Raw genomic sequence first — 55050 nt, 5'->3', positions numbered from 1 at the left:
TCGAGCCCTATCTGCGCGGCGACCAGTCGCCCGAGGCGAAGCAGGCCGACCTCGCCTATGCCGGCGTGCTGTGGGACAAGTGGCTCGCCGACGTGAAGGCGGCAAGGCCGAAGGCAAAGCTCGACGCTTTCATCGCCGACACGCCGGGCGCGGTCCGGGCGGCAAGCGGCGACCTGGGCCAGGCATCGCTGTCCGCCGGGCTGGTCGACAAGCTAGGCGGCCGCATGGCGTTCGGCGCGCGCGTGGCCGAAATCAGCGGCGCCGCGGACGACAGCCGGCCGTGGGATTATAACGCCATCCCGCTCGACAATTGGGTCGCTGCCAATCCGCCCGCGCAGAAGGGCCGCGCGATCGCGGTGATCCCCGTCGCGGGCGAGATCGTCGACGGCGAAGCCTCGAACGGAACCGCCGGCGGGGAAACGATCGCCGGTCACATCCTCGACGCCGCGAGCGACGGCGGGGTGAAGGCGATCGTGCTGCGCGTCGATTCGCCGGGCGGATCGGTGCTGGCGTCCGAACAGATTCGCCAGGCGCTGCTCGCCGCCAAGGCGAAGAAGCTGCCGATCGTCGTATCGATGGCCAATGTCGCGGCGTCGGGCGGCTACTGGATATCAACCCCCGCCGACCGCATCTTCGCGGAGCCCGACACGATCACCGGCTCGATCGGTGTCTTCGGCATCCTGCCGAGCTTCGATCAGGCGCTGGCGAAGATCGGCGTGACCACCGACGGCATCGCGACGACGCCGCTGTCGGGCCAGCCCGACATATTGGGCGGCGTCAACGAACCGTTCAACCAGCTCGCACAGGCGAGCGTCGAGCAAATCTATGCCCGCTTCACCGGCCTCGTCGCCAAGAGCCGCAAGCAGCCGCTCGACAAGGTGCTGCCGATCGCCGAAGGCCGGGTATGGGCGGGCGGAACCGCGCGCCAGATCGGGCTGATCGACCAGTTCGGCGGCTTGCCCGACGCGCTGGCGGCGGCGGCGAAGCTGGCAAAGCTCGACGGCGCCTTCCACGCCAAATATTTCGAGGACGAGCCGAGCGAGTGGTCGAAGCTGCTCGCCAGCCTGACGCGTGACGACAGCGCCGATGCCGCCGCGCCGCGCGGCTGGTTCGGCATCGCGGCGATGAACCGGCAGCTGGCCGAACGCCGGCTGGTGCAGGACCTGTCGATGCTGTCGGCGTCGGGGTCGGTGCAGGCTGCGTGCCTCGACTGCCGCGCCTATCTGCCGGTGGTTCCGCGGCCGGGCGCGAACGGCCCGAAAGGCGTGTTCGCCGCGCTGGCGTTGCTGTTGAGGTGACGGCCGATCAGGCCGCCACGGCCGCGCCTTTGGCATGCTCCGCGATCGCATCGGCGAGCGTGTCGACCAGCGCCAGCGGCAGGTCGTGTCCCATGCCGGGGATCGTCATCAGCCGCGCCCCCGCGATATGCGCCGCCGTATCCCGCCCGCCCGCGATCGGGACCAGCGGGTCGGCCTCGCCATGGATGACGAGGGTCGGCGCCCGCACCGCCTTCAGCATCGGTCGCCGGTCGCCGTCGGCGACGATCGCCGCCATCTGGCGCGCGACGCCCTGCGGATACCAGCCGCGCTCGAAATCGCCGCGCACCCGGCGCTGCAAACGCTCCTCCTCCGCCGGATAGCCGGGGCTGCCGATGACCCGCGCGGCGCGCACCGAATAGGCGATCATGTCTTCCGGATCGCCGCTCATCGGCCGGTTCGCCAGCACCTGCATCGCTTCCTTCTTCGCGCGCGGCAGGCGGCGGTTGCCGGTCGTCGACATGATCGAGGTCAGCGACAGGGTGCGGCCCGGATGGCTGGCGGCGATATGCTGCGCGATCATCCCGCCCATCGACGCGCCGACGACATGCGCCCGGTCGATCTCCAGACGGTCGAGCAGCGCGACGCCGTCGTCGGCCATGTCGGCGAGCCGGTAGGCACTGCGCACCGGCAAGCCCAGCGCAGCCTTGACGAACATCCATTTGAGGTTGGGCACCCCCGCCGCATCGAAGCGGGTGGACAGACCGACATCGCGATTGTCGTAGCGGATAGTGCGGAACCCGCGCGCGACCAGCGCATCGACGAACTCGTCGGGCCACAGCGTCAGCTGCCCGCCCAATCCCATGACGAGCAGGATCGCGGGCGCATCGCGCGGCCCCTTGTCCTCGAAGGCGATGCTGATGCCGTTGGCGGTCGTCCGGTCGGTCGTCATGCATGTCCCCTGCCAAAGGATGCCAACCTTGCCGCGCCGCGCGCCCCGGTCAAGCGTCAGCTTGCCCCGTCGCCGCCGGCACGGCCATAGGTTGGCAGGCCCAGCGACCAGCGGATCGCCACGCCGCGCAGGATGAAACCCGCGGTCGCGCCCGTCACCGCCGCCACCGCCGTCCCCGCGCCGAGCCAGAGCAGCGCCAGGAACAGGCCCGATGCCAGCGCCCCCGCGGTCACATAGATTTCGGGGCGCATGATGATCGACGGCACGCCCGCCAGCACGTCGCGGATCGTGCCGCCGACGCAGCCGGTGATGACGCCCATCATCAGTGCCGGCACCGGCGGCACGCCCCACGCCATCGCCTTGGCGGTGCCGAAGACGCTGTAGGCGGCGAGCCCGACCGCATCGGCCCATTCGAGCAACTGCCCGCGCCGCCACCATCGTTCGGGGGTAAGCCAGACGGTCAGCGCGATCGCAATGCACACCGCGGCGATCGCGCCGTCCTGGACCCAGAACACCGGCGCGCCGATCAGCAGGTCGCGCACGCTGCCGCCGCCGACGCCCGTGACCAGCGCGAAGAAGCAGGCCGTGACCAACGTCTGCCGCAACCGCACCGCCATCAGCGCGCCCGACAGCGCGAACACGCCGATCCCGACGAGGTCGAGCAGGCGGACGAGCAGCGCGTTGTCGATGGCGTCCATCGGCGCGGGCCGGTCAGCGCTCCGCCGGCCGGACGCCGCCGACGATCGACAGCACGATCGCCGTCACCGCGTTGCGGATCGCGGGCTCGGCCTGCGGGGCGAAGAAAGGCGAGTGGTTGGTCGGCGCCGGTTCACCCTTCGCCTTGAGCGCGGCGAGAACGGCGGGATCGTAGCCGCCGATCGCGAAGAAGATCGACGGAACGCCGGCATCGACGAATTCGGAGAAATCCTCGCTGCCCGACATCGGCTGCGCGCTCGCCGGTGCGAAGGCGAGGCGATCGCCGAACACGGGTTTCAGCATCGCGGCCGCCGCGGCCGCCATGCCCTCGTCGTTCATCAGCACGCCGGTGCCCCCCAGATAGCTGATGGTTGGCGCGGGTGCGTTGCCCATCTGCGCCGCCGCCTTTGCCGCGCGCGCGGTGCCGCTGCGCAGCAGTTCGCGCACATCGGGTGCTTGCGAGCGGAGGTTGACCTTCACCTCGGCGCTGTCGGGGATGATGTTGGGCGCGCTACCGGCCTGGATCGCGCCGATCGTCAGCACGCCGAACGCCGCCGGGTCCTTTTCGCGGCTGATTACCGTCTGCACGTCGGTGACGAAGCGCGCTGCGATCGGAATCGGGTCGATCGTCGCCGCAGGCATCGAACCATGACCACCACGCCCGTGGAAAACGACCGAATAGCTGTCGGATGCCGAAGAAGACGGCCCCGCCTTGATCGCCACCACGCCCGAAGGCAGGTTGCTGACATGCGCGGCAAAGCCGAAATCGGGCTTGGGAAAGCGCCTGAACAACCCGTCGTCGAGCATCGCCCGGGCACCCTGCAGCGGCTCTTCGGCCGGCTGACCGATCAGCACCACCGTCCCCGACCAGCTGTCGCGCATCGCGGCGAGCGCCTGCGCGACGCCGACCAGGTAAGCCACATGCGTATCGTGACCGCAGGCGTGCATCACCGGCACGTCCTTGCCCTCATAGGTCGCGCGCGCCTTGCTCGCCCACGGCAGGCCGGTCTTTTCCTCGAGCGGCAGCGCGTCCATGTCGGCGCGGACGAGGATCGTCGGCCCCACACCATTGCGGAGCACGGCGACGACGCCGGTGCCGCCAACCTTCTCGGTCACGGTGAAACCCGCCGCGCGCAGACGCGCCGCGAGGATGCCGGCGGTGCGTACCTCCTGCATCCCCAGTTCGGGGTGCGCGTGCAGATCCTTGTAAAGCGCTTCGAGCGCCGGATAATCGCGGTCGAGCAACGCGTCGAGGCGCTGGCTGACGACCGAAAGATCAGGCGCGGCAGCCACCGGAACGGCGTCATCGGCCGCCTGTACGGCGAGCGGCCACGCCGCCGCCATCGATGCCGCCATCCATAATCCCAGTCGTGCCGCCATCGTCACTCTCCCCCGTTCGTGCCCCGACCGCCGACGGCGGCGTCAGATATGGATCGGCTTGCCCGTCACCGCCATCGCGGCTTCCTTCACCGCCTCGCTGTGCGTCGGATGCGCGTGGCAGGTGTAGGCGATGTCCTCGCTCGTCGCACCGAATTCCATCGCCTGCGCGGCCTGCGCGATCATCGTGCCCGCGACGCTGGCGATACACCAGACGCCCAGCACGCGGTCGCTCTTCGCGTCGGCGATCACCTTGACGAAGCCGTCGGGCTCGTGGTTCGTCTTGGCGCGGCTGTTCGCGAGCATCGGGAATTTGCCGACCTTGACCTCTCCCCGCTCCTTCGCGGCTTCCTCGGTCAGGCCGACCCCGGCGATCTCGGGCATGGTATAGACGACCGACGGGATGACGTCGTGGTTCACGATGCCGGTCAGTCCCGCGATATTCTCCGCGCAGGCGATGCCTTCATCTTCGGCCTTGTGCGCGAGCATCGGCCCCGGCACCACGTCGCCGATCGCCCAGATACCGTCGACCGCGGTGCGAAAATCATGATCGACCTCGATCTGGCCACGCTTGTTGACCGAGAGTCCAGCCTTGTCGAGCGCGAGCCCGTCGGTGTTCGGGCGGCGCCCGATCGACACCAGCACGACGTCGGCTTCCAGCGTCTCCGCATCGCCGCCCGCAGCGGGTTCGAGCGTCAGCACCGCCTTCTTGCCCTTCACCTCGGCCTTCGTGACCTTGGTCTTGAGCTTGAACTCGATGCCCTGCTTCTTGAAAATCTTGTTCGCTTCCTTGCGGACATCGCCGTCCATGCCAGGCAGGATCTGATCGAGGAACTCGACGCATGTCACCTTGGCGCCAACGCGGCGCCACACGCTGCCGAGTTCGAGCCCGATCACGCCGCCGCCGATCACCACCATGTGGCCGGGCACCTTCGCGAGTTCGAGCGCGCCGGTCGAATCGACGATCACGCCCTTGGCGTTATCGACCTCGACACCGGGAAGCGGTGTCACCGACGAACCGGTCGCCACGATGATGTTCTTTGCGCGCACCGCCTTGCCCGCGACCTCGACCGTGTCGGCCGCGGTGAATTTCGCATAACCCTTCAGCCAGTCGACCTTGTTCTTCTTGAACAGGAACTCGATGCCGCCGGTCAGGCCCTTGACCGCGTCCTTGCGCTGGCCGTGCATGGTATCGAGGTCGAGTTCGGGCTTCACCTTGATGCCCATCTTCGCCATCGCGCCGCCGGCGGCGGCTTCGAAATATTCGGACGCGTGGAGCATCGCCTTCGACGGGATGCAGCCGACGTTGAGGCAGGTGCCGCCGAGTGTTTCGCGTCCTTCGGCGCACGCGGTCTTCAGGCCCAGCTGCGCCGCGCGGATCGCGGCGACATAGCCGCCGGGCCCGGCACCGATGACAAGGACGTCGTAGTCAAAGTCCGACATTTCAATCTCCGTTCGCCCTGAGCTTGTCGAAGGGCCGTACTTTTCTCAATCCGTCGCTCTCAAGAGAAGAACGGGGCTTCGACAAGCTCAGCCCGAACGGATGTGGGATATTTAAAGATCGATCAGCAGCCGCGTCGGGTCCTCGATCGCTTCCTTGATCGTCTTGAGGAAGGTCACCGCCTCGCGGCCGTCGACCAGCCGGTGATCGTAGCTGAGCGCGAGATACATCATCGGGCGGATGACGATCTCGCCGTTCCGCACGACCGGGCGGTCCTCGATACGGTGAAGCCCGAGCACCGCCGACTGCGGCGGGTTGATGATCGGGGTCGACATCAGGCCGCCGAACACGCCGCCGTTCGAGATGGTGAAGGTACCGCCGGTCATGTCGGCCATCGTCAGCGTACCGTCCTTGGCGCGCTTGCCGAGGTCGGCGATCGCCTTTTCGATCTCGGCGAAGCTCAGGCTCTCGGCATTGCGCACGACCGGCACGACCAGCCCGTTGGGCGCGCTGACCGCAACCGAGACGTCCAGATAGTCGTGATAGACGATCTCGTCGCCCTCGATCCGGCCGTTGACCGCCGGAATATCGTGCGCCGCGAGCGCGACCGCCTTGGTGAAGAAGCTCATGAAGCCAAGGCGCACGCCATGCTTCTTCTCGAAACTGTCGCGATAGCGCTCGCGGGTCGCCATCACCGCCGACATGTCGCAGTCGTTGAAGGTCGTCAGCATCGCCGCGGTTTCCTGCGCCGACTTCAGGCGCTTCGCGATCGTCTGGCGCATCCGCGTCATCTTGACGCGCTCCTCGCGGCGCCCCGGGGCTCCGCCGGCAGCCGGCGCGGATGCAGCAGGCGCGGCGGGAGCGGGAGCAGCCTCGGGCGCAGCATTGGCGGCGGCGAGCACATCCTCCTTGGTCAGGCGGCCGTCCTTGCCGGTCCCCTTGATCTTCGTGGGATCGACGCCGTGTTCGAGCACGAGGCGGCGCACCGCGGGCGACATCGTCGTCACCGTGTCGACCGCATTGTCGCTGGCCGTCGCGGCGGGCGCGGGGGTTGCGGCTTCGGCCTTGGCGGCCGGAGCGGGCGCCGCGGCCGGCGCCTTGCCCGAACCCGCCTCGATCGTCGCGATCACCGCGCCGACCGCGACGGTGTCGCCGACGGCGACGACCTGCTGCCCCATCACGCCCGCGACCGGCGACGGCACCTCGACCGCGACCTTGTCGGTTTCGAGACTCGCGATCGGCTCATCGACCGCGACGGCGTCGCCCGGCTGCTTCAGCCATTCGCCGACCGTGGCTTCGGTCACGCTTTCACCCAGGGTGGGGACTTTGACTTCGGTGCTCATCGCTTCTTCCTTGGGGACCATGGACAGGGACCGCCCCTGTTCATCGGGATTGTCGTTGCATCGGGTTGGGCGCGCCAGCCTCTATTTCTTCTTCGTCCGGCGAATCTCGGCGCGAACCGACAGGCCGAGCGCATCGGCGACGAGCGCCCCCTGCTCGGTCTGGTGGCGGCTCATCAGGCCCGTCGCCGGCGAGGCTGCGGCGGCGCGGCCGGCATAGCGGGCGCGCTTGCCCTTGTGCCCGGCTTCGTCCAGCGCTTCCTCGATCAGCGGCTCGACGAAGAACCACGCGCCGTTGTTGCGCGGCTCTTCCTGCGCCCAGACGACCTCTTCGAGATTCGTCATCCGCTTCAGCCGCGCCGCGAGCGCTTCGCCCGGGAAGGGATAGAGCTGCTCGATACGGATGATCGTCGTGTCGGTCAGGCCCGCGGCATCGCGCGCCTCCATCAGATCATAGCCGACCTTGCCAGAGCAGAAGACGGCGCGCCGGATCGCGCCGTCCTCGGGCGGGTTGCGATCGGACATGATGCGCCGGAAATGCGCATCGCCGATGAAGTCGCTACGCTGCGAAACCGCCAGCTTGTGGCGGAGCAGCGACTTGGGCGTCATGATGATCAGCGGCTTGCGGAACGACCGCAGCATCTGGCGGCGCAGGACGTGGAAATAGTTCGACGGGGTCGAAATATTGCACACCTGGATATTGTCGCCCGCGCACAGTTGCAGGAAGCGTTCGAGGCGCGCCGAGCTATGCTCGGGCCCCTGCCCCTCGTAACCGTGCGGCAGCAGCATCACGAGGCCGTTGGCACGCAGCCACTTGGCCTCGCCCGCCGCGATGAACTGGTCGATCATGATCTGCGCGCCGTTGGCGAAGTCGCCGAACTGCGCTTCCCACAGCACGAGGCTCTTCGGATCGGCCATCGCATAGCCATATTCGAAACCGAGCACGCCATATTCCGACAGCGGGCTGTCGAGCACCTCGAAGCGGCCGTGCGGCACGGTCTTCAGCGGAATATATTTATGCTCGTCGGTCTGGTCGACCCAGACGGCATGGCGCTGGCTGAAGGTTCCGCGCCCCGAATCCTGGCCCGACAGGCGCACCTGATAGCCTTCGCTGAGCAGGGTGCCGAAGGCGAGCGATTCGGCGGTCGCCCAATCGAACACGTCGCCATTCTTCTTGTCGGCGAACATCGCGGCGCGCCCGTCGATGACGCGGCGCAGCGTCTTGTGCACCTGCAGGTCGTCGGGAATGGTCGTCATGATGCGGCCGATGCTGTCGAACAGCTTTTCCGAAACGCCGGTCGCGATATTGCGCCGCGCATGTTCGGAATCGCCGGGCATGTGCAGCCCCGACCAGCGACCGGCAAACCAGTCGGCCTTGTTCGGCTTGTAGCTTTTCGCCGCTTCGAACTCTTCCTCGAGCCGCGCGGTGAATTCGCGGCGGTGCGCGTCGGCGTCGCCGGCCGCGATCACCCCTTCTTCCTCCAGCCGCTGCGCATAAAGGTCCGACACCGCCGGATGCTTGCGAATGCGGGCATACATCAGCGGCTGGGTGAACGACGGCTCGTCGCCCTCGTTATGGCCGAAGCGGCGATAGCACCACATGTCGATGACGATGTCGCGCTTGAACTGCTGGCGGAAGTCGATCGCTAGCTTGCAGGCGAAGGTCACCGCCTCCGGATCGTCGCCGTTGACGTGCAGGATCGGCGCCTGGACGCCCTTCGCGACGTCCGACGGATAGGGCGACGAGCGCGCGAACTGCGGGCTGGTCGTGAAACCGATCTGGTTGTTGACGATGAAGTGGATGCAGCCGCCCGTGTTGTAGCCGCGAATGCCCGAGAAGCCGAGGCATTCCCAGACGATCCCCTGCCCCGCGAAGGCCGCGTCGCCGTGGATCAGCACCGGCAGGACCTGTTCATGCTCGATCAGGTCGTCGCGCACCACCTGCTGCGCGCGCACCTTGCCGAGCACCACCGGATCGACCGCTTCGAGGTGCGACGGGTTGGGCACCAGCGACATGTGCACCGAGATGCCGTCGAACTCGCGGTCGGTCGAGGTGCCGAGGTGATATTTGACGTCGCCCGAACCGCCGACGGCCTCGGGATTCGCGCTGCCGCCCTGGAATTCGTGGAAGATGACGCGATAAGGCTTCGCCATCACGTTCGCGAGCATGTTGAGCCGGCCGCGATGCGCCATGCCATAGACGATCTCGCGCACGCCGTACTGGCCGCCATATTTGATGATCGCTTCCATCGCGGGGATCATCGCCTCGCCGCCGTCGAGGCCGAAGCGCTTGGTGCCGACATATTTGCGGGCGAGGAATTTCTCCCACTCCTCGGCGTCGATCACCTTGTTGAGGATCGCCTGCTTGCCCTCGGGGGTGAACTCGACATGCTTGTCGGCGCCTTCCATCCGGTCCTGCAGGAAGCGCCGTTCCTCGACGTCGGCGATGTGCATATATTCGAGGCCGACATTCCCGCAATAATTGGCCTGCAGGATCGCCACGATCTCGCGCACCGTCGCCTTTTCGAGCCCCAGCGTTCCGCCGAGGAATACCGGCCGGTCCTGATCGGTGCCGACGAAGCCATGATATTCGGGGGTGAGGTCGGCGGGCAGTTCATGCTTCGACAGGCCGAGCGGGTCGAGCGACGCCGCCAGATGGCCGCGCACGCGATAGGTGCGGATCAGCATCATCGCGCGGATCGCCTCGTCGGCCGCACGCTCGACCTCGGCGTTCGAGAGCGGCGCGCCGGCCTTCGCCGCGGCGGCCTTCACCGCGACCTGCATCTGCTGCGGATCGAGCGCGGCGGTCAGGTCGTCGCTGTCGACCAGGGGCCAGTTTCTGGGCGCCCAGCTCGGTCCGGGCTGCGGTTCGTCGATGTCGAAGCTTTGTCGTTCGAGGTTCATTTTCCCAACCTATTCGTGCCCCTGCGAAGGCAGGGATCGATCTCCAGAGGCCTAATTCAACGTTTCGGATAAATCATTCCACTCGGGATTATGCTCCTCGATGCGATTGATCTTCCACGCCCGGTTCCATTTCTTCATCCGCACTTCAAGCTGCCGGGCGTCGTGGATGCTTTCAAAGCAATCGAACCACACCAGCAGTTTGCAACCATAACGCTTCGTAAAACCTTCGATCATGCCTTCGCGATGTTGCCAAACCCTTTTCGGCAAATCGCTGGTCACACCGATATAGATCGTCCCGTTTTTCCGGCTCGCCATGATATAGACATAGCCGGGCGGGACCATCCTAAATCGTCCCGACGTGTTCCCCCGCGAAGGCGGGGGTCCAGGAGACGCAGCAATGGGTCCCCGCCTTCGCGGGGACACACGAAAAAGGGGAGCAATTGGGGGTCACACCCGCTCTTTCAGCACCTCCGCCAGCGTCGTGCCCAGCTCCGACGGCGAGGCCGACACGGTGATGCCCGCGGCTTCCATCGCAGCAATCTTGCTTTCGGCATCGCCCTTGCCGCCCGACACGATCGCGCCGGCATGGCCCATGCGGCGCCCCGGAGGCGCGGTGCGGCCCGCGATGAAGCCGACCATCGGCTTCTTGCGGCCGCGCTTCGCCTCATCGATCAGGAACTGCGCCGCCTGCTCCTCGGCATCGCCGCCGATCTCGCCGATCATGATGATCGACTTGGTGGCGTCGTCGGCAAGGAAGAGTTCGAGCACGTCGATGAAGTTGGTGCCGTTGACCGGGTCGCCGCCGATGCCGACCGCGGTCGTCTGGCCCAGCCCGACGTTCGTGGTCTGGAATACCGCCTCATAGGTCAGCGTGCCCGAGCGCGACACGACGCCGACGCTGCCCTTCTTGAAGATCGACCCCGGCATGATGCCGATCTTGCATTCGTCGGGGGTCAGCACGCCGGGGCAGTTGGGGCCGATCAGCCGCGACCTGGAGCCCGACAGCGCGCGCTTCACCTTGACCATGTCGAGCACCGGAATACCCTCGGTGATCGCGACGATCAGCTCAACCTCGGCATCGATCGCCTCGAGGATCGAATCGGCGGCGAACGGCGGCGGCACATAGATGACCGACGCGGTCGCGCCGGTGGCCTGCTTCGCCTCGGCGACGGTGTCGAACATCGGCAGGCCGATATGCGTCGTGCCGCCCTTGCCCGGCGTCACGCCGCCGACCATCTGCGTGCCGTAGGCGAGCGCCTGTTCGGTGTGGAAAGTGCCGGTCGCGCCGGTCATTCCCTGGGTGATGACCTTGGTATTCTTGTCGATCAGGATGCTCATAGATTTTCGTTCCGTTTTCCGTGCGCCCCGGGTGGGACCACCTCCAGATACCAGTTCACCCGCACCCTCGTTCCGAGGGGGCGGGCGACGGGCCCCGCCTGCGCGGGGCGTCGGGACTCAGGCCAGGCTCGGCTCCAGGCCCTTGCACGCGACCAGCAGCTCCTGGACCGCGTGGACCGATTTGTCGAAGTTCGCCTTCGCGCCTTCGTTCAGCGCGATCTCGACGACGCGCTCGACGCCATTCGCCCCGATCACCACCGGCACGCCGACATAGAGGTCGTCGACGCCGTACTGGCCGGTCAGATGCGCGGCGCAGGGCAGCAGGCGCTTCTTGTCCTTGAGATAGCTTTCGGCCATCGCGATCGCGCTCGTCGCGGGGGCGTAATAGGCCGAGCCGTTGCCGAGGAGCTGGACGATCTCGCCGCCGCCCGAACGGGTGCGCGCGACGATCGCGTCGATCCGCTCCTGCGTCGACCAGCCCATCTTGATCAGGTCGGGAACCGGGATGCCGGCGACGGTCGAATATTCGATCACCGGAACCATCGTGTCGCCGTGGCCGCCGAGCACGAATGCCGTGACGTCCTCCACCGAGACGTTGAATTCCTCGGCGAGGAAGTGGCGGAAGCGGGCCGAATCGAGCACGCCGGCCATGCCGACGACCTTGTTGTGCGGCAGCCCCGAAAATTCGCGCAGCGCCCACACCATCGCGTCGAGCGGATTGGTGATGCAGATGACGAAGGCGTCGGGGGCGTTGGCCTTGATGCCCTCGCCGACCGCCTTCATGACCTTGAGGTTGATGCCGAGCAGGTCGTCGCGGCTCATCCCCGGCTTGCGCGGTACGCCTGCGGTGACGATGACGACGTCGGCGCCGGCGATGTCGGCATAATCGCTCGTGCCCTTGAGCCCCGCATCATAGCCCTCGACCGGTCCCGCCTGTGCGAGGTCGAGCGCCTTGCCCTTGGGCATGCCTTCGGCAATGTCGAAGAGGACGATGTCGCCCATTTCCTTCATGGCGGCGAGGTGGGCGAGCGTGCCCCCGATCATCCCGGCTCCGACCAAAGCGATCTTCTTGCGTCCCATGGCGCGCGGCACTCCCTTCTGGCAAGCCCGGCAATGCGGTTCACGGACCGGCGGGGCACGGGCCATTGCCGCATGCCGATCCAAAGACTCGCGCCGCCCCTACGCTGATTCCCCAGGCGAAACAACCGCGAAAAGCACGAATAACCGGGTTTTTCTGCAAACAGTTCGCAATATCATTATGGGGAATGAGGCGGTTTGGACATCCGCGATGGCGCGGCCGGAAAGTGTCGCTTCCGGGGCACGTTCGTCGGGAAAAGCGGCGCCCTCCCGGATCGCGCGAAACCGATGGAGCGGGCGAAGGGGAAAGCCGGCAGAGGCACGCCGACGATCCCGCATTTCCAGCGGAAATCCCGGACCGGCGATTAACCCTCCTTTACCCCCTGTACGCTAGGGTCCCCGCCGATGACGCGGGCAATCATCAGTTTCGACACCGAACTTTCCGCCGGACTCCACCAGCGGGGGGTCGACGCGCGCGCCAATTTCGAAAGCTCGATCCTCGGTCGCTGCCGCGAAGGCGACTTCGGCATCCTGTTCCAGATGGACATGCTCGAACGCCACGGCCTGAAGGGCGTCTTCTTCGTCGACCCGATGCCCGCGCTGGTTCATGGCCCGCGGATCGTCGAGGCGATCGTCGAGCCGATTCTTCGGCGCGGTCACGAGGTGCAGTTGCACATCCATACCGAATGGCTGCAGTTCGCGCCGTTCAATCCGGCGGGGCGGCTGACGGGACGCAACATCGCCGATTTCCCCCTGCCGGCGCAGAAGAAGCTGATCGCCCTCGCCCGCGACATATTGATGCGCGCCGGGGTGCCGCGGCCGGTTGCCTTCCGCGCCGGCAACTTCGGCGCCAATGACGACACGCTGCGGGCGGTCGCCGCGCTCGGCTTTCGCTACGACAGCAGCTTCAACGGCGCCTATCGGGATCATGGCTGCGCGATCACGCTCGACCCGGCGAACATGGGCATGCGTTTTCACCACGGTGTCTGCGAGGTTCCGGTCAGCGGACTGATGGAAGGCAGCGGCCGCTTTCGCCCCGCTCAGCTCTGCGCGATGTCCGAAGAGGAAATGCGCGACGCGCTCGACCATGCGGCGGAGAGCGGCGCGATCCAGTTCTCGGCTTTCAGCCACAGTTTCGAATTGCTGAGCCGTGACCGCGCGGTGCCTAATTGGCTGGCGGTCGCGCGGATGGAAGCACTGTGCCGGGCGGTCGCCGACGATCCGCGGATCACGAACGGCGGCTTTGCGACGCTGCCGCTGCCGCCACCGCGCCCCGGACGGATCGAGGTCGCCGCGCCACGCCCGTTGCGGACCGCGCGCCGCGTCGTCGAGCAGGCGTTCGGCCATCTGGCGCATGAGGTCCGTTACGTCCGCAACGTCGCCTATGTCGCCATCAACTCATCGCGTTGGGGCAAGATCGTCGGCGGCATCATCCTGGCCATGGCCTAGAGCCAGATAATCGTCCGACTGCATTTCGGCGAGACGGCTTGCCGTGCGTTCGAACTCGAAGGCGCCGTCGCCGGCGACATAGAGCTGGTCGGGCTCGGCCGCGGCGCTCGCCAGCAGCTTGACCTTATATTCGTAGAGCGCGTCGACCAGCGTCACGAAGCGCGCCGCCTCGTTGCGGTTTTCCGGCCCCATGCGCGGAATGCCGACGATGATCGCCGTGTGGAAATGGCGCGCGACAGCCAGATAGTCGGACGCGCCCCGCGCCTCTGCGCACAGCCGCTTGAAGGAGAAGACGGCGACGCCCTTCAGCGCCTTTGGCACGTGCAGCAACCGCCCGCCGCCGACATCGAGGTCGAGCGAGGGGACGTGCGCGCGATCCTCTGGCGGATAGTCGGTGAGGCGGAAGAAGGCGGCCGACAGCGCCTCGGTCGCCGCCGCGTCTGCGGGCACGAACCAGCGCTTGCCGTCGCCCAGCCGATGCCGGCGATAATCGGTCGGGCCGTTCAGACTCATCACGTCGAGTTTCGCCTCGATCAACGCAACGAATGGCAGAAAATGCTCGCGGTTAAGCCCGTTCTTATAGAGATCGGACGGCGGCCGATTCGATGTCGCGACTACGGTCACGCCATGCCCGATCAGCGCCGTGAACAGCCGCGAGAGGATCATCGCGTCGGCGCTGTTGTTCACCACCATCTCGTCGAAGGCGAGACAGCGGACATCCTCGACCAGCGCCGCCGCCACCTGCGGGATGGGGTCGCCGCTCTCGCTCTTGCGCACCTCGCGCATCCGCGCGTGCACCTCCAGCATGAAGGCGTGGAAATGGACCCGCCGCTTTCGCCGGATCGCCAGCCGGTCATAGAAGAGGTCCATCAGCATCGACTTGCCGCGCCCGACCGCGCCCCACAGATAGACGCCGCGCGGCGCCTCCGGCCTGCGGCCGGCGATCCGCCAGAGCAGGCTGCCGCGCGGCGGCGCGGCCTCCAGTTCCTGTTGCAGCCGGGCCAGCCGTTCCGCGGCGGCGCGCTGTTCGGGATCGGGCTTCAGTTCGCCATCGGCGACGAGCCTATCATAGGCAGCGAGCAGGTCGGTCATGCGGAACGGCAGCCCCCGCTCGCGGCCGCGCCCGTCATTTGCGGCTCGCCTTGCGGATCGTCCCGGCAAAGCTGAGCACGATATGCGCATCGTCTTCGCCCTGGACGACGAGCCCACGCAGGAAAACCAGCCGCCCCGTCTCGCGCACCAGTTCGACCAGCGCGTCCATCGGTTCGCCGACCCGGCCGGCGCCGACGAACTGCGTCGACAGGTCGAGCGTCACCGAATGCCCCGCGTCGAGCGCGCCGAACTGATGCGAGGCCGCGAACAGCGCGATGTCGACGAGCGCCAGGCTGACCGCGCCATGGACATTGTCGCCGAGATTGCTGTGCTTGCGCGTCGGGTGCATCCGCACGCGGGCGCGCGGCCGTCCGTCGGGCGTCAGCCCTTCCGTCCGGACCGCAAGCGGTTCGATGAAGGCGTTGAAGCGGCTCGGGTCCTTGATATTCCAGCTTATCCAGCCGTCCGCGAGTTCCTCGGCGGTGAAATTCTCGCGGCGCTTCGGTTCCTCGATGCCGTCGTTCACGTCCGCACTTTCGAGAAATGGGGGAGCAGGCCGACGCCAGCCAACGTCAAACCTGCCGCTCGATTTCCAGCTTCTTGATCTCGGCGATCGCGCGCGCCGGGCTGAGCCCCTTGGGGCAGGCGTTGGCGCAATTCATGATCGTGTGGCAACGATAGAGGCGGAAGGGATCCTCGAGTTCGTCGAGCCGTTCGCCGGTATATTCGTCGCGGCTGTCGGCGAGCCAGCGATAGGCCTGGAGCAGGATCGCGGGGCCGAGGAACTTGTCGCTGTTCCACCAATAGCTGGGGCAGCTCGTCGAGCAGCAGGCGCACAGGATGCACTCGTACAACCCGTCGAGCTTCTCGCGCTCCTCGGGCGACTGGAGCCGTTCCTTGCCGCTGGGCGTCGTCGACTTGGTCTTCAGCCACGGCTCGATCGAGGCATATTGGGCATAGAAATGGGTGAAGTCGGGGACGAGGTCCTTGATCACGTCCATCGCCGGCAGCGGGGTGATCGTGATGTCGCCCTTCAGGTCCTCGATCGCGGTGGTGCAGGCGAGGCCGTTCTTGCCGTTGAGGTTCATCGAGCAGCTTCCGCAGATGCCCTCGCGGCACGAGCGGCGGAAGGTCAGCGTCGAATCCTGCTCGCTCTTCATCTTGATCAGGGCGTCGAGCACCATCGGACCACAGGTGTCGAGGTCGATCTCGAAAGTGTCGAAATGCGGATTCTCCCCCTTGTCGGGGTCGTAGCGATAAACCTTGAATTTCTTGACGTTGGTCGCGCCCTCGGCCTTGTGGACCGTGCCGCCCTTGTGGATGCGGCTGTTCTTGGGCAGGCGAAATTCGGCCATGGCGCGGGCTCCCTGATGCAGTCGGGGTCCGACTAGACCCGATTGGCAGAGTCGGCAAGAGGGTGAGGCGGCAATTAAGCCCGCAGCCTCGGAGGAAGGCAGGCGCGATGGGTGGCTTTACCGCCAGCGCGCACGCCCGTGCTCCATAATTCCGGTTTCACCCGGCTTCAGCGACGGACAAAGGCGAGCGGTGCGCAGAGGCCGCTGAGCGCGATGAAACGCTCCTGCCCCTCCCGATCAACAGGTTCGGGCTTGACCTCCAGCTGGGCCGAGATTTCGATGGCAGAGGGCAGGTTGAGGGTCATCGAACGGTCGATCGAACGTGCCATCAGGATCAACCCCCGCAGCTTGTTGACCTCCGGCGGCGACAGCCGCGAAGCGCCATCATACGCGAAAAGCTCCATCCAGACATCCAGTTCGCGGTAGCGCAGCGAATCATATAGTTCGAAGGAATCATAGGCATCGGTATAGTTCAGCCGCTGCTCCAGCGGCATTTTGCCCGCGATGCCGGCGCCGCCGCTGCGCCACCCGCCAAGGTGCAGTCCCGGCGCCAGCGGGCGACCGATCATCCCGCTCATGGCCGGGCCATCGCCGTCCTGCCACTCCCGTTGCCACTGTTCGAGCTGATCCAGCCGGCGCACCACGCAATCGCTCTGCGCTGCCCGCGTCTGATATGCGGCCAGATTGAAGGCCAGTTCGGCGTTCAGCGCCCGGCGGAAGGCCGCTACATCCCTGCGGTCTTTCCACCCGTCCGCCGCCTGCTGCGTGCCGAGCGCGATCAGGATGCCGAGGACAACGATGACCAGTTCGGTGATGAAGCCGGACCAGCCGTTCGCGGGCGAAAACCTGCGGAACCTACTCCCCGGGGCTGAAGCGGGGCCTGTCGCGTCAACCGCCTCCCTACCCTGGTCGTCCCCCGTCCGGCGAGACTGGGCCATATGCTGACTCCCCCCGATGCCGTGGCGGCCTCGACTAGACTCGTCGCGCGGCAGGGACAAGGGGGCGGCAATAAAACCCCTTCCCCGAAGAGGAAGGGTGTAATGGGCGAAATTTGCCGCTAGGGCGCGCGGACCATGACCGACACGCCAGCCCAGCCCGCCGTGACCAGCCGCCATGTCGCGCGCGGGCTGGGAACGACGGTGCTCGCACGACTGGGCGGGGTGATCGAGATCGTCGCGCAGCCGCTCTATGTCCTGATGTTCGGCCTCGCCGGCTATGGGCTCTATGCGGTGCTGTGGGCGGCGGTCAATCTGCTCGAGAATATCTGCGACGCCGGCATGACGAACGCGCTGCAGCGCACCGTGCCGCAGTCGGCGAGCGAAGCCGAGGCCGCGGCGGCGCTGCGCACCGCGATGCTGTTCGGCGTCGTGCCATGCCTGGTCGTCGCGGCGCTGATCGCGACCTTCGCCGCCGACCTGGCGCCGCTGCTCAACGTCGCCGAGCGCGACCGGCCGCTCGTCGTACCCGCGATCCAACTGTTCGTCTGGGCACTGCCGCTGTGGGCCTTCGTCGAGATCGCGACCAGCGCGATGCGCGCGCGCATGGTATTCGGCGCCGAAATCCGCCTCCGCATCGTCTGGGAGCAGATTCTGCGGCTGGTGTTCGCGGGACTGTTCTTCGCGGGCGGACTCGGGCTCAAGGGCCTGTTCATCGCGCACCTCTGTTCGCTCGCCGTGACCGCCTTGCTGTGCGTTCGCCTGCTGGCGCGCTATTATGATTTCGCCGAACTGCGGCGCGGGGGACGCGGCAGCACGGCCGAGCGCGACACCTTGCGGGCGGGGCTGTCGATCCTGCCGTCGAACATCATCGGGCGGTTGTTCGGCGATGCGCCCGCGCTGATCCTCAACCTGCTGCTTCCCGGTGCGGCGGGCGCCGCGGCGGCGGGGCTGTTCACCATCGCACGCAAGCTGTCGAGCGTCGTCCAACTCGTTCGCATCGCCTTCTCCTATGTGCTCGCGCCGCTTGCCGCGAGTGCCGAGCGCGCCGACCGCGCACAGGTCGCCGACATCTATGCCTATGCGACGCGACTGATCTTTGCGATCGCGCTACCGCTCGCCGCGGTGCTCGCCGCGGGCAGTTCGTCGCTGCTCAGTCTGTTCGGGGCGCAAGCGCATGTCGCGCAGGCCGCCGTCGTGATCCTGCTGTTCGCGCGCGCTTTCGAGGCGGTGCTCGGCATCTCGCTGCCCGTGCTTCAGGTCGTCGCCGCCTTTCGCCACCAGCTTGTCGCGGGCCTGTTCGGGCTGGCGATCGCGGTCGGCGCGGGCTGGGTCATCGTCGGGCATCTGGACCCGCTCACCGGCGTCACCCTGGCCATGTCGATCGGCCTCGTCGCGATGGCGGCAATTCCCATGACCCAACTCGCGATCAGCGAGAAGCTGCACCCGTTCGATGCCCGGTTTCCCACCGTCGCCCTGCACGGGATCGCGATCACGGTCGCGGCGGGCGGCGCGGCGCTGCTCGCCGCGCAGCTGCCGGATCCGGTCGCCCTGCCCCTGATCGCCCTGATTGCGGCCGCGTCGATCTGGGCCGCCCTGCGCTTCGCCCTGCCGCTCGCCGACCGGGCGTCGCTGGGCAAGACCGGGCGCCGACTGCGGCTGTTTTGAAAGCCCCAAGCCATGACCTCGCCCACCCCCGTCCGTATCGCAATCTACGACCTCGACCGCACCGTGCTGCGCAAACCGACCTTCACGCTGTTCCTGCTGTGGGCGGCCGCGCGCGTCGCGCCGTGGCGGCTGCTGGCGCTGCCAGTGCTGCTGCTTCTATTGGCGGGGGCCGGATTGAAACTGTTCGGGCGCGACCGATTCAAGCCCGCCGCGATCCGGCTGATGCTGGGAAAACGGATTTCCACCGCGCGCGCGGCCGATCTGGCACAGCGCTTCGCCGCTTGGCGCGTACCGGCCGATATTCCGCCCGGAGCCGCGGCGGCGATAGCGCGCGACCGGGCGGAGGGATATCGCCTGCTGCTCGCCACCGCTGCGCCCGAATTCTATGCGGAGGCCATCGGCGCGGCGCTCGGATTCGACGGCGTGGTCGCGACGCGGCACTTGCGTGAAGCCGACGGCGCGTGGCTGCCGACGATCGACGGAACCAACTGCTATGGGGCCGAAAAGGCCCGGCGGATCGAAAAATGGCTCGCCGAACATGCGGGTCCAGGCCGGCGCCGGCTGCGCTTCTATTCGGACCACGCCAGCGACGCGCCCAGCTTCGCGTTGGCCGAGGAACGCTATGCCGTCGGACGAAGCCGCAAACTGGCACGGCAGGCGCGCGAACAGGGATGGACGCTGGTCGACTTCTCACGCCCGGCTTGAACGCGTCCAACGGCTCTAGTAGGACCCCCTGACGGCATCGGCCGGCTTGCGCAAAGGACCCCGGCTTGGCCTTCATAACACTCGTAGCCTATGCTGCGGATCAGGGCGGAACGACGCGCGTGCTGAACCATCTCGCCAACGGCTTCGCGGAAGCCGGGCACCGGGTGGCCATCCTCTATTGCACCTCGACAGGTCTGGCTCCCGATCTGGAAGACATGCCGCGCCCGGGCGTCGAAAGCCATGCGCTCGCCGACCGCCGCCAGCGCAGCCGGGCGCTGGGACAGATCGTCACCTTCCTTTCCTATCGCCGCTGGTTGCGCAAGCATCGTCCCGACATCGTGCTGGCGACCGGAAACAATATCAACTGGTTCGCGGCGCTGGGCGTGATCTCAGCCAAAACGCACGCGCGCTATTACATCAAGACGACGAACCCGATCGTCCGCCAGTCGGACGGCGCCGTCGCCGGCCGGCTGCGGCGTGCGGTCTATGGCCTGATCTTTCGCCGCGCCGCCGGGGTATTGACGCTGAGCGATGCGGAAACGACGCTGCTCCGGAAGCAGTTTCCGGCCGCAGGCGACCGGTTCCATATGGTGCACAATGCCTATCTGACCGATGCCTTTGCCGCGCCCGAGCGCGAAGGGCGCGCGGATGGCCCGATCCTGTTGCTCGGCGCCGGCCGACTGACCGCGCAAAAGCGTTTCGACCGGCTGCTGCGGGCTTTTGCCGCCGCCAATCCGCGCGACGCGCGGCTGCGCATCGCGGGCGACGGTCCGCAGCGCGCGGCCCTCGCCGCCCTTGCCACCGATCTCGGCGTGGCGGATCGGGTGGAGATGATCGGCTATACACCGGACATGCCGGCGCAGATGGCCGCCGCCGACCTGTTTGTCCTGTCCTCGGACTACGAAGGACTGCCCGCGGTGGTGATCGAGGCCCTGGCATCCAACCTTCCGGTCGTCAGCACCGATTGCTTCGCCAGCGCACGCGAACTGCTGGCCGACCTGCCCGGGTGCGCGGCGGTCGAGCGGTCGACGGAAGCGCTGAGCGATGCGCTGCGGAAATGGCTCGAGGCACCGCCTCCGCGCACCGATCTCAGGCGTTTCGCGCTTCCCTATACAACAGCCAATGCCGTCGCGAGCCACCTGGCCGCGATGGGTGAGGGACAGGACAATCATGGGTGACATATCCGCGCTGCGCCTGATCGGCGACAATGCCACGCCGATCTGGGGAATGAGCAACGCCGAGCGCGTGCGGCGGCTGGCCGTCAAGCGCGCCATCGCCGAACGGATCGCACCGGGCGAGGCGCTGTACGTCAATCTTGCCTTTGCTTTCGATCCGACGCTGATCGACGAGGCGATCAAGCGCCCGGGCGTCGCGCTGACGATCGGCGGCGAACTGGTGCTGGGCGTCTTGCCGGACGACACCGATCCCCTGCGGCTCGACGGGATCGAACGGTTGCCGCTGGAGAACCGCAGCTTTTACAACGAGCAGCTTCGCAAGCTGGAAACGCCGTTTGCCGAGCGGCTGACACCGGAAAGAAGCCGGGCCATCGAACGGCAAAGCTATTTCGGCGCCTACAAGGGCGTGACCGACCTGCTTACCAAATATCTGTGGCCCGAACTCGCGCTGTGGCTGACGCGGATCGCGGCCCGACTGGGCATGACGCCCAACATGGTGACCGCGATCGGTGCGGCGCTGTGCGTCTATGCCACCGTCCTGTTCGCGCAGGGGCAGTATTGGACGGGGATGCTGGCGGGATTCATCTTCATGGTGCTCGACACGGTCGACGGAAAGCTTGCGCGCTGCACCATCACCTCGTCCAAATGGGGCAATGTCGCCGATCATGGCGTCGACCTGATCCACCCGCCTTTCTGGTGGTATTTCTGGGGCGTCGGCCTTTCCGCCTGGGGGCTTGCCCTGTCGAGCCAGGCGTTTCTGCTGGTCATGGTCGCAGTGATCGCGGGCTATATCCTCCAGCGCGTGATCGAGGGGCTGTTCATCAAGGATTTCGGCATGGACATCCATGTCTGGCAGAAATTCGACAGCCGCTTTCGCCTGATCACCGCGCGCCGCAATCCGAACATGGCGATCCTTTTCGTCGCGACGCTCGCCGGCCGGCCCGACATCGGCCTGATCGCGCTTGCCTGGTGGACGGTCATCTCGTTGATCGTCCATGCAGTGCGGCTCGCCCAGGCCTATCGAATGCGCCGATCCGGGCGCCCGATCGTCAGTTGGATGGAGGAGGCCGCGCCATGAACGCAACCATCGAGAAATTCGGCTATCCGGCGACGCTGATCGCCGAGTTCGACCATTGGCTCGTCCTGTTGCGCCCCGCCCAGCCGACGCTCGGTTCGCTGGTGCTAGCGGCAAAGTCCGACGCGACCGCCTTCGGCGACCTGCCCGCTGCCGCTCATGCGGAACTCAAGACGGTGACGGTCGCCATCGAATCGGCACTGACCGCCGCCGTGAGCTATGCCAGAATCAACTATCTGATGCTGATGATGGTCGACCCGCACGTCCACTTCCACGTCCTGCCCCGCTACGAGGGCGAACGATCCGCGGCGGGCGTGGCCGCCGTCGACGCCGGTTGGCCCGGCCAGCCCGATCTCGGCCAGGCGGTGAAGCTGGACGACGGGCAAGTCGCGGCGCTCGCCGCCTGGCTCAAGCCCTATTTCGCGTAGCGTCCCTCGGTCGCCCAGCGGGCGGTCAGCGCATCGGCCGCCTCGACGTCCTGCGGGAAATCGACCTCCTGCCAGTCGAGGCCCTCGATCGACACGGTACCGACGCGATTGCCCTTGGCGATGATGTCGATCGCCCGCAGATACCAACGCTCGACGCCGTCGGGGGTGCGCATCATCTGGTCGACCTGGTTGCGAAAGATCGCGGGGCCGTCGTCGACGAACGCCAGCATGCCGATCGATTCGGCATTGGTATCGGGGGGCAACAACCGTTTGCCGACGGCGTGAAGCCGCCCCTCGGCATCGCGCGTCACCTTCATGTCGTCGTCGTCATAGGCGTCCTTGACGTCGACGGTGACGGTGATCGGTTCGCTCGCACCGGCAATCAGCCGGGCTACGATCTCGTCGGACACGATGGTATCGCCGTTGAGGATGATGAAATCCCGGTCCATCTCCCCGCGCGCGATCCAGCAGGTGCCCAGATTGTCGGCAACCTGAAAGAAGGGGTTGAACAGCGTGCGGACGCGCGCGCCGGTATCGCGATAGAGTTCCAGCGCGTGATCCTCGACCCGCTCGGTCCGGAATCCCGTCACGACGACGATATCCTCGACGCCATTGGCGGCGAGCGCCGCGACCTGCCAGCCAAGCAGGCTGCGCCCGTTGAACTCGATCAGGCATTTGGGCAGGTCGCGGGTCAGCGGCAGCAGCCGCGATCCCTGCCCGGCGGACAGGATGATGGCTTTCTTGATGCTCATGGCCGTCGCCCTAGAACCGCTTGGCGCCGGTTGCCACAAAAAGTGACCGCAGCGTTCAGCGGCGCGCGGCGAGAATCCGCTCGATCAATTCGATGTCCGCGGGCTTGTCGGCGTCTATGCACGCCTCGCCTTCCGCCATCGGCACGACCTTCGCCTTCAGCCCGAAGCGCCGCCCGGCGCGCGCGACGCCCTGCTGGATCGTGAACAGCCGCAGCAGCGCCCCGATCAACAGCCACGGGCCGAAGGCGGCGACGATCTTCAATCCTTTCTTGCGGTCGCGCTCGATGCGGCCCCAGAAATCGAGCAGCGGCAGCACGCGCCGACCGCGCAGGCGGAACAGGTGCGCCCCCGACCACCAGCCGCCGCGAAACTTGAGCCACGTCCGCTTCGATTCGGGATAGCGTGCCAACAGCACCCCGCGCTCGACCATCGCGACCGCGACGTCGCTGTCCTCCGCATCGGTCAGGAAGGCGGCAATCATCGCGGGGGTCAGCAGCACATTGTCGGCGGTCGTCACCAGCACCGGCGCGTCGCCCTCCGGCAGCGCGGCGGCGAGCGAGGCGCTGATCCCCTGTCCCGAGTCCGCGAAATGCAGGTCGGCGAACCCCGCCAGCCCCGGCTCCGCCGCCAGTTCGGCGCTGGCCTGCGCGAGGATGGTGATCGGCCCGACCAGCGGCGAGGCGCGCAGCGCGGCGACGACATGGACGAGCATCGGCTGGCCCGCGATCGGCAGCAGCGCCTTGGTCGACACGCCGCTTCCGGTCAGCAGCGGATCGGGGCCGGGTCGGCTGCCCGCGAGAAGGATGGCGGGGATGGGAACCGGATGCGCGGCGGTCATCGGGCGGCATCCTCTGCCGGCGCGATGCGGCGTCCGGTGACACCACGCAGGAAATCGCTCGCGTCTGCCAGCACCGGCGCCTTGCCCCGGAAGGGCGCCGCCAGTGCCGTGACGATCCCGATATGCCCGATGCCTGGATAAAGCCGCAAAGTGACGGAGCCGCCCGCCTTCTCGATTGCGGCGGCCAGATTGCGACTGTTGCGCGGACGCACCGTGCGATCCTGGTCGCCGCTCGCCAGCCACAGCGGTGGCGCATCGCCGCGCACCTGCGCGATCGGCTGCGTCCGTTCGGGCGGGCGAACCTTGCCCATCGCCTTGTCGGCCATGCCGCCCTTTTCGAAGGGCAGGAAATCATAGGGACCGGCGAGGCCCACCACCCCGCGGATCACCGATGCGTCGCTTCCAGCGCCGCGCATCCATTGCGGATCGAGCGCGAGCATCACCGCATTATAGGCGCCCGCCGAATGCCCCATCAGCGCAATACGGTCAGGGTCTCCGCCGAGATCGCCGATATAATCGCGCGTCCAGGCGACCGCGGCGGCGGCATCCTCCAGGAAATCGGGCCAATGCGCCTTGGGCGTCAGCCGATAGTCGGGGATCACCGCGACGAACCCCTCGCCGGCAAGCGCGCGGGCGACGAAACCATGGCTCTCGCGCTCGCCGCTGCTCCAGCCGCCGCCATAGAAGAAGACGACGACCGGCAGCCGGTCGCCGCGCTCCGTGCCCTCCGGCACCCAGATGTCGAGCAGTTGACGCGGTCCGCGGCCATAGGGCTGGCCGGCCAGCAACCGCCGCGCGGCGCGCGCGCCTTTGCCAAGCAATTTGTCGGCAAGGTCGAGCGCCTTCGTCCCGTGGGAGACGGCCGCCTTTGCGCCGCCACCGAACAGCAGGACGAGCAGCCCGATGAGGAGGAGGACCTTGATCAATCGTCGCCTTTCCATCGCGGCGCCCGCGCAGGATATCGCCCCTACAGGGCCGCGCGCCGCCGAACAAGCGCCGCGCGCCGCCACCATTTGCGCGCTCGTGCGTAGAATGCGGCATGACCCGCGCCTTCCACCGCCCCGCCCTGATCTGCAACAGCGAGAGCGGCAGCTACGACGAAGCCGTGCACCGGCAACTGGTCGAGGCTTGCCGCGCGGCCGGCGTCCCGCTCGTTGCCACCGTCGCGCTGCCCGACGACGACCTGCCCGATGCGGAGGCATTGCGCGCGCTGGAGATCGACTTGTTGGCCGTGTGGACCGGCGACGGGACAATCAACGCCGCAGCGTCGCGATGCGCGGGCTGGCCGGGCGCGGTCCTGCCGCTGCCCGGCGGAACGCTGAACCTGCTGTCCAAGCAATTGCACGGCGACCGGCCAGCGGTCGACATCCTGACCGATGCGCTGGCCGGAAAGGGGCGGCGCGCGCCCATTCCGACCGTCCGATCGGCAACGCGCGAGGCATTCATAACCGTCGTCGCCGGACCCGCGACGCGCTGGGCCGAGGTGCGCGAGACGATGCGCCAGCAAGGGCTGATCGAGGCAAGCCGCGACGCGCCCGAGGCGATCGACGCGATGCTGAACGCCCCCGGCGTGCGGATCGGCGGCGATGGAAAGAGCTATCCGGCGATCGTCCTGACTCCGACGCGTCGCGGCCTTCGCGCCGACGGCGTGGTGGTCGACGGTTCGGCCGACGTGCTGCGGCACGGTCTCGCGTGGCTCGGCGGCGATTTCCGCGACGGACCGAGCGAGGAACTCGCGCAGGGCGAAACGATCGTCCTCGAAAGCGAAAGCCCGATCAGTCTCGAATATGACGGCGAGCTCGACGAGATCGCCGCCCCCGCGCGCTTCGCGATCGGACAGAGCGCGGTCGACTTCATCGCGACGGCATGACGCGCCTCTTCCATATCAGCGACCTGCATTTCGGGCTGGAGGATCGCGATGCGCTGGCCTGGTTCCGCGACTGCGTGCGGCGCGAACGCCCCGATGCGGTGCTGATCACCGGCGACCTGACGATGCGTGCGCGAAGCCGCGAGTTCGCTGCCGCGTGCGACTGGATCGCGGCGCTCGACCTGCCGGTGACGGTCGAAGTGGGCAACCACGATCTGCCCTATTTCAATCCCATCGCGCGCGCCTTTCGCCCCTATGCCCGCATCGGGCGGATTCGTGCGCTGGTCGAACGCGAACTCGATCTCGCCGGCGTCTCGGTCGTGCCGCTCAAGACCACGGCGCGCGCGCAGTGGCGGCTCGACTGGTCGAAGGGCTGCGTGACCCCGCGCGCGCTCGACAGGACGCTCGCCGCGATCGACGCGCTGCCGAAGGACGCGGCCGTCCTCGTCACCGCGCACCACCCACTTGTCGAGGCGGGAACGAAGGGGCGCGCGCTGACGCGGGGCGGCGAGGCGGCGCTGACCGCGCTCGCCGCGCGCGGGGTGGCGGCGGTGCTGACCGGCCATGTCCACGACCCCTTCGACCTGATGCGGGAGACCCCCGCGGGTCCGATCCGCATGATCGGTGCGGGCACGTTGTCGCAGCGTATCCGATCGACCCCGCCGAGCTTCAACGCCATCACCCTCGACGGCACGCGGGTCGAGGTGCACGTTCGCAACCTCGCCCACGTCCCGACCCGCGACATGCAGATAGACGCCGTGCCGCCCGACGCACTGCCGCCGCGCGACGCGGACGAGCCGGTCGCCCCGATCGGCGCGGTGCCGCCGGTCGATCCGCCGGTGCATTGACGCGCGGCCCTATCCCGTTAGGTTGCAAGGAAAAACGGGATGAGGAACCATGCTGACCAAGGGCGACGATTTTCCGCTTCACCAGACCAGCGAGCCGATTGCGTTCGCGGGCACCGACCGCAATTTCTATGATCGCTATTTCTTCAACGGCGCCAGCCCGGACGGGTCGGTCTTCTTCGCCGCGGCGATGGGCTTCTATCCGCAGCTCGGCATCGTCGACGCCAGCTTTTGCGCGATCGTCGACGGCATTCAGTATAATCTGCGCGCAAGCCGGCGCTCGGGCGGCGAGCGGCTCGACCTGGCGGTCGGCCCGATCGCGATCCGCATCGACGCGCCGCTCGAACGGCTGACGCTGCGCATCGCCCCGAACGACGGGCCGCTGGCCGCCGAGCTCAGCTTCACCGGCCGTCATTTTCCGATCGAGGAGCCGCGCTTCATCCGTCGCAACGGGACGCGCCTGTTCATGGACTATACGCGGCTGACGCAGAACGGCCGCTGGACGGGCTGGCTGTCGGTGGACGGCGTCCGCATCGACGCCGGCGCCGACTGGACGGGAACGCGCGACCGGAGCTGGGGCGTGCGCCCGGTCGGCGCCAGCGAGCCGCAGCCGCCGCCCGAGGGCAATTTCAACCAGTTCTTCTGGCTTTGGACGCCGTGCAACTTCGACCGGAGCTCGCTGTTCTTCCACAGCAACGACGATGGCGCGGGGGCGCCGTGGAATCGCCGCGCCGTGATCGTCGGCGATGCCTCGAGCAAGGAGGGCAGCGAACGGCATTTCGATGCCGCGACCTTCGCAATCGCCTGGCAAGGCGGCACGCGGCGCATCGCGAAGCTGACCGCCGCCCTCGGCGCCGGCCGGTCGCTGACGCTTACCCCGTCGGGGCCGGTGTTCGCGATGAGCGGGCTGGGCTATGGCCACCCGGTCTGGGGCCACGGCCTCGACCATGGCGACGACGCCGTCGCGCACGACAGGCTGAACGAAGCCGAGCGCGACTGGGGCAATCCGCTCGCCATGCATATCCAGGCCTTCGTCGCGGCCGAACTCGCCGATGGCGGCGGCGTGCAGCGCGGCGTCGGAGTGCTCGAACAGCTTTTCGTCGGCCCGCATGCGCCGAGCGGCCTTTCCGGCTTGATGGACCCTGCGACATGAGCTTTCCGACGACGCCGGATGACATGACGGCGGACTGGCTCGCGGGCGCGCTCGGCCGACCGCCGGGCGCGCTCCGCGGGTTCACCGCGACGCCGATCGGCACCGGGCAGATGTGCGACAGCTTCCGCCTGACGCTCGACTGGATCGATGGCGCCGAAACCCCAGCGACGGTCGTCGCCAAATGCCCGAGCCGCGACGAAGCGAGCCGTCACATCGCGGCGGTCGTCGGCACCTATGTCAAGGAGGTGAGTTGGTATCGCGAACTTGCGGCGGGAAGCGGGGTCGCCGCACCGCATTGCCACCATGCCGAGATCGCCGACAATGCCGTCGACTTCATCCTGATCCTGTCCGACCTCGCGCCGGCACGGCAAGGCGACCAGCTGGCCGGGCTGGGTCTCGCCGGGCTCGGCCCGTGCATCGACGCGGCGGCGGGGCTGCATGCGTTGCTGTGGAACGACGCACGGCTCGATGCGCTGCCGTGGCTCGCGCGCGACAGCGCCGATGTCGTCCGCGCGCTCTTCCCCCAGCTCTATGCGGGCTTTCGCGAGCGCTACGCGGCGCGGCTCGACCGCGAGGCGCTTGATCTCGGCGCCGGGATCGTCGACCGGCTCGACGCCTGGCTGACACGCGTGCCCGCCGCCAGGACGATCGTCCACGGCGACCTCCGGATCGACAATATCCTTTTCTCCACCGACGCGGCGCGTTGCTGGCTCGTCGACTGGCAGACGTTGGGACGCGGCAGCGGCGCGACCGATCTCGCCTATCTGGTGGGCACCAGCATCGCCGATCCGGCCGAGCGCGCCGCGGCCGACCGGCCCGCTTTCGACCGCTGGATCGCCGCGCTGCGCGCGCGTGGCATCGATGCCGATGCCCAGGCGCTGTGGGCCGATTACCGCGTCGGTGCCCTCAGCGGCTATTTCATGGCGGTCTTCGCTTCGATGAATGTCGAGCGCACCGATCGCGGCGACGAGATGTTCGCGGTGATGGCCGAACGCCCGGCACGCCAGGCGCTGGCGCTCGGCAGCCTCGACCTGCTGTAGCGCACCGGGGCGGCACCCGTCCCGATGCGAAAAGGGCGGCCCGTTGCCGGACCGCCCTCCTCTTTTCCACCCGTCGGCGGAAAAAGCTGATTAGCGCTTCGAGAACTGGAAGCTGCGGCGGGCCTTCGCCTTGCCATACTTCTTACGCTCGACCGCGCGGCTGTCGCGGGTCAGGAAGCCGGCCGCCTTGACGGTGCCGCGCAGCGCGGGCTCGAAGCGGGTCAACGCCTGCGCGATGCCGTGCTTAACGGCGCCCGCCTGGCCCGACAGGCCGCCGCCCTTGACGGTCGCGACGACGTCATACTGGCCGACGCGATCGGCAACGCCGAACGGTTGGTTGATGACGAGGCGCAGCGTCGGGCGCGCGAAATAGGTTTCCTGGTCGCGGCCGTTGATAGTGATCTTGCCCGAACCGGGCTTCACCCACACGCGGGCGACGGCGTCCTTGCGACGACCGGTCGCATAGGCGCGGCCCTGCTTGTCGACCTGCTTTTCGCGCAGCGGCGCGGCCGGAGCCGCGGGGGCGACGGTGCCTTCGACGGCGCCGGCGAGATCCTTGAGATCGGTCATGGTCTGTTCGTCAGCCATTATGCACCCACCTTGTTCTTGCGGTTCATCGACGCGACGTCGATCACTTCGGGGTTCTGCCCGGCGTGCGGATGCTCGCTGCCGGCGAAGACGCGCAGGTTGCGCATCTGCTGGCGCCCGAGGGGGCCGCGCGGGATCATGCGCTCGACGGCCTTTTCGAGCACGCGCTCGGGAAAGCGGCCCTCGAGCACCTTCTGCGCCGAGATTTCCTTGATGCCACCGGCATAGCCGGTGTGCTTGTAATAATTCTTGTCGGTCAGCTTCTTGCCGGTGAACTTCACTTTTTCGGCGTTGATGACGATGACATTGTCACCGCAATCGACGTGCGGGGTGAAGCTCGGCTTGTGCTTGCCGCGCAGGATGTTGGCGATGATCGTCGCGACGCGGCCCACGACCAGGCCGTCGGCATCGATCAGCACCCATTTCTTTTCGACCGTCGCGGCGTTCGCCGACTGGGTCGTCTTGGTCAGCGCCTTCATGGCACGCTCCTTGACAGAGATGGAACCGGGCGACGGAACCGGCCGCCGCCCCGAAACAAGCCGCGCCGCCTGCCCGCAAGGGGCGAAGCGGCGCTTCGGAGCGGGCCAATGGCGGGAACGGTGCGGAAAGTCAAGTATCGCGCGGCCTTGCCGACAGGTATCATGATACCTTGATCAGGAAACGTCGGGTTCGATCGCGCGAATCCGCTCCTCGACGAGCGTGCGGGCGCCGCCACCGTCCCCAACGATCCAGCTCTGCCGCTGCTCGCGCAGGACCAGTCCCGTCGTCCGGTCGATGGTCCACAGGCTCTCGACGGTGAGCGGCTGCGCCGCGGCGGTCGCAGCCTCGACCTTTGCCGCCGTTTCGCGCGTGCTGTCGCCGTCCGGAGACACGGTGCCGCCGATCCGGCTGGCGGCGTTGGCGGGCGCGAGCAGCGCGCGGATGTCCGCGCTCGCGAGCGCCGCGCGCTCATCGGGCGAGAGCGCCGCGACCAGCGCCGCCAGTTGCTTCGCCTCGGGCTGGTCCGCGGCGGCGGCAAGCGCTGCGGTGCGCGCCATCGCGCGATCCCACAGCCGTTCGGCGTCGATCAGGTCGATCCGGCCGCCATCGGGCGCGACGAGATAGGTCATCGCCTCGCCGACCAGCGGCTGGAGCACCGCGGTCAGCGCGCGCACGGCGCGGGGCGGCGCGTCCGAATCTATCCGGCGCAGCGTCGCGACCAGCCGGTAGCCGCGCCCCGCGCGCTGCCATTGCAGGTCGTAGAGCAACGAGAAGCCGAGCAGCCCGCCGTCGCGCCCCAGGCGGCGGGTCGTCACGCGATAGCGCATCGGCCGGTCGAGCGGCGGCGCAAAGACGACCGATGCCGCAGGCGCCGGGACGACGACGGGCGGCGGCGCGGATGCCGGGCCGGCGAGCCACAGCAACGCGGCGGCGAACATCATGCGGTGCGGCGGCCGAGCCGATGCAGCGCCGCCGCCGTCACCGCGACCAGCAGCGCGCCCGTCAACTGGTGCAGCACCGCGATCCACATCGAAATGCCGCTGACGACGGTGAGGATGCCGAGCGTCATCTGCGCCGCGACGACGAGCAGCAGCAGCGCCGGCTCGACCCGCGCGCCGCGCCGCGCCAGCACACGCGCCAGCAGCAACAGCGCAAGCGCGGCAACCCAGGACCACCAGCGATGCAGGAAATGCAGCAGAAAGGGGTCGTTGGTGATGGCGAACCAGACACCGTTCGACCAATCGATGCCGCGCGGCACGAAATGATCGTTCATCATCGGCCAGTCGCTCGCCACATAGCCGGCGTTGAGCCCCGCGACCCAGGCGCCAAGCAGAAGTTGGACGGTCAGGATCAGCGCGACGGCGATCCCCGGCCCGGTCAACGGCGCGGGCCGGGCAGCGGGATCGCGCGCGAGGGTGCCGAGATCGCGCGCGGTCCAGACCAGCGCGGCGAGCAGGAAGAGCGCGGTCAGCAGATGGGTCGCCAGACGGTAATGGCTGACGTCGGTGCGATCGACGAGTCCCGAGGCGACCATCCACCAGCCGATCGCGCCCTGCAATCCGACGAGCGCGGCCAGCGCCAGCAACCGCCAGCCATAGCCCGCGGGAACCGCGCGGCGCCACGCATACCAGGCAAGCGGGACGAGCAGCGCCAGCCCGACGAGCCGGCCGAGGATGCGGTGCAGCCATTCCCAGAAGAAGATCGCCTTGAACGCGGCGAGCGACATGCCGAAGTTGATCTCCCGATATTCGGGTATCTGCTTGTATTTCTCGAACTCCGCCAGCCAGGCGGCGTCGGTCAGCGGCGGCAACACGCCCGACACCGGCTTCCATTCGGTGATCGAGAGCCCCGATTCGGTGAGGCGGGTGATGCCGCCGACGGCGACCACGGCGATCACCAGCAGCGCAACGGCCCACAGCCAGCGCGCGAGCGCCGCCGGGCGGGGATGAACGGGAGCCTGCGTCATCGCCCGCCCTATCGCCGCTTGCGATGCGATAGGCAAGGGCCCGAAGGGAGGAGGGTGGCGCCATCTGGCCTTGAGAGGCGCACTTGTCTTCCTCGGCCGGGTCTCCCTCTCGCTAGAGCATCGTGCGTTAAATCTGAACCATTTGTCCTGAGCCTGTCGAAGCCTGTCCTGAGCGCCTGCAAGGCAGTCGAAGGGGGCCGTCCTTTCTCTTGGCGCCGCAAGAAGAACGACGGTGCTTCGACAAGCTCAGCACGAACGGCAGAAAGGATGATGCAGGTTTAACGCACGATGCTCTAGCGAGAGAGATCGGGCGGGCCAGCGGCATGGCCAAGGCCCACCCCGCTGCGCGTAGCGAGCAAGCTCGCAACGCTCGCTGCCCCCTCCCGCGAGCAGGAGGGGAGCGATTCTGAAATTCATGGCTGCGACAGGCGAGGATTGATAGGGCGGACCGATGCCGCGCGTCCGTCTCCTCCTGCCCATCCTGACCGCCTTCGCCGCCAGCACCGCCACGCCCGCGGTCGCGGCGACACCCGGGCCAGCCGGTCTTTACGACCAGCTCGCGGGCCTCGAGGCGCGGGTCGCGGCGATCGGCTTTCGTCTGACCACCGCCAATGCGGCGTGGTGCACCGCGCAGCAACCGCAGTTCGGCTGGATCTGGGGCGATCCGCGCCTCTATGACGCGAACCGGCGCCCCGCCGCACTCGCCGCCTATGCCGCACCCGACGCCGACACGCCCTATCTGGCCGCCGTCGCGCCCGACTCGCCCGCCGCGCGCGCCGGACTGCATCGCGGAACGCCGGTGTTCGCGATCGACGGCATCCCCGTGCCGCCCGCCGATGACGCGGACCCTTTTGCCCGTATCGCCGTTTTGGAGACGCAAGCCGCCGCGCTGCCTGTCGAGGCGCCCGCGGCGCTCACGATCGCCGACGGACGGGATGCGGAGGTCATCCCCATCGTCGGCTGTGCGAGCGATTTCCGCGTCGAGGCGGCCGACCGGCCTGCCGGCGGCGCCGACGGCCGGCTGGTGCGGATCAGTGCCGGGCTGGCGAGCTTCGCGACCGACGATGCCGAACTGGCGGCGGCGGTCGCGCACGAACTGGCGCACAATATCCTGCGCCACCGCGCGCGGCTCGACGCGGCGGGGGTCGATCGCGGCCTGTTCAAGGAACTCGGCCGCAGCGCCCGCCTGTTCCGCCAGACCGAGGCCGAGGCCGACCGGCTGTCGGTCTGGCTGCTCGCCGGTGCGGGTTACGATCCCGAAGCCGCGGCGCGCTTCTGGCGCAAGTTCGGCGGACGCAAGGGGCGCCCGCTCTTTCCGGCGCTGACCCATCCGGGGTGGCGCGACAGGGTCGCTTCGGTCGAGCGCGAAGCGGCGGCGATCGCGGCCGCGCGCGCCGCCGGCGAACCGCTCCATCCGCCGCTGATCGACGACATGCCGCCCTTGGAATAGCGGGCGCGGCCTCCTATCTGAAGGGCCTCCTCCCACTCTTCGCAAGGATGCCCGCCATGCCCCACGACACCGCCGTCTTCGCCGGAGGCTGTTTCTGGTGCACCGAAGCGGTTTTCCAATCGCTCGCGGGGGTCGAGCGCGTCGAGAGCGGCTATACCGGGGGCAGCGTCGCCAACCCGACCTACAAGCAGGTGTGCAACGGCGACACGGGCCATGCCGAGGCGATCCGCATCACCTATGATCCCGCCGTCATCGCCTACGACGATCTGCTCGACGTGCTTTTCGCGACGCACGACCCGACGCAGCTCAACCGTCAGGGCAACGACATCGGCACGCAGTATCGCAGCGCCGTCTTTCCGCTGAACGACCAGCAGGCCGCCGCAGCGCGCGCCGCGATCGACCGTGCACAGCCCAACTGGCCGCAACCGATCGTCACCGCGATCGAGCCGGTGTCTCCATGGTATCCGGCGGAGGATTATCACCAGGCCTATTGGAACGGCGAGGGACAGAGCAGCCCCTATTGCCTTGCCTCCATCCCGCCGAAGCTCGCCAAGCTGCGCAAGGGCTTCGCCGACCGCCTGCGCGAAGACTGAGGCCGCGCGCGACCGGCCCAGTGTTGCATTCGAGTCGCATAAGGTTAATTTTCATTGACTTTACCGCCGTCCGGACTAGCGGACCCGGTTCTGCGCGGGCAGGATGACCCCGAAGCGCAGTTATAGGGTCGCGACAGGGTGCTGGCATCATTGTTCCTGATAGGAGCGGCGGTCACGACGCCGCAGATGTCGGTCCAGGCCGCCAGCCAGACCATCGTGGAGGATGGCGCCGCAGGCGTGGCGCGCGCGGTCGACCGCATGATCGGCGGTATCATCAGTTATACGCGCTGGCCGGGGAACACGCCGGACGCGCCGCGGACGATGTGCGTCGTCGGCGCGCCGCGGCTCACTGTCCGGCCTGTCCCGGTCCTGCCCGGCGGCGGGGCCGTCGTGGTGCGGAGGACAACCACGGCAGCCGCGATCGGCGGCGGCGACTGCGACATCCTCTATCTGGGCCGCATGCCCGCCGAAGACCGCCGCCGCCTGATCGCCTGGGTGCGCGACCGTCCGGTGCTGACGATCAGCGACGACGACCCCGACTGCCTTTACGGCGCGATGTTCTGCCTCGCCGCAAAGCCGGGAGGCATCGGCTTTTCGGTCAATCTCGACGCTATTGGCCGGGGACCGCTGCGCATCGACCCGCGCGTGCTCAAGATCGGCCGATCCGACGGAGGCGCCCCATGACCGCTCCGACCCGGACGACCCTGCAGAAGCTGCTGTCGCGCTTCCACTTCGGCGTCACCCTGTTCGCAGTGGCGCTGTCGGGCCTCACCATCCTGCTCGCCGGCGTCGCCGCGCTGCGCGGCTATGCCGACCGCAACCTCGAACTGGCGGCGCAGCTCGGCGCCTATGGCGTCGAACCGGCGCTGGTCTTCAACGATCCCGAGGCGGCGCGCGAGGGTCTCGATCCGCTCACCCATATTCCGGGGATCGCCCGGCTGCTCGTGCTCGACGACCGAGGCCGGCCGCTGACCGAATGGACGTCGCCCCACGCCGACCCGGCGCCGCTGCTGACCGATCTCTTCTTCGGCAAACCGTCCACGATGACGGTCCGCCGCAACGGGTCGGCGATCGGGACGATCGAGGTGTGGGGCGATTCGTCGACGCTGACCGCCTATGTCCGGATCGGGCTGCTTGCGGGGCTCGGCTGCCTGCTGGTCACCGCACTCGGCACGATCATCCTCGCCCGCCGCTTCGAATATGAGCTGGTCAAGCCGCTCGGCGAGATCGCGACCGTCGCCCACGACGTGCGGCTGCACCGCCGCTTCGACAAGCGCGTCCAGCCGCTCGGCATCGCCGAGCTCGACCGGCTGGGCGGCGACATCAACGCGCTGCTCGACGAATTGCAGGGGTGGCAGGGGCATATGGAAAGCGAGCATCGCATGCTGGCGCACCGCGCGTCGCACGATCCGCTGACCGCGATGCCCAACCGCGCCGCCTTCGACGAACAGCTCGCGCAGCGCATCGGCAAGGCGGGGGCCGACGGCACGCGCTTTGCCCTGCTGTTCGTCGATGCCGACAATTTCAAGCTCGCCAACGACAGCTTCGGGCACGCCGCCGGCGACGCCCTGCTCGTCGCACTGTCCGAACGGATCAAGGCGACGCTGCGGCCCGGCGATTTCGCGGCGCGGATCGGCGGCGACGAATTCATCGTGCTCGTCGATCCGCTCGACATCGCCACCGATCCGGAAACGCTCGCCGGCCCGATCCGCACGGGCATGGCCGATCCGGTCGTTCTGCCGGGCGGCGACACCTATCGCCTCGCGGTCAGTATCGGCGTCGCCGCCTTCCCGACCGACGGCGCCGATCCCGCCGCGCTGCTGACCGCGGCCGACGCCGCCATGTATGCCGAAAAGCTCGCCAAACGTTCGCAGACATGATCATGGAGGTCCGATCATGACCCTTTCTCTCCCCATCGTCCGCCGCACCATCCTGGCCGCCGGCATCGCCGGCCTGCTCGCCGCCTGTCAGAGCGTTCCGGTGAAGTCCGGCTTCACCCCCGAACAGATCGCCGTCCTGCAATCCGAAGGCTTCGTCGACACCGGGCCCGACTGGGAGCTGACGCTCAACGAACGGCTGCTCTTCGGCGTCAACGAAAGCGCGCTCCGCCCCGAGCAGATCGAGCGGATTTCGACCATGGCGCATCGCCTGCAGTCGGTCGGCATCGCCACCGCGCGGGTCGAAGGCCACACCGATTCCACCGGCAGCGACGCCTATAACCTGACCCTGTCGCAGGCGCGGGCGGAAGCGGTCGCCGCGCCGATGCAGGCGAACGGCATGCGCTTCACCCCCGCCCAGATCGTCGGGCGTGGCGAAAGCCTGCCGATCTCGCCCAACGACACGCCCGAGGGGCGGCAGGACAATCGGCGCGTGGTGGTGATCGTCGAACCCCAATAAGGCCTTTCGCGCGGCCTTTTCCCGGCGGGCTTTCGCCGCTAAGGCTGCCGCGCATGAAACCGATCCGCAAAGCCGTTTTCCCCGTCGCCGGCCTCGGCACCCGCTTCCTGCCCGCGACCAAGGCAATCCCCAAGGAGATGCTGCCGGTGGTCGACCGGCCGCTGATCCAATATGCCGTCGACGAGGCACGCGAGGCGGGGATCGAGCAGATGATCTTCGTCACCGGGCGCGGCAAGAGCGCGATCGAGGATCATTTCGACATCGCCTTCGAACTGGAGAAGACGATGGCCGAGCGCGGCAAGGACCTGTCGGTGCTCGAACCGACGCGCCTCGGACCCGGCAATTGCGCCTATGTCCGGCAGCAGGAACCGATGGGGCTGGGCCACGCGATCTGGTGCGCGCGCGACATCGTCGGCGACGAGCCGTTCGCCATCTTCCTGCCCGACGAATTCATGCACGGCTCGCCCGGCTGCATGAAGCAGATGGTCGATGCGTATCGCAAGGTCGGCGGCAACCTGATCTCAGTGCTCGAAGTGCCGCGCGAGCAGGTTTCGAGCTATGGCGTGATCGCCCCCGGCTCCCGCGACGACGCGCTGACCGAGGTTCGGGGGCTGGTCGAGAAGCCGGCGGTCGAGGCCGCGCCGTCGAACCTGATCATCTCGGGCCGCTACATCCTCCAGCCGGAGGTGATGCGCGTGCTAGAACGGCAGGAAAAGGGCGCCGGGGGTGAAATCCAGCTCACCGACGCGATGGCGGCGATGATCGGCACGCAGCCCTTCCACGCCGTGACCTTCGACGGCGCGCGCTACGACTGCGGGTCGAAGGCCGGCTATATCCAGGCCAATCTCGCGCTCGCGCTCGAACGCCCCGATATCGCCGCCGACGTTCGGGCCTTCGCTGTCGATCTTCTGACCTGACGCGCGCCGGCGGCCGGAGCCGCCGGCACCGCCGTCATTCGCCCTCGATATTGGGCTTGGGGAAGCTGTCGGCCCCCACCGTTCGGTAAAGCCAGCCGCCCACGAGCCCGCCGAGCAGCGGCGCGACCCAGAACAGCCAGAGCTGCTGGAGCGCGAGGCCGCCGACGACCAGCGCTGGGCCGGTGCTGCGCGCCGGGTTGACCGAGGTGTTCGTCACCGGGATCGCGATCAGGTGGATCAGCGTCAGCGCGAGGCCGATCGCGAGCGGCGCAAAGCCCGCGGGGGCGCGGCCGTCGGTCGACCCCATGACGATCCACAGGAAGAAGGCGGTGAGCACGATCTCGATCGTGAAGCCCGATATCAGGTCGTAGCCGCCCGGCGACCCCTCTCCGAAACCATTGGCGGCGAGGCCGTTGGTCGCCAGATCATAGCCCGGATTGCCGCTCGCGATATAATAGAGCAGGAAGGCCGCGGCGATCGCGCCGACGACCTGCGAGACCACATAGAGCGGGATGTCGCGCGCGTCGAAGCGCCCGCCCGCCCACAGCCCGACGGTGATCGCGGGATTGAGATGGCAGCCCGAGATATGGCCGATCGCATAGGCCATCGTCACCACCGTCAGACCGAAGGCCAGCGCCACGCCGGCGAAGCCGATCCCGAGATCGGGAAAGGCCGCCGCGAGCACCGCGCTGCCGCAGCCGCCGAACACCAGCCAGAAGGTGCCGATGCCCTCGGCCAGACCCTTTTGCATATTCGTCATATGACCCTCCTCCCCGCCGGCGGTCATCGCGCTGCCGGCGCGCGGATCAGCCTAACACAGGGAAAGGGCGCGGCAAGACCTTGTAAACCATGTGTCCCGCGGCGGGATTCGGGGCGAAGGGCGGCCGGGCAATGGCGCGGCCCGTCGCAATCCTCTGGCCCCGGCCGCACGGCCGTGCGATGATACCGGCCGATCCGCCCTCCCCGGAGACCTGTCGATGCGTGCAATGCTTCTCGCCCTTTCGGCCGCCCCGCTGCTTGCCGGCTGCGTGAGCGCGGTGAAGACGGTGGTGACCGCCCCCGTCAAGGCGGTCGGCCAGGTCGCCGACTGGTCGACGACCAGCCAGGAGGAAGCCGACCGCAACCGCGGCCGCGCCCTGCGCCAGCGCGAGGAACGCGTCGGCAAGCTGACGCGCCAGCGCGACAAGGCGGCGCAGAAATGCCGCGACGGCCGACAGGACCAGTGTCAGCGCGCCGAGGTGCTGAGCCACGAAATCGAAGCGGTGATGGCCGAGCCGATGTAGTCGGACCGGCCGGCCCGAGGGGGATGTCTTCGCGGATAGGGCGCTAGCGCACCCGGCGCCCGGTCCATACCACACGGCCGACGAGTTGCACCGCGGTCATCGGCAGATCGTCCCAGCTGCGATAGTGGGGATTGTCGCTGATCACCGAAATCCGCCCTTCCCCCGGCGCGCGCGCGACGCGCTTCACCATCAGCGCATCGTCCATCCGCAGGACATAGATGCCGTCGCGCAGCAGCGTCGCCGCGTCGCTGCCGTCGACCAATATATCGTCGCCGTCGCCCAGCGTCGGCGCCATCGAATCGCCCGCGACGCGGATGATGCTGAGCGCGCGCGGGTCGGCGCCCAGGTCGCGCAGCCAGCGTGGGTCGAACGCCACCGCGCCTTCGACCGGCTCGCCGTCGATGCTCGCGCCCGCGCCGGCCGAGGCGCCGATCGCCAGTTTGGGCACCAGCACCATGTCGCCCGCGCCGCGTTGCAACGCCGGTGCGGCGACGCGGCGCGCCGGGCCGCCCAGCAGCGCTTCGGCCACGCCCAGATAGGCGGCGATCCGCGCCCGGTCCTCCTCCGCCAGCCGGCGCGGCGAACCGCGTTTGATATATTGCTGGATATAGGCGGGATTGCGCCCGATGCGCGCCGAAAGCTGCGCATAGTCGATCCCCCTTTCCTGCAGCAGGCGATCGAGCGCGGCACGCGGATCGTCGTCGAAATCGGTCATCGGCCAGCGGGCTCCTTCCTATTTCGCATGTAGCAACAGGAATTTTCCTAGACAAGTAGGAAATCCTATCTCAAATAGGAAAAATCCTATTAAAGGCGACTCGCCCGCTACCGGATGTCGATAGGGAGGAACGGAATGGAAAAGACGCTGCTGCAACGGATCGAGGCCTTTCTGACCGAATCGCGGATGCCGCCGAGCGTTCTCGGTCGGGACGCCGTCCACGACCCGCGGCTGATCAGCGACCTGCGCGGCGGGCGCGCAGTGGGGCGCAGCGTCGAATGCCGCGTGGAACATTTCATGAACAAATGGCGCGCCGAGCGGCATGCCGGGCGCATCGGCCCGAGCGGCGACCGCCGCACCCGCGCGATGCGCGCCGCCACGATGGAGGCCCGGCCATGATCCACACGTCCCTCGCCACACCGCGTCCCCATGCATGCCCGCACGGCCGGCTGGGCCGTCTGATCGCGCGCGAGCTGCCGCCCGGCCTCGCGCTCGGCCCATCGACGTGGCGGCCGTGGGCAAGCGCCAGCTTCGTCGGCGCGCGCCATGCGTTCCCCTGTCAGGCGGCAGTCGGCGACCTCGAAGCGATCCGCCGCTCGCTACGCGCGCGGCTGAGCGCCGTCGAATGGCGGCTGCCGGGGCATATCGTCGCCGACATCGCGGTCGAATTCGACGAAGCCGCACGCGGCCTTCGCATCGAGGTGCTGACGGTGGAGGATTGATCGGCCTTGAACGAAACAACGCCGTGTCCCGCAGAGGCGGGAACCCAGAGCGTCCTGACGCCAACGCAGGCTTTGTGCCGCTCTGGGCTCCCGCCTCCGCGGGAGCACGCGGCTGTTCAATCAAAGACGATGATCGATCAGCCGACGGCGCGGCCGGTCATGCGCTGGAGGGTGCTGAGCGCCGCTTCGAGCGCGAAATCGACGGGCGGCTCGGCATCTTCGTTCGCCGGCGGCGTCTCGACCGGAATCGCGGCGGTCGATGCCGGTGCGCCGCGCGCCTGGCGCCGTCGCGCCAGCCCCGCCTCGAAGCGGGCGACCATCGCGCCGAGCGACGCGTCGGCCGGATCGGGCATCGCGGGGCCCGCCGCCTCGACCGGTTGCAGCCAGGGTTCCGCGCCTTCGACGAAGGCGTCGTCGGGCGCGAGGTCGGCAAGGATCAGCGTATCGTCGGCCTCTGCCGCTTCGGCGGGAAGCGGCTCCGCAGGCATGGCGGTTTCGGCCTCGGCAGGCAGCGGCCCCAGCCCCAGCGCCGGCAGGTCGCGCCCGGCGCGGATCGGCGGGCGCGGCGGCGCGTCGGGATGGAGATCGGCGCGGCGGCGCGGCAGCGCGTCGTCGACCGCGCCCCGACGGCGGCGGCGCAGCGCGCCGAGTCCCGCCGCATCGGGGCTGGCAGCGATCAACGCGACCAGCCCGGCGATCAGCGCCGCGACCGCCGCCATGCCGAGCGCGAGCGCAAGCCGGCCGGCATCGCCGACCGGCGGCACGAACAGCTCCGACAGTCGGTCGAGATAGAGGTTCCAGCTGATCCCCATGACCCAGCCCGACGGCATCACCGCGCCGAACAGGAAGGTCAGCGCCGCCGCTCCGATGATCGCGGGCATCGCGGGGCGCAGCGCGCGCCACAATGCGGCCGCGGGGGCTTTGGCAGGCTTTTCGCTGGCGTCGTCCATATCGCTCCAGATCCGCATGATCGCTAAAGGCGCAGCAATCGCTGGTAAACCGGTTCGTAACGTAGAATGTTTGACGACCAGTTACGATGGGTTTCGACGAAGGCGCGCGCCGTCCGCCGCCGCGCGTCCCAGCCCGCCCGGTCGGCGAGCAGCGCGGCGAGCGCCCCGGCGACCGCCGCCGGATCGTCGGGGGCGAACAGCGTGCCGGTCACCCCATCCTCGATCAGCTCGCGGTGCCCGCCGACATCGGACGCGGCGACGAGACGCCCCTGCGCCATCGCCTCGAGCGGCTTGAGCGGCGTGACGAGGTCGGTGAGCCGCATCTTCTTGCGCGGATAGGCGAGGACGTCGGCCAGCGAATAATAATGCTCGACCCGCTCGTGCGGCACGCGGCCGACGAAATGGATGCGGCCGGCGACCGGCGAGGCCGCCGCCTGCGCTTTCAGCGCCGCCTCCCGCGGGCCGCCGCCGACGAGCAGCAGCCGCGCGCGGGGCTGATGCACGGCAAGCGCAGGCATCGCCGCGATCAGGTCGTCGATCCCCTCATAGTCGTAGAAGCTGCCGATGAAGGCGATCACCGCGTCGTCGGCCGCGATGCCGAGCTCGGCGGCGAGCGCGTCGTCGCGCGGGGGTGGGTCGCCGAACAGGTCGAGATCGACGCCGTTGGGCGAGACGATGATCTTCGCCGGATCGACCCCGCGCGCGATCAGGTCGCCGCGCAGCCCTTCGCAGATCACCGCGACCGCGTCGGCGGCCTTGACGACATGGGTTTCGATGCGCCGCGTCAGGCGGTAGCGCGCGCTTCCCTCGCGCCCGGTGCCGTTGCCGACCGCCGCATCCTCCCAGAAGGCGCGGATTTCATAGAGGACGGGGATGCCGAGCCGCCGGCCCGCGCGCAGCGCCGCGAGCCCGTCGAGCACCGGCGAATGGGCGTGGAGCAGGTCCGCGCGCCATTCGCGCGCCAGCGCCTCGACCCGCGCCGCGAGCGCGCCGATCTCGCGCCATTCGCGGATCGGCGACGGCGCCGTGGCGATCGGAGCGGTGCGGTGGAAGGTCAGCCCGTCGACGACCTCGCACGCGGGTCCGGGCAGCGGATGGCGCACGGCGGTGACGCCCGCGACCTCCCACCCCTTCGCCGCCTGCGCCTTCATGATCGCGCGGGTGCGAAAGGTATAACCGCTGTGCGCGGGCAGGCTGTGATCGAGGACGTGGAGGATGCGGGTCATTGCGGTCGCCTATGCCCGACAAGCCTTAACGCCGCGTCAACCCCGATGCTATAGCACCGCCGCATCCGCAGGCGCACAGCAAGGCCCAGCCGTCCATGATCGACAATCTCTCGATTGGCCTCACCCATGCGCTGATGGCGATCGCACTGTGGCGCCTGCTCTATCGCGACGACCTCGACAACGAGGTGAGCCCGCGGATGCTGTGGCAGCGCCGCCGCGACGCGGAGGCGGCGGCCGAGGCCGCGCAGGGGCCGCGCGATGCGTGACATCGCCTTCGTGGCCTTCCTGTTTGCCTTCATCGGGGTCGGTTTCCGCAAGCCGTTCCTGTTCATCCTCTGCTTCTGCTACATCGACATCGTCGCGCCGCAGCGGCTCAGCTATTTCCTGATCAATTCGATCCCGATCTCGCTGATCGTCTTCATTCTCGCGATCGGCGGCTGGCTCGTTCTCGACGACAAGCGCGACACGCGCTGGTCGGGCCGGCAGGTGCTGCTGGTCCTGCTGCTGATCTATTGCGGCGTGACGACGATGTACGCCGATTTCCCGGTCGAGGCGCAGGACAAATGGAGCTGGGTGTGGAAGGCGCTGGTGTGGGCGATCTTCCTGCCGCTGACGCTGCGCACGCGGCTTCGCATCGAATCGCTGATCCTGATCATGCTGCTGTCGGCCGGGTCGATCGCGATCGCGGGCGGCCTCAAGACCGCGGCGGGCGGCGGCGGCTATGGCGAACTGCAACTGCTGCTCAACGAGAATTTCGGGCTTTACGAAGGCTCGATCATGTCGACGGTGGGGATCGCGATCATCCCGCTGATCCTCTGGTACCGCCGCCACGGCACCGTCTTTCCACCCGATTGGCGCGTGTCGCTCTTCTGCTTCGCGCTCTGCTTCGCCTGCATGCTGCTGCCGGTGGGGACGCAGGCGCGCACCGGGCTCGTGTGCCTGGTCGTCCTCGCGGTGCTGTCGCTGCGCGCGGTGCGGCACCGGCTTCTCTATGTCGCCGGCATCGGGATGCTGACGCTCGCCGCGATCCCCTTCCTGCCGCAAAGCTATACCGAGCGGATGGAGACGATCCAGGGCTACAAGGCCGATTCGTCCGCATCCACCCGCGTCGCGGTATGGAAATGGACCTGGGACTATGCGAAGGACCATCCGTTCGGGGGCGGCTTCAACGCCTTCCTCCAGAATCAACTCCGCGTCGAGCGCCAGGCCGGCGCCAATGACGAAGGCGCGCAGGGCGGGCCGATCGTCTACGAGGACAAGGGGCGCGCCTATCATTCGAGCTATTTCGAGATGCTGGGCGAACAGGGCTATCCGGGGCTGGCGCTGTGGCTGCTGCTCCAGGCCGCCGGGCTTGTCCAGATGGAGCGATTGCGCCGCCGCTATCTGAAGACCCGGCGCGCTGAGGAGCAATGGATCGCCCCGCTCGCGACCGCGCTCCAGCACGGGCACATCGTCTACATGGTCGGATCGCTGTTCGTCGGCATCGCCTTCCAGCCCTTCATCTACATGATGCTGGCGCTGGAGATCGGGCTTTCGACCTATTGCCGCCGCCGCGAGCGCGAGGCGGGGTGGCGGCCGCTGATGGCGCGCCCGGCACAGGTCCCGGCCCGCCAGTCCTTTTCGAACGTGCGATCGTAGCGCGCACGTCTCACCCCGGGACCGGGAACCATCGGGCGCCGCCGGACGCTATGCCATCATGCCCCGCGCCCGCCTGATCCATGTCGACGACAGCCTGCCCGGCATCCGCCGCGAACGCTCCGGCGACGGCTGGCGCTATCGCGACGCGAAGGGCCGGCTGATCCGCGATCGCGCCGAAATCGCGCGGCTCGACGCCGTCGCGCTGCCGCCCGCCTATGAGGATGCCTGGTTCTGCCCGGCGCCGAACGGCCATATCCTCGCCACCGGCTATGACGCGCGCGGGCGCAAGCAATATCGCTATCATCCCGATTTCCGGCTGGCGCGCGACGCGGGCAAATACGACCGCTGCGCCGCCTTCGGCCAGGCGCTGCCGCTGCTGCGCGCGCGGCTTCAGGACGATCTTTCCCGCCGCACGCTCTGCCAGGAGCGCGTCGTCGCGGCGGTCGTCCGGCTGCTCGACCTCGCCGCGCTGCGCGTCGGGAACGAGGAATATGCCGCCGCGAACAACAGCTTCGGCGCCACCACGTTGCGCCAGCGCCATGCACGGCTGTCGGGCGCGACGCTGCGCCTCAGCTATCGCGCCAAGGGTGGCGCGAGGCGCGAGGTGACGATCAGCGACCGGAATCTGGCGACCCTCGTCCGTCGGCTGCAGGACCTGCCCGGCCAGCATCTGTTCCAGTATCGCGACGCCGACGGCACCCACGCGGTCGCGTCCGACGACGTCAACGCCTATATCCGCGAGGCGATGGGGGAGGATTTCAGCGCCAAGCATTTCCGCACCTGGTGGGGCAGCGTCGAGGCCTTCGCCTTCCTGTACGAGGCGCCCGAGCCGCCGTCGCTCAAGGCGGTGCTCGGCCATGTCGCCCAGCGGCTCGGCAACACCCCCGCGGTCGCGCGGCGCGCCTATGTCCATCCGGCGATGATCGCCGCCGCACAGGCCCGCGGCGACTTCGCGCAGGCGGCGGGGCGGCTGCCGCGCTCGACCCGCTATCTTTCGCGTTACGAACGCGGATTTTTGACCTATCTGGAGCAGGCGCCCGATGCCGCGACGCTGCTCCGGTCCGCCTGACCCTTTGACCGATTTCGAGGACCGACGTGACCCTGCCGATTTCCGCCGCCACGCCGCCGCCCGCCATGCAGGGGCCGTTCGCCGACCTGCGCGACATGTGGAACGGCTCCATCGCCTGGGTGAACAGCCACTGGCTGCAGATCGCGATCGCGATCGGCGCGGGGCTCGTCATCTATGTCCTGCTGTCGCTGGTGCGCACCTTCGCGCTGAAGCGCGCGCAGGCGGCGCCGGGGCAGTTCACGCTGACCGACATCGTCGGGCGCGTGATCCACAAGACCAAGTCGACGGTGCTCGCGATCGTCGCGATCCGCATGGTCGCGGGCTATGCCCAGCCGCCGGCGACGATCCTGCAGATCATCCAGTTCGTCTTCACCATCGCCGTCGCGCTGCAGGTCGCGATCTGGGCGCGCGAGATCGCGATCGGGCTGATCCAGCGGCGCGCCGCCGACGGGCACAACGAAACGCTGACCAATGCGATGGGCATCATCCGCCTGCTGATCAGCGTCGCGCTGTTCGCGATCGCGGCGATCGTCATCCTCGACAACATGGGGGTGAACGTCACCGGGCTGGTCGCCGGGCTCGGCATCGGCGGCATCGCGATCGGCCTCGCGGCGCAGGGCATATTTTCCGACCTCTTCGCCTCGCTGTCGATCATCTTCGACCGGCCGTTCCGCGTCGGCGAGACGATCAAATACGACACCAGCACCGCGACGGTCGAGCGCATCGGGCTGAAGAGCACGCGGCTGCGTTCGGTCAACGGCGAGCTGCTCGTCATCTCGAACACCAACCTGCTGTCGAAGGAGATCACCAACTACGCGCATCTCCACCGCCGCCGCGTCCAGTTCTCGATCGGGGTGATCTATCAGACCAGCCCCGCGATGCTGCGCGCGCTGCCCGCGCTGCTGGAGGAGCAGGTAAAGGCGGCGGGCCATGACTTCATCCGGTCGAGCTTCACCGGCTTCGGCCCGTCGAGCCTCGATTTCGAATTGCTGTTCGACGTGCATGCGGACGATTACAACATTGTCGCGGCGGCGCGCGGCGATGTCGCGGTGCGGCTGTTCGAGGCGATGACCGCGGCGGGCTACGATTTCGCCTATCCGACGCAGACGACCTTCACCGCCGCACCCGACGGCACGATGATTCTGCCCTTTGCCGAAGACACGGCAACGCCGAAGGCGAAGCGCACGAAAGAGTGACGCTACGGCGCCGCAGCGTCGAGCCAAGGCTCTTGTGCAATGCGGCATGAACGGCCTAGAACCGCGCCTTCAACAAGCTCGAGAGGATGAGACATGGGCGCGATTCCGCCGCAGGAGATGCAGAAGCTGGTCGGGCAGACGCTCGGCAGTTCCGAATGGGTGCTCGTCGATCAGGAGATGATCAACAAGTTCGCCGACGCGACGGGCGACCACCAGTTCATCCATATCGACGAGGAAAAGGCGAAGCTGACGCCGTTCGGCGGGACCATCGCGCACGGGTTCCTGACGCTGTCGCTGTTCCCGCTGCTGATGGCCAAGTCCGACTGTCCGCGCCCCGAAGGCGTGAAGATGGGCGTCAACTATGGCGGCAACAAGGTCCGCTTCCTCGCCCCCGTCCGCTCGGGCAAGCGCGTGCGCGGCCATTTCAAGCTGCTCGAGCTCGAAGAGAAGCGCCCCGGCCAGTGGCAGCAGACGCTCGAATTCTCGGTCGAGATCGAGGGCGAGGACAAGCCCGCGCTGATCGCCGAATGGATCAGCCAGTTCTTCGTCTGATCCCGTTCAACCGGCCGCCCTCCCCCGAAAGATCCACCGGACCCAAACAAGAGGATTATCGACATGCGTGACGCCGTCATCGTTTCCACCGCCCGTACGCCGCTGACCAAGGCGGCGCGCGGATCGTTCAACAACACACCGTCGCCGACGCTCGGCGCCCATTCGGTCAGGGCCGCAGTCGAGCGCGCCGGGCTCGAAGGCGGAGAGATCGACGACGTCCTCTTCGGCGCCGCGATGCAGCAGGGTTCGCAGTCGCCGAACGTCGCGCGCCTGATCGCACTGCGCGCCGGCCTGCCCGTCACCGTTCCCGGCATGTCGATCGACCGTCAATGCTCGTCGGGGCTGATGACGATCGCGACCGCCGCGAAGCAGATCATCGTCGACCGCCAGGACATTGTCGTCGCCGGCGGCGTCGAATCGATCTCGAAGGTCAGCGGCAGCGGCAAGGTGTTCATCGAGCCCGACGCCGAACTGATCGCGATGCACAAGGACACCTATATGCCGATGATCGGCACGGCAGAGGTGGTCGCGAAGCGCTACAACATCAGCCGCGAAGCGCAGGACGAATATTCGCTCCAGTCGCAGCAGCGCACCGCCGCCGCGCAGGCCGCGGGCAAGTTCGCCGACGAGATCGTCCCGTGCAAGGCGACGATGGCCGTGGTCGACAAGGAGACCAAGGAAGTCTCCTACAAGGAGGTCGTCGCCGACAAGGACGAGTGCAACCGTCCCGACACGACGCTGGAAGGGTTGGCCAGCCTGAAGCCGGTGATGGGCGAAGGCCACACGATCACCGCGGGCAACGCCAGCCAGCTTTCGGACGGGTCGTCGGCCGCGGTGCTGATGGAGGCCAAGGTCGCCGAAAAGCGCGGCCTGACCCCGCTCGGCCGCTATGTCGGCATGGCGGTCGCGGGCACCGAGCCCGACGAGATGGGCATCGGCCCCGTCTTCGCCATCCCCAAGCTGCTCGAACGCTTCGAGCTGAAGATGGACGACATCGGTCTGTGGGAACTGAACGAGGCGTTCGCCGTGCAGGTCCTGTATTGCCGCGACAAGCTGGGGATTCCGGGCGACCGCCTCAACGTCAATGGCGGCTCGATCTCGATCGGCCACCCGTTCGGCATGACCGGCGCGCGCTGCGTCGGCCACGCGCTGATCGAGGGCAAGCGCCGCGGCGTCAAATATGCCGTCGTCACCATGTGCATCGGCGGCGGCCAGGGCGCGGCGGGACTGTTCGAGATCCTCTGATGCGCCTCGACGCGCCCCGGATCGAGCCGGTCGACCTCGACCGGCTCGATGCCGACCAGCGCGCCGCGCTCGAACCCTTCCTTGCCCCCGATACCGGAGCGGTTGGCGGCAAGGTCGGGGGCGGCCGGGTGCTCAACATCTTCCGCACCCTCGCCCACGCGCCGAAGGCGCTGACCGCCTTCCTCGGCTGGGGCAGCTATATCCTGTCGAAGCGCAACGCGCTGTCGGCGCGCGACCGCGAAATCGTGATCCTGCGCACCGGCTACAACTGCCGCTCGGGCTACGAATGGACGCAGCACAAGCGCATCGGCCTCGACAGCGGCCTGTCCGAAAGCCAGATCGAACGCATCAAGGCCGGCCCCGACGCGGACGGCTGGACCGATATCGAGCGCGCGATGCTGCGCGCGACCGACGAACTCACCGGCCGCCATTTCGTCACCGACGCGACCTGGGCGGCGCTCGCGCCGCTCGGCGACAAGGGGCGCATGGATCTGGTGTTCACCGTCGGCCAATATACGCAGGTGTCGATGATCCTGAACAGCTTCGGCATTCAGGTCGAAGAGGGGTGGGAGGTCGATCCCGACCTTCGCGCCTGATCAACAAAGGGAGAAGAATATGAGTGCCATCGGCGTGATCGCGACGCTGCGCGTGCAGCCCGGCAAGGAAGCCGATTTCGAGGCGGCCTTCGCCGAACTTGCCGCCGCGGTGAATGCGGACGAACCCGGCAACAGCTTCTACCGCCTGTTCCGCACCGACGAGACCGGGACCTACAAGGTGCTCGAATGCTATGACGATGCCGCGGCAGTCGAGGCCCATCGCGCTTCGACGCACTTCCGCGAGATCGGCGCCCGTTTCGGCCCCTGGCTTGCCGGCGCACCCGATGTCGAACGGTTGAGCGCGGCCTGACTGCGGCCGTTCTTCTCCCTTCCCGCAGGCGGGAAGGGAAATCGGCGCTATCCTTCAAAGGCCGCCCCCCGGGGCGGACGCGTTGGCGTCACGGCACCTCCGCAATCTCGCCCGCCCGGTCGCCGAGCACGTAGCGCGGCCCCGCGCCGCGTTGCGCCGCCTTGTCCTCGCGGTTGTAGAGCCCGCATTTCTTGAGGCTCAGGCAGCCGCAGCCGATGCACTGGTCGAGCAGTTCGCGCGTACGGCTCAGCGCCGCGATGCGGGCGTCGATGCGTGCGCGCAGCCCGGTGCTGATCCGCGTCCAGTCGGCGGCATTGGGGGTGCGCCCCGCCGGCAGGCGCGCGAGTTCGTCCGCGACCTCGTCAAGGCTCAGCCCCATCTGCTGCGCGATCAGGATGAAGGAGACGCGGCGGATGTCGGCGCGCAGGAACCGCCGCTGCCCGCCGCCGGTTCGCAGCGCGGCGAGCAGCCCCTTCGCCTCGTAGAAGCGAATCGCCGACACCGCGACGCCGGTGCGCGCCGCCAGCTCGCCGATCGCGATCAGGTCGGTCCGGTGCATCTGCTTTCTCCCGTCATTGCGAGCGGCAAAGCCGCGCGGCAATCTCCAGCCACCGGCCTTGCGCCGCATCGGCAGCCGGAGAGCCTGATGACGTCGGATTGACCCGCTTCGTCATTGCGAGCGGAGCGAAGCAATCCAGAGCAGTCTACGCTCACTCTGGATTGCCGCGCGGCTTTGCCGCTCGCAATGACGAACCCAACCGATGTCATCATGCTCCAGCGCCCGCCTCCCGCCCCGCTCGCGGGGGCAAATAAAAGCCTTGATCTAAACCTCACTTTAACTTTCATATTGGTGCGCGTCAACCCGAATCAGGAGAAAATCCGTGACGCGCCCCTTCATCGAGCATGTGAACGTCACCGTCAGCGATCCCGAGCGCAGCGCCGCGCTGATGGCGGCGATCTTCGGCTGGCGCGAGCGCTGGCGCGGCCCGGCACGCGACGGCGGCACGACGATCCACGTCGGATCGGACAGCGCCTATGTCGCGCTCTACACCGGCCCGGGCGGCGCGCATGCCGCGCAGCGCTATCCGAAAGGCGAACCGCTCAACCATGTCGGAATCCAGGTCGACGACCTGGACGCGATCGAGGCGGAGGTGATCGCGGCGGGCCTGGTGCCCTTCGCGCACGCCGATTACGACCCCGGCCGCCGCTTCTATTTCCTCGATCCCGACGGCATCGAATATGAGGTGGTGAGCTATGCCGCGGTGCAGCCCGCGACGGGATGAGCAACATTGCCGCCGCTGCCGCGTTGATCGGTCATCGGGGTGTTTTGGGGGAGGCCGAAAAGGAGTCTCTACCGATGAGCGATATCAAGCAGGATTTCTGGAAGGCGCTCGACGCCAGCCCCTATGTGATGGTCGGCATGACCGGCGAGCACGCGCATCATATCCCGATGAATGCGCAACTCGACAAGGATGCCGACGGCGCCTTCTGGTTCTTCACCGCGACCGACAACCGCCTTGCGGGCGGCGGCGCGGCGATGGTGCAATTCGCGTCGAAGGGCCACGACCTCTTCGCCTGCCTCGCCGGCACGCTGCGTCCGGAAACGGATCGCGCGGTGCTCGACAAGCTCTGGAACAACGGCGTCGCCGCCTGGTACCCCGGCGGGAAGGATGACCCGAAGCTCGTCCTGCTGCGCTTCGACATCGGCGATGCCGAAATCTGGACCGCCGAACCGGGCCTCAAGGGCATGTTCAAGCTCGCGACCGGCATGACGATGAAGGAAGGCGAACTCGGGCAGCACGCAAGGGTATCGCTTTAGGACGCCGTCGCTGATCCGGACAGGCGGGGCCGATTACCCCACCGGCGGCCCGATCCGCCCGTCGCGAAACGCGAACCCGCCTTCGCGGTCGCGCGCGAGCAGCGCCGGGCCGTCGAGATCGACCCAGCGCGCCCGTTGCGCGAGGACGAAGGCAGGGGCGATCGCCAGGCTGGTGCCCAGCATGCAGCCGACCATGATCGACAGCCCCGCCGCATCGGCGGCGTCGGCGATGCGTAGCGCCTCGGTCAGCCCACCCGCCTTGTCGAGCTTGATGTTCACCCCGTCGTAGAAGGGACCGATGCGCGCGACGTCGGCGGCGGTGTGGCAGCTTTCGTCGGCGACGAAGGGGATGGGCGCATAGATGGGATCGAGCAATGCGTCGGCGCCCGCGGGCACCGGCTGCTCGATCATCTCGACCCCCATGTCGGCGAGCGCTTCGGCCTCGCTCAATATGTCGACCTGTCCCCAGCTTTCGTTGGCGTCGGCGATCAGCCGGGCATGCGGCGCGCCTCTGCGCACCCCGGCGACGCGCAGCCGATCGTTCTCGCCGGTCAGCTTGATCTTGAGCAGCCGGTAACCGTCGGCCTCGGCAGTCGCCGCCCGCTCGGCCATCGCGCCGGGGGTGCTGAGCGAGATGGTGAAGGCGGTGACGCGCGCGGTCGGCGCCCCGTCGCAGCCGGCAAGCTGCCAGAGCCGAAGCCCGCGCTGCCGTGCCTCGAGATTCCACAGCGCGCAGTCGAGCGCATTGCGCGCCGCGCCCGGCGGCATCAGTTCCTGCACCGCCGCCCGCGCATCGGCCGCGCCCATCGCGGCGATATGTGGCGCCGCGCGCAATATCCGGTCGCGGCATCCCACCGCATCCTCGCCCAGATAATCGACGGGGGTTCCCTCGCCGCGCCCGACGCAGCCGTCCGCCGCGACCTCGGCGACCACGACATCGACATGAATCTTCGCGCCGCGGCTGATCACGAACGGCTCGGCGACCGGCCAGCGTTCGACGCGCGCGCTTTTCAGTTGGATGGCCATCGAAGAACAGTAATGCTGTGCGCCATGACCGGCAAATCCCTATCCGAACGCATCGGCGACCTCGGCCACCGACTCGCCGTCGAGGCGCACGCCGCGTGGCTCGCGGCGCGCGATCCGCGCACGCCGTGGCTCGCGCGCCTCCTCGCGGTCGCGGTCGCCGCCTATGCGCTGTCGCCGATCGATCTGATCCCCGATTTCATCCCTTTGCTCGGCTGGATCGACGATCTGCTGATCGTTCCGATCGGCCTGTGGGCAGTGCGCCGGCTGATTCCCGATCCGCTATGGACCGAACTCCACGCCGCCGCCGAAGCTGCAAGCGACCGTCCGTCGAGCCGCGCCGGCATGGTCGCCATCCTGCTGATCTGGGCGGGGCTGCTCTATCTCGTCTATTGGAGCGTGCGGACGTCGCCCTGGCATTGAAGCGCCGCTGGGAACAGGCGGCGCCGAAGGTCGTCGGGTGGGAAGCGGATGTTTGAGCCATGCCCTGGTTTCCCCTCCCGCAAGCGGGAGGGGCAGCGAGACTTACGAACTTGTTCGTTAGTCGCAGCGGGGTGGGCCTCTGCGAGGCCGCTGCCCACCCCCGGCCCCTCCCGCTTGCGGGAGGGGGGACAAACGTCAACTCTCGACCGAAAGCCGCCCTCACTCCCCGTTGGCGCGTATCCACTGCTCAACCACCGGCGCAATCTCCTCGCGCCACTTGCGGCCGTTGAAGATGCCGTAGTGGCCGACGCCCTTCGCCATCAGATATTTCTTGCGCTCCGCGGGCAGCGATTTCGCGAGCGTCAGCGCCGCCCTGGTCTGGCCGATCCCCGAAATATCGTCGCGCTCACCCTCGATCGCCAGCATCGCAATATCCTCGATCGCGGTCAAGTCGACCTTGCGTCCGCGATGCTCCATCTCGCCCTTGGGCAGCAGGTGGCGCTGGAACACGGCGTCGACGGTCTGGAGGTAGAATTCGGCCGTCATATCGCAGACCGATCGATATTCGTCATAGAATTCCTTGGTCTTGTCCGCGCTCTCGCCATCGCCGTCGACCAGATGCTTGAACATCTCCCAATGGCTCATCATGTGGTTGCCGAGGTTCATCGACATGAAGCCCGCAAGCTGGAGGAAGCCCGGATAGACGCGGCGCCCAGCGCCCGGATAATAGGCGGGCACCGTCGCGATGACATTTTCCTGGAACCAGGCATGAGGGCGCGTCGTCGCATGCTGGTTGACCGCGGTCGGCGCCTTGCGGGTGTCGATCGGTCCGCCCATCATCGTCAGTGTCTTCGGCCGGCACTTGTGTCCGTCGGCCGCCATGACGGCCGCGGCGGCGAGGCACGGCACCGACGGCTGGCATACCGCGAGCATATGCGCGCCCGGCCCGATATGGCCGAGCCAGTCGATCAGATAGTCGACATAATCGTCGAGGTCGAAGCGCCCCGCCGTCAACGGCACGTTGCGCGCGTCGCGCCAGTCGGTGATCCACACGTCATGATCGGGCAGCATCCGCTCGACCGTGCCGCGCAGCAATGTCGCATAATGGCCCGACATCGGGGCGACGATCAGCAGCTTCGGCGCCCCCTTCGCGCCCTTGTGCTTGAAATGCTTGAGTTGCCCGAACGGCTTGCGCGCCTCGATCGCCTCGGACACCCGCACCGCTTCGCCGTCCACGACCGTCTCGTACAGATCGAAGGCGGGCTTGCCGCGCGGCGCCGCCGCATGCGCGAACACCTCGAGCGCGGAGGCGAACATCGGACTACCGCCGAAATAGCCGAGCGGGTTGGCGGGATGCTGGATCGCCTGCGCCCCCGCGGTGGCCAATGCGCTCGCCCCGGCGAGCCAGCTCTTCTGTAAGTCAAAGGCTTGATACAGCATCGTGCAGTCGTTCCTCGCGTCCGTTCCGGCGCGTGTTGCGCCCCCTGTTTTCGCGCCAGTCTTACGCCTTCGGTTCCATTGTGCAATGCATCAAAGCCACCAACGACGGCGCAAGCGCGAGATTATCGGGAAAAAGTGCCGGTCGCGGGCGATCCTGTCGTGCCGCTTCAAGCCTTGTGAAGCGCAGCGCCATTCTCAGACATTGAGCGTCCCCACCGCGGCTGCTAGGGCCGTCGGCGATGGCGACCGCATCCGATCAATCCGCCCCGCCCGCCCCCGCCGACCCGTCCGAGCCGCGGCGACGCAAGCTCGGCAGCCTGCGCATGGTCTGGCGCTATGCCAGCCGCTATCCGCTCGCGCTGCTCGTGGCGGCGGTGGCGCTCGGCGTCGCGGCGCTCGCGACGCTCGCCATCCCCTGGCAGTTCAAGGAGATGATCGACAGCGGCTTTGTCGCCGGCGGCGGCGATGTCGCGCCGCATTTCCGCCTCTTCTACCTGATCGTGCTGATGCTCGCCGCGGCGACGGCGCTGCGCTTCTATTTCGTGAGTTGGCTCGGCGAACGCACCGTCGCCGACATCCGCGAGGCGGTGCAGCAAAACCTGCTGCGGCTCGCGCCCGGCTTCTTCGAGGAGAACAGGCCGTCCGAAATCGCCTCGCGCATGACGTCGGACACCGCGATCATCGAACAGATCGTCGGCACGACGGTGTCGGTGGCGCTGCGCAACCTGGTGATGGGCATCGGCGGCATCGCCTATCTGTTCACCCTGTCGCCCGCGCTCACCAGCGGCATCCTCGTCGGCATTCCGGTGATCATCATGCCGATCGTGCTGCTCGGCCGCCGCCTCCAGAAAGTGTCGCGCACCAGCCAGGACCGCGTCGCCGACATCGGGGCGACCACCGCCGAACAGCTGGGAGCGATGAAGATCGTCCAGGCGTTCGGCCAGGAACCGCGCGAGGCGGACCGCTTCACCGCCGCGGTCGAGGCCAATTTCGCGACCGCCAAGCGCCGCATCCGTCTGCGCGCCTTCATTACCGCAACGGTGATCGGCCTGCTGTTCGGCGCGATCACCACCCTGCTCTGGTATGGGGCAGAGGGCGTGGCGGCGGGGACGATCACTGGCGGCACCATCGCCGCCTTCGTCCTGACCGGCGGCCTCGTCGCGGGCGCCTTCGGCGCGCTGACCGAGGTCTATGGCGACCTGCTGCGCGCGGCGGGCGCCGCCGAGCGGCTCGGCGAGCTGCTCGAGGCGGAACCGGACATAGCTCCGCCCGCGCATCCGCGCCCGCTTCCCGAACCGCCGGTCGGCACGCTCGCCTTCGAGCATGTGACCTTCCGCTATCCGACGCGGCCCGACATGCCCGCGCTCCACGATTTCTCGCTGACCGTCCGCCCGAACGAGACGGTCGCCATCGTCGGGCCTTCGGGCGCGGGCAAGTCGACGCTGTTCCAGCTCGCCGAGCGCTTCTACGATCCGCAGCACGGCCGGGTGCTGCTCGACGGCGTCCCGCTTCCCGAGGCCGATCCCGCCGCGATCCGCGCGCGCATCGCGATGGTGCCGCAGGAAACGGTGATCTTCGCCGCGTCGGCGCGCGACAATCTGCGCTACGGCAACTGGGCCGCTACCGACGAGCAATTGTGGGAGGCCGCGCGCGCCGCCAACGCCGAGGATTTCCTGCGCCGCCTGCCGCAGGGG

At 68.0% G+C, this 55050-nt stretch carries 59 protein-coding genes (2 of these 59 cut by a window edge); 32 read left to right on the top strand and 27 right to left on the bottom strand.

The features are described 5' to 3' along the window. Positions 1 to 1298, top strand: the 3' portion of a protein-coding gene (gene sppA / locus C3E99_RS01085; protein ID WP_104959307.1) for a signal peptide peptidase SppA. The gene continues 682 nt to the left of window position 1, outside the view; 1298 of the gene's 1980 nt are visible here — the last part of the coding sequence; its start codon lies off the left edge, out of view; its stop codon occupies positions 1296 to 1298. A gap of 7 nt (positions 1299 to 1305) precedes the next feature. Here sppA and C3E99_RS01080 read toward each other — a convergent pair whose 3' ends face one another. The 9 genes from C3E99_RS01080 to mdh all read right to left on the bottom strand — a co-directional run bounded on the left by C3E99_RS01080 (position 1306) and on the right by mdh (position 12384). Continuing rightward, positions 1306 to 2208 carry an alpha/beta fold hydrolase gene (locus C3E99_RS01080; RefSeq protein ID WP_076073851.1) on the bottom strand — a complete coding sequence of 301 codons (903 nt, stop codon included), beginning with the start codon at positions 2206 to 2208 and terminating at the stop codon, positions 1306 to 1308. Between the two features lie 56 nt (positions 2209 to 2264). After that, complete coding sequence (locus C3E99_RS01075) at positions 2265 to 2906, bottom strand: trimeric intracellular cation channel family protein (protein ID WP_067107185.1); 642 nt, start codon at positions 2904 to 2906, stop codon at positions 2265 to 2267. 13 nt (positions 2907 to 2919) lie between these two features. Beyond that, positions 2920 to 4284 carry an amidohydrolase gene (locus tag C3E99_RS01070; RefSeq protein WP_234002552.1) on the bottom strand — a complete coding sequence of 455 codons (1365 nt, stop codon included), beginning with the start codon at positions 4282 to 4284 and terminating at the stop codon, positions 2920 to 2922. Between the two features lie 42 nt (positions 4285 to 4326). Further along, positions 4327 to 5724, bottom strand: coding sequence for a dihydrolipoyl dehydrogenase (gene lpdA / locus C3E99_RS01065; protein ID WP_067107182.1), 1398 nt, complete (start codon positions 5722 to 5724; stop codon positions 4327 to 4329). A 111-nt stretch (positions 5725 to 5835) separates the two neighbouring features. After that, entirely contained in the window at positions 5836 to 7065 is a 1230-nt protein-coding gene (gene odhB, locus C3E99_RS01060) for a 2-oxoglutarate dehydrogenase complex dihydrolipoyllysine-residue succinyltransferase (protein WP_076077511.1), read from the bottom strand. 81 nt (positions 7066 to 7146) lie between these two features. After that, the gene (locus C3E99_RS01055; RefSeq protein ID WP_076073848.1) at positions 7147 to 9966 is read right to left on the bottom strand and encodes a 2-oxoglutarate dehydrogenase E1 component; all 2820 of its coding nucleotides are present in this window, start codon (positions 9964 to 9966) and stop codon (positions 7147 to 7149) included. A 51-nt stretch (positions 9967 to 10017) separates the two neighbouring features. Next, entirely contained in the window at positions 10018 to 10308 is a 291-nt protein-coding gene (locus C3E99_RS01050) for a GIY-YIG nuclease family protein (RefSeq protein ID WP_067181071.1), read from the bottom strand. Between the two features lie 105 nt (positions 10309 to 10413). Next, positions 10414 to 11304, bottom strand: a complete 891-nt coding sequence (gene sucD / locus C3E99_RS01045; protein ID WP_076073845.1) for a succinate--CoA ligase subunit alpha — start codon at positions 11302 to 11304, stop codon at positions 10414 to 10416. 117 nt (positions 11305 to 11421) lie between these two features. Then, positions 11422 to 12384: a malate dehydrogenase gene (gene mdh / locus C3E99_RS01040; RefSeq protein WP_067107167.1), complete on the bottom strand. Its 963-nt coding sequence runs from the start codon at positions 12382 to 12384 to the stop codon at positions 11422 to 11424. A 402-nt stretch (positions 12385 to 12786) separates the two neighbouring features. Between mdh and C3E99_RS01035 the strand changes: the two genes are divergently transcribed. Beyond that, on the top strand, positions 12787 to 13830 hold the full coding sequence (locus C3E99_RS01035; protein WP_067107164.1) for a polysaccharide deacetylase family protein: 1044 nt from the start codon (positions 12787 to 12789) through the stop codon (positions 13828 to 13830). Here C3E99_RS01035 and zapE read toward each other — a convergent pair. The 4 genes from zapE to C3E99_RS01015 form a co-directional block, all read right to left on the bottom strand. Then, positions 13780 to 14922: a cell division protein ZapE gene (zapE, locus tag C3E99_RS01030; protein ID WP_104959306.1), complete on the bottom strand. Its 1143-nt coding sequence runs from the start codon at positions 14920 to 14922 to the stop codon at positions 13780 to 13782. The two genes, C3E99_RS01035 and zapE, sit on opposite strands and share 51 nt — an antisense overlap. 34 nt (positions 14923 to 14956) lie before the next feature. Next, a complete protein-coding gene (locus C3E99_RS01025; RefSeq protein ID WP_082737069.1) occupies positions 14957 to 15448 on the bottom strand; it encodes a PaaI family thioesterase in 492 nt (163 codons plus the stop codon). Positions 15449 to 15494: 46 nt separating this feature from the next. Beyond that, positions 15495 to 16277 (bottom strand): succinate dehydrogenase iron-sulfur subunit, encoded by a 783-nt coding sequence (locus tag C3E99_RS01020; RefSeq protein ID WP_067107158.1) that lies wholly within the window; start codon positions 16275 to 16277, stop codon positions 15495 to 15497. A 167-nt stretch (positions 16278 to 16444) separates the two neighbouring features. Beyond that, positions 16445 to 17215 (bottom strand): hypothetical protein, encoded by a 771-nt coding sequence (locus tag C3E99_RS01015; protein ID WP_104959305.1) that lies wholly within the window; start codon positions 17213 to 17215, stop codon positions 16445 to 16447. Positions 17216 to 17350: 135 nt separating this feature from the next. On the opposite strand from C3E99_RS01015, the gene C3E99_RS01010 reads away from it, so the two are divergent. From C3E99_RS01010 to C3E99_RS00990, 5 genes are all read left to right on the top strand, one after another. Further along, complete coding sequence (locus C3E99_RS01010; RefSeq protein ID WP_067107152.1) at positions 17351 to 18880, top strand: lipopolysaccharide biosynthesis protein; 1530 nt, start codon at positions 17351 to 17353, stop codon at positions 18878 to 18880. A 12-nt stretch (positions 18881 to 18892) separates the two neighbouring features. Then, the gene (locus C3E99_RS01005) at positions 18893 to 19585 is read left to right on the top strand and encodes an HAD family hydrolase (RefSeq protein WP_076073839.1); all 693 of its coding nucleotides are present in this window, start codon (positions 18893 to 18895) and stop codon (positions 19583 to 19585) included. Between the two features lie 65 nt (positions 19586 to 19650). Continuing rightward, positions 19651 to 20763 carry a glycosyltransferase gene (locus tag C3E99_RS01000; protein ID WP_083674973.1) on the top strand — a complete coding sequence of 371 codons (1113 nt, stop codon included), beginning with the start codon at positions 19651 to 19653 and terminating at the stop codon, positions 20761 to 20763. Beyond that, entirely contained in the window at positions 20756 to 21838 is a 1083-nt protein-coding gene (locus C3E99_RS00995; RefSeq protein WP_083674971.1) for a CDP-alcohol phosphatidyltransferase family protein, read from the top strand. The genes C3E99_RS01000 and C3E99_RS00995 overlap by 8 nt, the downstream gene beginning before the upstream one ends. Next, positions 21835 to 22263: an HIT family protein gene (locus tag C3E99_RS00990; protein WP_076073834.1), complete on the top strand. Its 429-nt coding sequence runs from the start codon at positions 21835 to 21837 to the stop codon at positions 22261 to 22263. Before C3E99_RS00995 ends, C3E99_RS00990 begins: the two co-directional genes overlap by 4 nt. Here the strand turns inward: C3E99_RS00990 and C3E99_RS00985 are convergent. Genes C3E99_RS00985 through C3E99_RS00975 form a run of 3 tightly spaced genes read right to left on the bottom strand, consistent with a single transcriptional unit; the run spans position 22251 to position 24779 of the window. Continuing rightward, complete coding sequence (locus C3E99_RS00985; RefSeq protein ID WP_067181043.1) at positions 22251 to 23015, bottom strand: phosphocholine cytidylyltransferase family protein; 765 nt, start codon at positions 23013 to 23015, stop codon at positions 22251 to 22253. The genes C3E99_RS00990 and C3E99_RS00985 overlap by 13 nt on opposite strands. Positions 23016 to 23070: 55 nt before the next feature. Next, positions 23071 to 23853 (bottom strand): nucleotidyltransferase family protein, encoded by a 783-nt coding sequence (locus tag C3E99_RS00980; protein ID WP_104959304.1) that lies wholly within the window; start codon positions 23851 to 23853, stop codon positions 23071 to 23073. Next, a complete protein-coding gene (locus C3E99_RS00975) occupies positions 23850 to 24779 on the bottom strand; it encodes an alpha/beta hydrolase (RefSeq protein ID WP_076073830.1) in 930 nt (309 codons plus the stop codon). The genes C3E99_RS00980 and C3E99_RS00975 overlap by 4 nt, the downstream gene beginning before the upstream one ends. A 113-nt stretch (positions 24780 to 24892) precedes the next feature. Between C3E99_RS00975 and C3E99_RS00970 the strand changes: the two genes are divergently transcribed. The 4 genes from C3E99_RS00970 to C3E99_RS00955 are packed head-to-tail and all read left to right on the top strand — an operon-like array spanning position 24893 to position 28758. Further along, positions 24893 to 25723, top strand: a complete 831-nt coding sequence (locus tag C3E99_RS00970) for a diacylglycerol/lipid kinase family protein (RefSeq protein WP_076073829.1) — start codon at positions 24893 to 24895, stop codon at positions 25721 to 25723. Continuing rightward, positions 25720 to 26568, top strand: a complete 849-nt coding sequence (locus tag C3E99_RS00965) for a metallophosphoesterase family protein (RefSeq protein WP_076073826.1) — start codon at positions 25720 to 25722, stop codon at positions 26566 to 26568. The genes C3E99_RS00970 and C3E99_RS00965 overlap by 4 nt, the downstream gene beginning before the upstream one ends. Before the next feature lie 49 nt (positions 26569 to 26617). Further along, positions 26618 to 27718 carry a hypothetical protein gene (locus C3E99_RS00960; RefSeq protein ID WP_076073824.1) on the top strand — a complete coding sequence of 367 codons (1101 nt, stop codon included), beginning with the start codon at positions 26618 to 26620 and terminating at the stop codon, positions 27716 to 27718. Then, positions 27715 to 28758, top strand: coding sequence for a phosphotransferase family protein (locus C3E99_RS00955; protein ID WP_076073821.1), 1044 nt, complete (start codon positions 27715 to 27717; stop codon positions 28756 to 28758). The genes C3E99_RS00960 and C3E99_RS00955 overlap by 4 nt, the downstream gene beginning before the upstream one ends. Positions 28759 to 28848: 90 nt before the next feature. On the opposite strand, the gene rpsI is transcribed toward C3E99_RS00955, so the two are convergent. The 4 genes from rpsI to C3E99_RS00935 all read right to left on the bottom strand — a co-directional run bounded on the left by rpsI (position 28849) and on the right by C3E99_RS00935 (position 31792). Continuing rightward, positions 28849 to 29346: a 30S ribosomal protein S9 gene (rpsI, locus tag C3E99_RS00950; protein ID WP_067107118.1), complete on the bottom strand. Its 498-nt coding sequence runs from the start codon at positions 29344 to 29346 to the stop codon at positions 28849 to 28851. Next, entirely contained in the window at positions 29346 to 29825 is a 480-nt protein-coding gene (gene rplM / locus C3E99_RS00945) for a 50S ribosomal protein L13 (RefSeq protein WP_067107115.1), read from the bottom strand. The genes rpsI and rplM overlap by 1 nt, the downstream gene beginning before the upstream one ends. Positions 29826 to 29999: 174 nt before the next feature. Further along, positions 30000 to 30767, bottom strand: coding sequence for a hypothetical protein (locus tag C3E99_RS00940; RefSeq protein WP_076073819.1), 768 nt, complete (start codon positions 30765 to 30767; stop codon positions 30000 to 30002). Then, a complete protein-coding gene (locus C3E99_RS00935; protein WP_076073816.1) occupies positions 30764 to 31792 on the bottom strand; it encodes a COX15/CtaA family protein in 1029 nt (342 codons plus the stop codon). Before C3E99_RS00935 ends, C3E99_RS00940 begins: the two co-directional genes overlap by 4 nt. A gap of 451 nt (positions 31793 to 32243) precedes the next feature. On the opposite strand from C3E99_RS00935, the gene C3E99_RS00930 reads away from it, so the two are divergent. The 6 genes from C3E99_RS00930 to galU all read left to right on the top strand — a co-directional run bounded on the left by C3E99_RS00930 (position 32244) and on the right by galU (position 37149). Continuing rightward, positions 32244 to 33242, top strand: a complete 999-nt coding sequence (locus C3E99_RS00930; RefSeq protein ID WP_104959303.1) for a M48 family metallopeptidase — start codon at positions 32244 to 32246, stop codon at positions 33240 to 33242. Positions 33243 to 33298: 56 nt separating this feature from the next. Next, positions 33299 to 33835, top strand: a complete 537-nt coding sequence (gene msrA / locus C3E99_RS00925; RefSeq protein WP_067107219.1) for a peptide-methionine (S)-S-oxide reductase MsrA — start codon at positions 33299 to 33301, stop codon at positions 33833 to 33835. Positions 33836 to 33973: 138 nt separating this feature from the next. Next, positions 33974 to 34519 carry a YfiR family protein gene (locus C3E99_RS00920; protein WP_104959302.1) on the top strand — a complete coding sequence of 182 codons (546 nt, stop codon included), beginning with the start codon at positions 33974 to 33976 and terminating at the stop codon, positions 34517 to 34519. Further along, a complete protein-coding gene (locus C3E99_RS00915; RefSeq protein ID WP_067107099.1) occupies positions 34516 to 35715 on the top strand; it encodes a diguanylate cyclase domain-containing protein in 1200 nt (399 codons plus the stop codon). Before C3E99_RS00920 ends, C3E99_RS00915 begins: the two co-directional genes overlap by 4 nt. A 16-nt stretch (positions 35716 to 35731) precedes the next feature. Further along, positions 35732 to 36232 carry an OmpA family protein gene (locus C3E99_RS00910; RefSeq protein WP_076073807.1) on the top strand — a complete coding sequence of 167 codons (501 nt, stop codon included), beginning with the start codon at positions 35732 to 35734 and terminating at the stop codon, positions 36230 to 36232. Between the two features lie 53 nt (positions 36233 to 36285). Beyond that, a complete protein-coding gene (gene galU / locus C3E99_RS00905) occupies positions 36286 to 37149 on the top strand; it encodes a UTP--glucose-1-phosphate uridylyltransferase GalU (RefSeq protein ID WP_076073804.1) in 864 nt (287 codons plus the stop codon). Between the two features lie 34 nt (positions 37150 to 37183). Here the strand turns inward: galU and aqpZ are convergent, their stop codons facing one another. Next, complete coding sequence (gene aqpZ / locus C3E99_RS00900; protein WP_067107091.1) at positions 37184 to 37909, bottom strand: aquaporin Z; 726 nt, start codon at positions 37907 to 37909, stop codon at positions 37184 to 37186. A 217-nt stretch (positions 37910 to 38126) separates the two neighbouring features. On the opposite strand from aqpZ, the gene C3E99_RS00895 reads away from it, so the two are divergent. Beyond that, complete coding sequence (locus tag C3E99_RS00895) at positions 38127 to 38432, top strand: hypothetical protein (RefSeq protein WP_067107089.1); 306 nt, start codon at positions 38127 to 38129, stop codon at positions 38430 to 38432. Between the two features lie 43 nt (positions 38433 to 38475). Here C3E99_RS00895 and C3E99_RS00890 read toward each other — a convergent pair whose 3' ends face one another. Next, positions 38476 to 39147: a S24 family peptidase gene (locus C3E99_RS00890; protein WP_067107086.1), complete on the bottom strand. Its 672-nt coding sequence runs from the start codon at positions 39145 to 39147 to the stop codon at positions 38476 to 38478. A gap of 135 nt (positions 39148 to 39282) precedes the next feature. Here C3E99_RS00890 and C3E99_RS00885 point away from each other — a divergent pair, with 135 nt between their 5' ends. Both C3E99_RS00885 and C3E99_RS00880 read left to right on the top strand, forming a co-directional pair. Beyond that, entirely contained in the window at positions 39283 to 39546 is a 264-nt protein-coding gene (locus tag C3E99_RS00885) for a hypothetical protein (RefSeq protein ID WP_076073801.1), read from the top strand. Continuing rightward, complete coding sequence (locus tag C3E99_RS00880) at positions 39543 to 39869, top strand: hypothetical protein (RefSeq protein WP_234002551.1); 327 nt, start codon at positions 39543 to 39545, stop codon at positions 39867 to 39869. Before C3E99_RS00885 ends, C3E99_RS00880 begins: the two co-directional genes overlap by 4 nt. 137 nt (positions 39870 to 40006) lie before the next feature. On the opposite strand, the gene C3E99_RS00875 is transcribed toward C3E99_RS00880, so the two are convergent. Next, the gene (locus C3E99_RS00875; RefSeq protein ID WP_104959301.1) at positions 40007 to 40819 is read right to left on the bottom strand and encodes a hypothetical protein; all 813 of its coding nucleotides are present in this window, start codon (positions 40817 to 40819) and stop codon (positions 40007 to 40009) included. A gap of 23 nt (positions 40820 to 40842) precedes the next feature. After that, positions 40843 to 42045, bottom strand: a complete 1203-nt coding sequence (locus C3E99_RS00870; RefSeq protein ID WP_076073799.1) for a TIGR04063 family PEP-CTERM/XrtA system glycosyltransferase — start codon at positions 42043 to 42045, stop codon at positions 40843 to 40845. Between the two features lie 95 nt (positions 42046 to 42140). Here C3E99_RS00870 and C3E99_RS19940 point away from each other — a divergent pair, with 95 nt between their 5' ends. The 8 genes from C3E99_RS19940 (at position 42141) to C3E99_RS00835 (ending at position 48651) form a co-directional block, all read left to right on the top strand. After that, the gene (locus C3E99_RS19940; protein ID WP_199775049.1) at positions 42141 to 42311 is read left to right on the top strand and encodes a hypothetical protein; all 171 of its coding nucleotides are present in this window, start codon (positions 42141 to 42143) and stop codon (positions 42309 to 42311) included. Continuing rightward, on the top strand, positions 42304 to 43683 hold the full coding sequence (locus tag C3E99_RS00865; RefSeq protein ID WP_076073796.1) for a putative O-glycosylation ligase, exosortase A system-associated: 1380 nt from the start codon (positions 42304 to 42306) through the stop codon (positions 43681 to 43683). The genes C3E99_RS19940 and C3E99_RS00865 overlap by 8 nt, the downstream gene beginning before the upstream one ends. A 58-nt stretch (positions 43684 to 43741) precedes the next feature. Beyond that, positions 43742 to 44752, top strand: coding sequence for a DNA topoisomerase IB (locus C3E99_RS00860; RefSeq protein WP_076073793.1), 1011 nt, complete (start codon positions 43742 to 43744; stop codon positions 44750 to 44752). Positions 44753 to 44817: 65 nt separating this feature from the next. Then, the gene (locus C3E99_RS00855) at positions 44818 to 45948 is read left to right on the top strand and encodes a mechanosensitive ion channel family protein (RefSeq protein ID WP_083674970.1); all 1131 of its coding nucleotides are present in this window, start codon (positions 44818 to 44820) and stop codon (positions 45946 to 45948) included. 93 nt (positions 45949 to 46041) lie between these two features. Then, entirely contained in the window at positions 46042 to 46500 is a 459-nt protein-coding gene (locus C3E99_RS00850; protein ID WP_067111056.1) for a MaoC family dehydratase, read from the top strand. A gap of 63 nt (positions 46501 to 46563) precedes the next feature. Then, positions 46564 to 47745 (top strand): acetyl-CoA C-acyltransferase, encoded by a 1182-nt coding sequence (locus tag C3E99_RS00845; RefSeq protein WP_067111058.1) that lies wholly within the window; start codon positions 46564 to 46566, stop codon positions 47743 to 47745. After that, entirely contained in the window at positions 47745 to 48341 is a 597-nt protein-coding gene (locus C3E99_RS00840; RefSeq protein ID WP_067111060.1) for a carboxymuconolactone decarboxylase family protein, read from the top strand. Before C3E99_RS00845 ends, C3E99_RS00840 begins: the two co-directional genes overlap by 1 nt. A gap of 19 nt (positions 48342 to 48360) precedes the next feature. Further along, a complete protein-coding gene (locus C3E99_RS00835) occupies positions 48361 to 48651 on the top strand; it encodes a putative quinol monooxygenase (RefSeq protein WP_067111062.1) in 291 nt (96 codons plus the stop codon). 88 nt (positions 48652 to 48739) lie between these two features. Here the strand turns inward: C3E99_RS00835 and soxR are convergent, their stop codons facing one another. Then, positions 48740 to 49210, bottom strand: a complete 471-nt coding sequence (gene soxR / locus C3E99_RS00830; RefSeq protein ID WP_067111065.1) for a redox-sensitive transcriptional activator SoxR — start codon at positions 49208 to 49210, stop codon at positions 48740 to 48742. Positions 49211 to 49532: 322 nt separating this feature from the next. On the opposite strand from soxR, the gene C3E99_RS00825 reads away from it, so the two are divergent. Both C3E99_RS00825 and C3E99_RS00820 read left to right on the top strand, forming a co-directional pair. Continuing rightward, entirely contained in the window at positions 49533 to 49934 is a 402-nt protein-coding gene (locus C3E99_RS00825) for a VOC family protein (RefSeq protein WP_076073791.1), read from the top strand. Positions 49935 to 50008: 74 nt separating this feature from the next. Next, positions 50009 to 50470, top strand: a complete 462-nt coding sequence (locus C3E99_RS00820; protein ID WP_076073789.1) for a pyridoxamine 5'-phosphate oxidase family protein — start codon at positions 50009 to 50011, stop codon at positions 50468 to 50470. Positions 50471 to 50503: 33 nt separating this feature from the next. On the opposite strand, the gene C3E99_RS00815 is transcribed toward C3E99_RS00820, so the two are convergent. After that, positions 50504 to 51496, bottom strand: a complete 993-nt coding sequence (locus tag C3E99_RS00815) for a dipeptide epimerase (RefSeq protein WP_076073787.1) — start codon at positions 51494 to 51496, stop codon at positions 50504 to 50506. A gap of 24 nt (positions 51497 to 51520) precedes the next feature. Between C3E99_RS00815 and C3E99_RS00810 the strand changes: the two genes are divergently transcribed. Beyond that, positions 51521 to 51916, top strand: coding sequence for a YkvA family protein (locus C3E99_RS00810; RefSeq protein ID WP_234002550.1), 396 nt, complete (start codon positions 51521 to 51523; stop codon positions 51914 to 51916). A 219-nt stretch (positions 51917 to 52135) separates the two neighbouring features. Here C3E99_RS00810 and C3E99_RS00805 read toward each other — a convergent pair whose 3' ends face one another. Further along, complete coding sequence (locus C3E99_RS00805) at positions 52136 to 53356, bottom strand: polyhydroxyalkanoate depolymerase (RefSeq protein ID WP_076073782.1); 1221 nt, start codon at positions 53354 to 53356, stop codon at positions 52136 to 52138. A gap of 239 nt (positions 53357 to 53595) precedes the next feature. Here C3E99_RS00805 and C3E99_RS00800 point away from each other — a divergent pair, with 239 nt between their 5' ends. Further along, positions 53596 to 55050, top strand: partial view of an ABC transporter transmembrane domain-containing protein gene (locus tag C3E99_RS00800; RefSeq protein WP_076073780.1) — the 5' portion only. 357 nt of this gene lie beyond the right edge of the window; the window shows 1455 of its 1812 coding nt (coding positions 1-1455); it begins with the start codon at positions 53596 to 53598; its stop codon lies off the right edge, out of view.

It is taken from the genome of Sphingopyxis sp. MG (genome assembly GCF_002953155.1).
Taxonomy (GTDB): domain Bacteria; phylum Pseudomonadota; class Alphaproteobacteria; order Sphingomonadales; family Sphingomonadaceae; genus Sphingopyxis; species Sphingopyxis granuli.
This window is presented reverse-complemented; position numbering and strand designations above follow the sequence as displayed.

Coding starts and splice junctions, on each gene's coding strand:
- C3E99_RS01080 (WP_076073851.1), bottom strand. CDS start 2,208: ATGACGACCGACCGGACGACCGCCAACGGCATCAGCATCGCCTTCGAG.
- C3E99_RS01075 (WP_067107185.1), bottom strand. CDS start 2,906: ATGGACGCCATCGACAACGCGCTGCTCGTCCGCCTGCTCGACCTCGTC.
- C3E99_RS01070 (WP_234002552.1), bottom strand. CDS start 4,284: ATGGCGGCACGACTGGGATTATGGATGGCGGCATCGATGGCGGCGGCG.
- lpdA (WP_067107182.1), bottom strand. CDS start 5,724: ATGTCGGACTTTGACTACGACGTCCTTGTCATCGGTGCCGGGCCCGGC.
- odhB (WP_076077511.1), bottom strand. CDS start 7,065: ATGAGCACCGAAGTCAAAGTCCCCACCCTGGGTGAAAGCGTGACCGAA.
- C3E99_RS01055 (WP_076073848.1), bottom strand. CDS start 9,966: ATGAACCTCGAACGACAAAGCTTCGACATCGACGAACCGCAGCCCGGA.
- C3E99_RS01050 (WP_067181071.1), bottom strand. CDS start 10,308: ATGGTCCCGCCCGGCTATGTCTATATCATGGCGAGCCGGAAAAACGGG.
- sucD (WP_076073845.1), bottom strand. CDS start 11,304: ATGAGCATCCTGATCGACAAGAATACCAAGGTCATCACCCAGGGAATG.
- mdh (WP_067107167.1), bottom strand. CDS start 12,384: ATGGGACGCAAGAAGATCGCTTTGGTCGGAGCCGGGATGATCGGGGGC.
- C3E99_RS01035 (WP_067107164.1), top strand. CDS start 12,787: ATGACGCGGGCAATCATCAGTTTCGACACCGAACTTTCCGCCGGACTC.
- zapE (WP_104959306.1), bottom strand. CDS start 14,922: ATGACCGACCTGCTCGCTGCCTATGATAGGCTCGTCGCCGATGGCGAA.
- C3E99_RS01020 (WP_067107158.1), bottom strand. CDS start 16,277: ATGGCCGAATTTCGCCTGCCCAAGAACAGCCGCATCCACAAGGGCGGC.
- C3E99_RS01015 (WP_104959305.1), bottom strand. CDS start 17,215: ATGGCCCAGTCTCGCCGGACGGGGGACGACCAGGGTAGGGAGGCGGTT.
- C3E99_RS01010 (WP_067107152.1), top strand. CDS start 17,351: ATGACCGACACGCCAGCCCAGCCCGCCGTGACCAGCCGCCATGTCGCG.
- C3E99_RS01005 (WP_076073839.1), top strand. CDS start 18,893: ATGACCTCGCCCACCCCCGTCCGTATCGCAATCTACGACCTCGACCGC.
- C3E99_RS00995 (WP_083674971.1), top strand. CDS start 20,756: ATGGGTGACATATCCGCGCTGCGCCTGATCGGCGACAATGCCACGCCG.
- C3E99_RS00990 (WP_076073834.1), top strand. CDS start 21,835: ATGAACGCAACCATCGAGAAATTCGGCTATCCGGCGACGCTGATCGCC.
- C3E99_RS00985 (WP_067181043.1), bottom strand. CDS start 23,015: ATGAGCATCAAGAAAGCCATCATCCTGTCCGCCGGGCAGGGATCGCGG.
- C3E99_RS00980 (WP_104959304.1), bottom strand. CDS start 23,853: ATGACCGCCGCGCATCCGGTTCCCATCCCCGCCATCCTTCTCGCGGGC.
- C3E99_RS00970 (WP_076073829.1), top strand. CDS start 24,893: ATGACCCGCGCCTTCCACCGCCCCGCCCTGATCTGCAACAGCGAGAGC.
- C3E99_RS00965 (WP_076073826.1), top strand. CDS start 25,720: ATGACGCGCCTCTTCCATATCAGCGACCTGCATTTCGGGCTGGAGGAT.
- C3E99_RS00960 (WP_076073824.1), top strand. CDS start 26,618: ATGCTGACCAAGGGCGACGATTTTCCGCTTCACCAGACCAGCGAGCCG.
- C3E99_RS00955 (WP_076073821.1), top strand. CDS start 27,715: ATGAGCTTTCCGACGACGCCGGATGACATGACGGCGGACTGGCTCGCG.
- rpsI (WP_067107118.1), bottom strand. CDS start 29,346: ATGGCTGACGAACAGACCATGACCGATCTCAAGGATCTCGCCGGCGCC.
- rplM (WP_067107115.1), bottom strand. CDS start 29,825: ATGAAGGCGCTGACCAAGACGACCCAGTCGGCGAACGCCGCGACGGTC.
- C3E99_RS00940 (WP_076073819.1), bottom strand. CDS start 30,767: ATGATGTTCGCCGCCGCGTTGCTGTGGCTCGCCGGCCCGGCATCCGCG.
- C3E99_RS00935 (WP_076073816.1), bottom strand. CDS start 31,792: ATGACGCAGGCTCCCGTTCATCCCCGCCCGGCGGCGCTCGCGCGCTGG.
- C3E99_RS00930 (WP_104959303.1), top strand. CDS start 32,244: ATGCCGCGCGTCCGTCTCCTCCTGCCCATCCTGACCGCCTTCGCCGCC.
- msrA (WP_067107219.1), top strand. CDS start 33,299: ATGCCCCACGACACCGCCGTCTTCGCCGGAGGCTGTTTCTGGTGCACC.
- C3E99_RS00915 (WP_067107099.1), top strand. CDS start 34,516: ATGACCGCTCCGACCCGGACGACCCTGCAGAAGCTGCTGTCGCGCTTC.
- C3E99_RS00910 (WP_076073807.1), top strand. CDS start 35,732: ATGACCCTTTCTCTCCCCATCGTCCGCCGCACCATCCTGGCCGCCGGC.
- galU (WP_076073804.1), top strand. CDS start 36,286: ATGAAACCGATCCGCAAAGCCGTTTTCCCCGTCGCCGGCCTCGGCACC.
- aqpZ (WP_067107091.1), bottom strand. CDS start 37,909: ATGACGAATATGCAAAAGGGTCTGGCCGAGGGCATCGGCACCTTCTGG.
- C3E99_RS00895 (WP_067107089.1), top strand. CDS start 38,127: ATGCGTGCAATGCTTCTCGCCCTTTCGGCCGCCCCGCTGCTTGCCGGC.
- C3E99_RS00890 (WP_067107086.1), bottom strand. CDS start 39,147: ATGACCGATTTCGACGACGATCCGCGTGCCGCGCTCGATCGCCTGCTG.
- C3E99_RS00885 (WP_076073801.1), top strand. CDS start 39,283: ATGGAAAAGACGCTGCTGCAACGGATCGAGGCCTTTCTGACCGAATCG.
- C3E99_RS00880 (WP_234002551.1), top strand. CDS start 39,543: ATGATCCACACGTCCCTCGCCACACCGCGTCCCCATGCATGCCCGCAC.
- C3E99_RS00875 (WP_104959301.1), bottom strand. CDS start 40,819: ATGGACGACGCCAGCGAAAAGCCTGCCAAAGCCCCCGCGGCCGCATTG.
- C3E99_RS00870 (WP_076073799.1), bottom strand. CDS start 42,045: ATGACCCGCATCCTCCACGTCCTCGATCACAGCCTGCCCGCGCACAGC.
- C3E99_RS19940 (WP_199775049.1), top strand. CDS start 42,141: ATGATCGACAATCTCTCGATTGGCCTCACCCATGCGCTGATGGCGATC.
- C3E99_RS00865 (WP_076073796.1), top strand. CDS start 42,304: ATGCGTGACATCGCCTTCGTGGCCTTCCTGTTTGCCTTCATCGGGGTC.
- C3E99_RS00860 (WP_076073793.1), top strand. CDS start 43,742: ATGCCCCGCGCCCGCCTGATCCATGTCGACGACAGCCTGCCCGGCATC.
- C3E99_RS00855 (WP_083674970.1), top strand. CDS start 44,818: ATGCAGGGGCCGTTCGCCGACCTGCGCGACATGTGGAACGGCTCCATC.
- C3E99_RS00850 (WP_067111056.1), top strand. CDS start 46,042: ATGGGCGCGATTCCGCCGCAGGAGATGCAGAAGCTGGTCGGGCAGACG.
- C3E99_RS00845 (WP_067111058.1), top strand. CDS start 46,564: ATGCGTGACGCCGTCATCGTTTCCACCGCCCGTACGCCGCTGACCAAG.
- C3E99_RS00840 (WP_067111060.1), top strand. CDS start 47,745: ATGCGCCTCGACGCGCCCCGGATCGAGCCGGTCGACCTCGACCGGCTC.
- C3E99_RS00835 (WP_067111062.1), top strand. CDS start 48,361: ATGAGTGCCATCGGCGTGATCGCGACGCTGCGCGTGCAGCCCGGCAAG.
- soxR (WP_067111065.1), bottom strand. CDS start 49,210: ATGCACCGGACCGACCTGATCGCGATCGGCGAGCTGGCGGCGCGCACC.
- C3E99_RS00820 (WP_076073789.1), top strand. CDS start 50,009: ATGAGCGATATCAAGCAGGATTTCTGGAAGGCGCTCGACGCCAGCCCC.
- C3E99_RS00815 (WP_076073787.1), bottom strand. CDS start 51,496: ATGGCCATCCAACTGAAAAGCGCGCGCGTCGAACGCTGGCCGGTCGCC.
- C3E99_RS00810 (WP_234002550.1), top strand. CDS start 51,521: ATGACCGGCAAATCCCTATCCGAACGCATCGGCGACCTCGGCCACCGA.
- C3E99_RS00805 (WP_076073782.1), bottom strand. CDS start 53,356: ATGCTGTATCAAGCCTTTGACTTACAGAAGAGCTGGCTCGCCGGGGCG.